We start from the raw sequence: 57,671 nt of genomic DNA, 5'->3' as shown, positions 1-57,671 counted from the left end.
CAAGTTAAAACAACTCATTTTTGTCGGTGGAACAGGATTGTATTTTCGTGCACTTTTAGGAGAAATTTCAGAGATTCCTGATATTCCAGATATTTTGCGGCAAAAATGGCGAATGAGGCTTTATAAAGAAGGAGCTGAAAGTCTGTATCGTGAATTATTGCAGGTTGATGCTGTTGTAGCTGAGCGTGTTTCTTCACAAGATGGTCAACGTATCGTACGTGCTTTGGAAGTGTATGAGGCAACTGGCAAGAAGCTAAGTTGGTGGCAAAGTAAAAAAAAAAATCTTTGATTGCACAAGATTGTTTAGAACAAATTCTTCTCCTGCCTCCACGTCAATTACTATATGAGCGTATTAACGAGCGATTTAATCATATGGTTAAAAAAGGAGCTCTAGAAGAAGTAGAGGTTATGAAGCAGCTTACAATTTCTCCTTTATCACCAGCGATGAAAGCTATTGGTGTGCTCGAATTTATGGATTACCTAAACGGATGTAGAAATTTTGAGAATGCTATTGAAGTCGCTAAAACTCGAACTAGACAATATGCAAAAAGGCAGATGACGTGGTTTCGTCACCAATTTAATGAAGAATGGAAAATCATCTCTTAATACAATTAAAGAGCACTGAAAACTTCAAGAAGGGGGGATTTTGAATGAAAATCTTAAAAAAATATTAAAGATAAGGAGAATTATTGTCATTTTGATTGATTAAAATGATGGATAATCTCTAATAGCTTTGGAACAATTGGTTGTGGTTGTTACTTCGTTATTGGTAAAAGAATTGAAGAATATTCAGCGAGTAGTAAAAAATGAACTGCGTTTCAGAAAATATCGTAACAATCAAATCTTATTTTAAGAGTTGTTTTATTTTCACAATATTTGCTTTTTGTATGCGAACCTTATCTTGGTGAGTTATGCAGTTTTCGTTGGAGCAGGACAATGCATTGAAGGCTGTTGCCGCATGGTTGAAAGATGGACGTTTTCCTGTTTTTCGCCTTTTTGGTTATGCTGGGACAGGGAAAACGACGCTTGCTCGTTATTTTGCGGAAACAATTGATGGTTCTGTTCAATTTGCTGCATTTACAGGTAAAGCAGCGCAAGTTTTGCGTTCTAAGGGCGCGAGTAATGCTCGTACTATTCATTCATTGATTTATTGTCCTCGTGGAGAAGAAGAAGTTTCTGATGAAGTAACAGGAAAGACATCGATTGCGCCAACATTTGCTTTGAATCGACAGAGTCCGATTGCACAAGCCAAACTGGTTATTGTTGATGAATGTTCAATGGTCGATGAAAAATTGGCGCATGATTTAATGAGTTTTCGGGTACCACTTCTTGTTCTTGGTGATCCAGGCCAGTTGCCTCCTATATCTGGGGGTGGTTTTTTCTCTGAAGGTACACCGGATTTTCTTTTATCAGAAATTCACCGACAAGCACGTGATAATCCGATTGTTCGTTTAGCAATGGATGTACGTGAGGGGCGTGATATCGCTTATGGTGATTATGGGATGGCACGTGTTATCAAACGTAAAGAAGTTGACCAGAAATTAGTCCTTGATGCTGATCAGCTGTTAGTGGGGATTAATCGAACACGTTATCTTTATAACAGGCGTTTGCGTGAGTTAAAAGGATTTACAGCCAATTATCCGCAGGCTGGAGATAAACTCGTATGTTTGCGTAATGATCCTGCTAAAAACTTATTGAATGGTTCTTTATGGAAAGTTCTGACTTCACAGAAAGAAACTGTTAAGCCAGGTATCAATCTTCTCGTTAAGCCAGAAGAGAGCGAGTTTGGGGTAGTGAAAATTAAGCTTTTAAAAGCAATATTTGAGAGCGTTGATAATACAATTTCATGGCAATTAAGAAAACGATATGATGATTTTGATTATGGATATGCATTAACTGTGCACAAAGCTCAAGGATCACAATGGGATAATGTCGTTTTATTTGATGAAAGTTTTGCATTTCGTGATATGTATGCACGTTGGCTTTATACAGGAATTACACGTTCAGCAGAACGTTTAACGATTGTTCGATAAGATAAAGGAATATTTTCCTTGTCTGATATTATATGAGGAGATCAATTGTTTTTTGAATATTTATGGAAAGGTGACTGTAAATGGCAGTGAAACTTTCAGTCAATCTCAATGCTATTGCTGTTTTGCGTAATCGGCGTCATTTACCATGGCCTAATGTTATCGATATGGGGCATATAGCGCTTGCCGCTGGTGCAGCAGGTTTAACGGTTCATCCCCGACCAGATGAGAGGCACATTCGTTTTTCTGATTTACCAGATATGCGTTTTTTAATTAATCATAATTTTCCTGCTGCTGAATTTAATATTGAAGGTTATCCAAGTGATACATTTTTGGATTTAGCAGAAAAATATGCTGATCAGATTACTCTCGTGCCTGATAGTCCAGATCAGTCAACCTCTGATCATGGTTGGGATTTTGCCAAAGATGCAGAATTTTTGACACCTATTATTCAGCGTTTGAAGGAAAAAAAAATTCGTGTATCATTATTTGCTAATCCGGTTTTAGAAGGTCTTGATATTGCTAAAAAAATTGGTGCTGATCGTGTAGAATTTTACACTGGGTTGTATGGTGGTGCGTTTAAAGACAAAAAAACACGAGATCACGAATTGGATAAACTTTTTTTAGCAGCAAAAAAAGCTAAAGAGTTAGAATTAGGCATCAATGCAGGGCATGATTTAACCGTTGCTAATCTTCCTGCTCTTATTAGTCAGATCCCTTGGTTTGATGAAGTTTCCGTTGGTCATGGACTTATTGCTGATGCTTTAAAATATGGGATGCATGAAACAGTCCAGCGTTTTACTAAATTATTGGTGTAAATCTTTTTTCTAATTGGATTTTATACATAGCATCATTGAATTGATTCTGTTTTAGAAGAACAATTTACTGTAATGTTTATATAATTAGTCAATATTTCTCTTTATAAAAAAATATTATTGAACTGCTTTTACTTTGATTGGCTTTAGTAGTATACAGCTGAATTTGTCGAATGTGCATATAAATAGCAATCATAACTATATTTGCTCAAGGTCTGTTTGGTTAGCCAAGCATTCTGTTTGAAGAAATTTTGATCAGAAGAGTTTTTGTTTGTATCGGTTTTATACGATTTGTCTATTGCATATAAAAAATAAAGTTTGTTCAGAATTTTTGTATGAATTCAGAAACATAAAAAATTGAGTAAAATATAATTGTTTATGCTTTTTCTGTAATATTTTTTGATGACATCATGAAAAGAATAAAAAATAAGATTTTAGATTATATTTCTCTTCAGAAGTATTATTTTTTATAATGTATCTTTTTTATAGAATATCAGATAAATTCTATTTTTATATTAGGGTGTTTTTTAAGATTTTTTTAGGTTTATTGCTTTTTTATTTTTAATAGGAAAATCATAAAATTATTTAATATTTATTTTTTTTGATGAATAAAAGTTTAATTGTTGAAAAGCATTTTTTTCTTAATCGGATAGAAAAAGTCTGAATTTCAATTTAGATATAATGGAGCACTTTTATGCGTGTTTACTACGATTGCGATGTTAATGTTAATTTGATTAAAGAAAAAAAAGTAGCGATTGTCGGTTATGGTGCACAGGGACATGCGCATGCATTAAATCTAAAAGATTCTGGTGTTCAAAATGTACGAATTGCTTTGCATTCAGGATCAATGACAACGAAAAAAGCTGAAGCAGATGGTTTTGAAGTTATGAGTGTTGCTGAAGCGGTGCAATGGGCTGACTTTATCATGATAGCAACACCTGATGAATTGCAAGCTGACATTTATAAAGAACATATCCATGATCATTTACGTGATGGAGCAGCTATTTCTTTTGCTCATGGCTTGAGTATTCATTTTGGTTTAATTAAAGTTAAAAAAACAGTTGATGTTGTGATGATTGCTCCTAAAGGTGCAGGTCGTGCAGTACGCAGTGAATATCAGCATGGTAGAGGTATTCCTTGCTTGATTGCGGTTGAGCAGGATGTTTCAGGTAATGCACATGATTTAGCATTATCCTATGCTTGTGGTATTGGGGGTGGACGTTCTGGTATAATGAAAACGACCTTTAGAGAAGAATGTGAAACAGATCTTTTTGGTGAACAAGCGGTTCTTTGTGGTGGGCTTGTTGAGCTTATTCGTGCAGGTTTTGAAACATTGACTGAAGCGGGTTATGCACCGGAAATGGCTTATTTTGAGTGTTTGCACGAAATTAAAATCATTGCTGATCTCATTTATGAATGTGGTATTGCGAACATGAATTATTCGATTTCTAATACAGCTGAGTGGGGTGAATATGTGTCTGGTCCACGTGTAATTACCCATGAAACAAAAGCAGAAATGAAACGTATTTTAAAAGATATCCAGACAGGTAAATTTACATCAGAATGGATTCAGGAATATAGAGCAGGTGCAGCCCGTTTTAAAGATATGCGGCGATTAAATAGCAACCATCTCATTGAACAGACTGGAGATAAAATCCGCTCTATGATGGCTTTAACTAAATCTAGTGCTCCGGTTGATAAAAAACACAGCTGAGTTCCAACCGGATTTATATAAAAAGATCAGAACACATAAAAGGCTAAAAAGAAGCCTTTTAGATATACTTTTTTCATTTTTTGTGTGAACTAAAACTCTTATTTCCAAACATGAAATATACGATACCCAAAAAAACAAACCATAATGGGGTATATTTTAGAGCGATTAAGGTATCGGGTTCTAATGTCAATAAAAAGACGATAAACGCAAAGAAGGCCAGAATACCCCAGCAAACAAAAACGCCTCCTGGCATTTTATAGATTGACATAGCATGTTGTGTAGGGCGGTTACGACGGTAGACAATGTAGCTGACCAAAATTAAAGACCATACAAACATGAATAAAACTGCTGAAATGGTAGTGACGATTGTAAACGCATCTATGATTGTTGGGGATAATGATAAAATTGTATATCCTAGTAAAATGCATAAGCAAGAAAAGAGTAATGCATTAGAAGGAATAGAGTTATTGGAAAGCTTTCCTAAAAAGCTAGGCGCTCCTCGTTTAATAGCAAGTCCATATATCATACGACTAGTAGAAAAAACACCACTATTTGCTGAAGATGCTGCTGATGTTAAAACAACAAAATTAACTAAGCCAGCAGCAATTGGGATACCAATAAGCAGAAACATTTCTACAAATGGGCTTTTATGTGGCATAATTTGATTCCAAGGTGTGACTGACATAATCACAATGAGAGAAACAATATAAAAGAATACGATACGTATAGGGATTGAATTGATTGCTTTTGGCAAGACTGTTTCAGGCTCTTTTACCTCAGCTGCTGCTGTACCAGCAAGTTCAATACCAACGAAAGAAAAAATAGCAATCTGAAAACCCGCAAAAAATCCCATCATACCTCGAGGGAAAATATCTCCATTGTTCCATACATGATTAAAAGAGGAGATAGTCCCATTGGGAGAGGTAAAGCCAACAAGGATCATATATAATCCAACAAAGACTAATACTAAAATTGCTGCAATTTTAATGAGACCAAACCAAAATTCAAGCTCACCAAATAGTTTAACTGCTACAAGGTTAAATACTAAAAAGAAAAAGATACAGATAAGAGCAGGGATCCAGGGGTTGAGTTCATGCCACCAAAATTGCGTATAATTGACAATAGCAATAATATCTGCGGTTCCGGTTACAATCCAGCACAACCAGTAAGTCCAGCCAATAAAAAAACCAGCGCTTGGTCCCAATAAATCAGCTGAAAAGTCGATAAAAGACCGATATTGCGTATTAGAAAGCAGCAGCTCTCCCATGGCCCGCATTATGAAATATAAAACACAACCAATAATAGAGTAAACTAATATAATTGAAGGACCAGCAACACTGATTGTTTTCCCTGAGCCCATAAAAAGACCTGTGCCAATAGCACCACTAATAGCGATAAGTTGCACATGGCGATTATCTAAACCACGTTGCAATTTTCTTTTATGCCCTTCATCTAAATTTCGTTTGTGATCCATTTTTAGAGGATTCCCTTTATTATTTAAGACACAAATAGGCTAACAAAAAAGGCAGTCACGCACATAAAAGCATGATAAAAGTGAGTCGTAAAGAAGAAAAACGTTTCAATGATTTTGATGCTTTCATATTGGTTTATATACAGAAGACAATTGATGTAAAGTTGATATTATTTGTTCAAAAATTTGATCAAAATTTAGGATAAATCTTTTAATGTAGCTTTCAAAGGTATACGAGACCACAGAAAATACTTTAATGTGTTAAAGCTATGATGTCAAATGATGTAGATTTCGCGTGTGATGCCAATAATGAATAAGCCAGCGAAAAGCTTGCAGCAAGATACCAAATATTCGTGAATAGGCTTTATTTTATAAATGTGCTTGTTATAAATTTAAGTCATTTGATATGTGATCTTACTTTGAATCATTTTTAAGTTAAAGCATTGCAGCAGTCCAAAGTTAATCATTGGGTGATTATCAGCGATTTCCAGATAAAAGGCAGATGGAAAGCTTTGTTGTATAGTTATTTTTTGCATATTACCGATGCTTACATCACGCAGTTATGCTTATCTCATATGTTTAAAGGTCTATTAGGACACATTTTTAAAATAGATTAAAAAATTATTTGAGTCATACTCTTGCCATTTTTTTGACACGCTTTATCTGAAGGGAAGATAGATTATTAATAAAGGCTGTTTTTATCGAAAGGTAAGCCGCGCTGTTTTCTGATAGGGGGTATACAATATTTTCAGATAAATTGTATGTTTTGCTTTTTTCTTTGTTTTGAGATGCTTGGCAGGAGAAGTTTTAGCTTTCTCTGAGATCCAGTCTCCTTTTAGAGATTGTAGGATGATGCTTCTGTAAATTTGGCATCGAAGTTACGAAATTTATCTTTGTTTATTAATTTTTTAGTGCGCAAGAGCGGTTTTGCGAGTGGCACTCTTTTGCTTGCTGTTATGGTGCTGGACTTTTGTTTTAGCGTTTAAATGTATTTTTTATTGAGGGGTTTGTTATGAAAAAATTGTATCTAATACCAGAGGAGAATGATTTAAATTGTCATCATTCTCTTCGTTGTTCACCTTTGGTTAAAGCGGTTTCGTTAGGAACTGTCATGGCTGCACTTTTATCAAGTGTTTCTCCTGTTTTCGCTGCTAATGTTGCTATACTAGGAAGCAATGTTCAAAGCTCGAACGATGGTAGTATTCCTTATTCAAATGGTAGTCATGGAAGTATTGTTTTGGCTGGTGATAATAATTGGTGTGGTGTGGATAATGTTACTGATCGTGGTAAACATTTACCACAGTCATCAAGAGCAGTGAAAGAAATCAGTGCAGAGGAGCAATATGAGAGATTTGTTAATAATGGCGAGTTTTTCAACCGTCATCCTTATGGTGTTACGACTGAACAGGTTAAGTGGGAAGCTGATGGTGTAACATCCTCCAACGGTGGTTATATGGGGAGCTCTACTACCGGTGGTCATAGTAACGTTATGCCTACTGCTTTTGGGGTTTATTCCTTTGCGACTGGTTGTGGATCTTATGCGTCAGGTAATTATTCAACAGCTTTTGGTGCAGGTGCAACTACAAATGGTGGGGGAGCACAAGCCTATGGTGTTTCTGCGCTTGCTAAAGGGCAAGCAACTATTGCTATGGGGGTAGGAGCGGAGGCATGGGATACATCTGCGGTTGCTGTTGGTGGGCGTGCAGTTGCACTTGGTAAAAATAGTGTTGCTTTAGGGACCAAAGCAAAGGCAAGTGGCGATTATGGGGTTGCTTTAGGTACAGAAGCTTTAGCCAAGCAGCGGGGTTCTATTGCAATAGGTGGTGATATCCCACAGGAAGAAAATGATCAAGGTAAGAGATTTGGAGCAATGGTGGAAGCTGAAAATGCTATTGCGATAGGTGTTAGATCTTACGCTTCAGAAGATTCTAAAGAAGCGGTTGCCATTGGGTTAAGCGCACAGGTGCGTGATGAAGCTGGTATTGCTTTGGGCAGGGGAGCTGTCGTTAGGCAAGGTGGGAGTGCTGGGGTTGCTATTGGTGCGAGTGCACATGTAATTGCTGATACTGGTGTTGCTTTGGGTACTGCATCCATTGCTAGTACTGAGCATAACGTTTCTGGTTATAATCCTGCGACTGGTGCCACAACAAAGAGTAGTGATCACGTATGGGTGAGTACAAGGGGTGCAGTTAGCATTGGTGATGTTAGTCAGAAGGTAACACGGCAGATTACAGGGGTTGCAGCTGGTAGTGAAATGACTGATGCTGTTAATGTTGCACAGTTAAAAGCATTAAGAGAAACGATAGACAAAGGTTGGATGCTTACTGTTAACGGTGCAGATGCTACGCCTGTTGGTGCAGATGGCTTAGATTTTTCAGTTGAAAATCCCAATTTGGATACTCCTAACCTGAGCATTGTGAGATCAGGCAATAAGCTAACATTTGATCTAGCTGAGCATATTCAAGTTGGTCGTATAACAACAGGATTGAGCAGCTTAAGCAATGCCGGTTTGGTGATTAAAGGGTGTAATGATGGTACTGCCTGTAAGAATGGTCCATCAGTAACTGCTGGTGGTATTAATGCTGGAGATAAAACACTTACAGGGGTTGCAGATGCTGTTTTAGATAATGATGCCGTTAATTTTTCACAGTTGAAAGCATTAAAAGAAACGGTAGACAAAGGTTGGATGCTTACTGTTAACGGTTCAGATGCTACGCCTGTTGGTGCAGATGGTGCAGATTTTTCAGTTGGAAGTAGTAATCTTGTCATAACAAAAGATAACAAAAATAAGCTAACTTTTGATTTGGCTAAAGACATTAATGTGAATAGCATAAAAGTAGGAAAAATCAGCTTAGATAATAATAGCGTAATGATCGAAGGGGGGCCTCAGATAAGTGCTGATGGTGCTGATTTTGCGTCTAAAAATATTCGTGGAGTAGCAGATGGTGTTTTAGACGGTGATGCCGTTAATTTTTCACAGTTGAAAGCATTAAAAGAAACGGTAGACAAAGGTTGGATGCTTACTGTTAACGGTGCAGATGCTACGCCTGTTGGTGCAGATGGTGCAGATTTTTCAGTTGGAAGTAGTAATCTTGTTATAACAAAAGATAACAAAAACAAGCTAACTTTTGATTTGGCTGAGCACATTGAAGTTGGTCGCATAACAACAGGATTGAGCAGTTTAAGTAATGCTGGTTTAGTGATTAAAGGGTGTAATGATGGTACTGCTTGTAAGAATGGTCCATCAGTAACTGCTGGTGGTATTAATGCTGGAGATAAAACACTTACAGGATTAGCAGATGGTGTTTTAGACGGTGATGCCGTTAATGTTGCACAGCTAAACAAGGTAAAAGAGGCAATAAAAGGAAGTGGCCTTATTCAGCAAGGAGAAAATGAAGATGAAAATGGTCGTATCACCATTGGTGCAGGAAATAGTGGCACTGAAATTAATATCTTGAATAAGGATGGTGTAAGGCGGACTATTTCCGGTATTTCAGGTGGTAAAGTTACAGAAGAATCAACTGAAGCTATTAATGGTGCACAGCTTTGGGAAACTAATGAAGAGGTTCATAACTTAAATCATCGTGTTGATGAAACTCATACAAACGTATCACAATATTTCGGCGGTGGTGCGGACATAAGTAGTGGTAAAGCACCAACTTACACTATTGAAGGAAAGCAATATAATAATGTTGGCTCTGCCTTTTCTGCTGTTAATGATTCTCTTGATAATATTCAGAATGAGATTTCCAGACACTTTGGCCAGATTTATACTATAAGCGATATATTTTCTCATTATTTTGGCGGTGGCGCTGGATATAATAATGGAAAATGGACAGCTCCTACTTACGAGGTTTCTCACTTCGGTACTAATGGTACCTCTAGTGAAAAGGCCTATAACAATGTTGCTGATGCTTTTGGTGGTGTGAATGAGAGTATGTCCGGCATGAATGATCGCCTTCAGGAAGTTGAAAACAAGGTAGATCAAAACAAAGCAGAGTCAGATTCTTTAGGTTGGAGCAAGGATAAAGGAGCTTATGATGCTAGTCATGACGGTAAGCCCAGTAAGATTGTTAATGTAGCCGATGGTCAAGTCGCGCAAGGTTCAGAAGATGCTGTCAATGGTGGTCAGCTTTGGGAGACTAATGAGCGTGTTACTAACGTTGAAAATAAAGTAAATGATGTTAGTAAACAGGTTGATAGTATTGAAAATACGGTTAACCATTTTGCCGATGGAGCCGTTAGCTATCAAAGAGATGAGAGTGGCAAAAAGACTAATAAAGTTGTTTTACAAGGTGGAGATTCTGGTAAACCTGTAACTATTGACAATGTTGCTGATGGTAAAATTGAAAAAGGATCACAAGAAGCAGTTAACGGTGGTCAGTTGCATGATTATACTCAGGAACAGATGAAACTTGTTCTCAATGATGCAAAAAAATACACGGATGGTAAAATAAAGAATATCGTTGTTAATGCCATCGACGATGCTGTTTCTCAGGCTAAAGGCTATACAGATATGAAGTTTGAGGCCTTAAGTTATGGGATTGAAGGTGCACGTAAAGAGGCTAGACAGGCTGCAGCGATTGGTTTGGCAGTGTCTAACTTGCGTTATAATGATACACCTGGAAGATTAAGTTTTGCGTTTGGAAGTGGTATGTGGCGCAGTCAATCCGCATTTGCTTTGGGTACGGGTTATACGTCTGAAGATGGAAAGATCCAATCTAATTTTTCTGCGACTACTGCTGGAGGCCATTGGGGTATAGGTGCGGGAGTAAGTATTACACTGAATTAATATAAAAGATCAGAATATTCTTGTAAGTTTTTTGTTCGCCCTTGCTATTAGGTATCTATTAGGCAAGGGCGAAAGTTTTTCTGATGAAGAGAACAATTTTTACATAGTCATCCATCGCAACTGTCTGTTCCCTGTAGCACACCAGATGAAAACGTCGTATCATGACGCGATTTTTTCATTATTGAACTTTGATTTGTGATGAAAGCTGATCAATTAAGCAGAGTATCTATAATGTGATTTAGGTAATTTACGATAAAGGTGATTATACGATTTTTAGTTAGTCTCTTGTATTACAGGCTAGTGATCAGGCAGTTATGCCCTTGCTGATGCTACCAAAGAGCAGACATTATTGATCCGGTTTTTGTGTTTGAGAGGGGGGGGGAACTTATCCTTATTCATTACATGCAGTACATGCAGTGCGATGATAATAATAAGGTTTGTTTAGCCCAATCACTTTTAGGGCTGATTTTGAGTCACAAATAGAGTAGAAGGGAAAAGTCAATATCTTTTCTGAGATCAAAGGTAGCAAAATATTTTCTTTTGTTACTTCTTTTGATGGTTTGAGGGAAAGGTATTTTCCTTTGCAACAATAGAAACTGTAAGGGTAATTTAGTTTACAGGATTATTGTTTTAGTGAATAAAGTATTTTTTTGAATTTTATATGTAGAATTTAAGCTTGCGTGTTATTTCTTTCTGGATATAGTGCACAGGTCTTTGGAGAGGTGGCCGAGTGGTTGAAGGCGCACGCCTGGAACGCGTGTATACGGGAAACCGTATCGAGGGTTCGAATCCCTCTCTCTCCGCCATTTGTCAATAGATTCAATGAGTTATGTAAAGATTAAGGAAAGTCCTTTGATTTTATTGATTTTTTAGAGTTTATCCCGCACTTTTTGTAGTTTTTTTATGGATTCTAGAACAAGTTTTTGCGATCTGCCCTCTTAGGATAAAGGGATGCCATGCTATCTTCGGTCCACCCAAAAAGTGCTCTCATTTGTGAAACTGTAGCTCCTGAATTGGCTGCTCTTGTTGCAGCCAATTTTCTTAATCCATGGGCTGATTTTTTTATGCCTGCCTGGTTACAGGGCTTTACGAAACATGTTGACAAAGCTTTCTTTGATGAATTTTTTTCGCTTTTACTACAGATAAACGTCTCATCACCAATTGGACCCGTTGCGAGTGTAGCAGCTAATTTGGGCAAAATGGGAAGAAAGACATCTGTTTGAAACTGGCTCTTTTCTATCTTTTTGTGATGAGTTTAATTTATAAGTTTTCATATTTGCTGGTTGGTAAACTTTTCACTGTTTTGTTGACGATACAATCAATGTTTGAGGCTGTCACTTTTCCGAACTGCGCTTGAAACCATTCATCTATCCTTTGTTTCATATCACGTCACCGTCTGTTGTGATATGTGGGAGCTTTAAATGCGTTGTTTGGCCAGAGCAAGCCATCTCCATGATGCCTCAATGTCATTAGCTTTAGCTTTGTCTGCTGTTTCTGATTCATATGGATAGATGCGGTTATAAGAAATGCAACGCCTCTTACGCGTAACTCTTCACATTCAGAATCCCTTATATAACTTTTGGGAAGTCTTTATTTATGGAACACATCCCCTTATGCTGTTTCCATTAATCTAAATGCTTATGATACTACCTTATAATACTAATTGTATCATTAGAAGATTTCAATTTTTGACTATTCTCTCCCTCTATTTCTGTAACAGGAACTTCAAGATTCGCTAGGAGCAAGATTTTTATGCAGAAGGATACTGGAGAGTTTAAGCATTGACATGAAGAATAAGGCAAAAGGCAAGAAGTTGTAGTTTTTTGTTTTTGTGAAAAACACGCGGAAGAGGCGTAATAAGGGGATGAGAGACTGAAAGATATAGAATGCAAAACCGATAATAAAGACAAAAAAAGAACACAAAAGAGACATTATTTGATTGACGATTATGGCCGAAATGTGTACTGCTAACCTGTAATCAGGATCCTTCAATGGGATCCTTTGTAAATTTAATTATTTTTTGTAAATTTAATTATTTATGGAGGAATTTATCTCATGAAACGTATCGTTCTCGTTGCAGCTTTATGTTCTGCTTTGTCTTCAGTCGTAGCACCAGTAACCGCTGCAGAAGCAGAAAGAAAAGGACCAGTTGGTTTGGACGATTTAACTCGTTACACTAGTGAGACTATTCCTAGGGTGTTTTGGATGAGATTGCCTGCATTTCGGCGTGATATGAGTAGCAGTCCTAGTGTACAGAAGACTTTGAAAGAACATGTTTGTAAGAGTACCATTAGGCCACTAGGAGAGCACTATTCTCTTCAGGTTGCGGTGTGCTAGAAAAAGAAAGTGAAACGGAGAGCACGGTAATAAATTACACAAAATCACAAGGATATCCTTAATTAAGAGAACGCCTGCGTTTGCATGAAAATGTGAGCTTATTTAGTAATACCACTTCTTTTAGTGGTCTAGGTAAAAAACAGAATGATATAAATGTATCTTCTGTTTTTTCTTACTGAGTTTTCTGTGAGTAATTTATAAATTATGATTACTCATGAATGTAAGCTGCAAGCCCAATTATTTACATACAATACTGTATTGTTTTTTGGTCTTTAATCAAAAAAAATTGATTACAGCAGAAAAAACTATCGGAGCGTGAGCTTCTTGGATATGTTGGTTATGATAATGCGCAGCGTGTTAACCAAAACGGTCAAGTGATAGTTATTCTTTTTTGTAAAAAAAGTCAGAAAAAACTTTTTATCTCTCGGTTCTTTTCATGAAAAAGTATTTTATCGTCAATCAGAGTTATTGAAAATGTTTCTGCCATTAAGAAATAGAAAAAAGACATCTTTTATAAGCTCTTTTCCTATTTTTATCATGAATGAATTTTCCTTTTGAATCTTTTTAAAAATGTAATGATTATCAAAATGTTTGATTATTATAGGAGACATATATCCCTCTTTTCTTATATGAAGGTTATGTTATCTTCCTGTATTTTTTAAAAGTACAATTATAAATATTTCAGAATAGCACATAGATATTAATTTTATCATAAAAAATTCTTAAAATAGTACTAATATTAATTTTGTATACCACTTACTTATAATAATTTATTTAGCTAAAAAGTAAGGATTTTCTATGTATAAAATTGATTATAATAGCTATCGCTCTGTAAAAAGCTTTAATCGTCGGGTTCGTTTTTTAGTATTACATTATACTGCAATTGACTTTGAAGTGTCCATTGCAGCTTTGACAGGAGCTAAGGTTAGTGCTCACTATCTTATTCCGGATCCCTCAGAAAAAACGTATATTGAAGCAGGTTTTAAAGATATGCGTATTTTTAATTTAGTTGATGAAAATGAACGTGCGTGGCATGCTGGTGTTAGTTCATGGGCTGGGCGTACAAATTTGAATGATACGTCTATTGGGATTGAGATAGTTAATTTAGCCACTGGTGATCCTGGAGGATTCCCTCCTTATAATCCAATACAAATTGATGCAGTTAAAGAACTTGGGGCGAATATTTTGCAACGTTATCCAGATATTGTGCCGACTAATGTTGTCGCCCATAGTGATATTGCTCCTACACGGAAAAGTGATCCAGGTCCATCTTTTCCCTGGAAAGAGCTCTATAGAGTAGGTATTGGAGCATGGTATGATGATGATCTTAAGGAGGAATATCAAGCTAAATTTCTCAAAAATATTCCATCTCAATCAGAGATTGTTGCTCAACTAAGGAAATATGGATATGATACCTCAATTGCAAATACTGAAAGTGGATATGAGGCTTTGATTCGAGCATTTCAGATGCATTTTCGCCAAGAAACGTATGATGGAATTCTAGATGCTGAAACAGCAGCAATTCTTTATGCATTAGTAGCAAAATATTTTCCATCGCAGTAATTTGAATTATTTCTTTTTCATGTAGACATTGATCAGATTTACAAAATTTGTGTGTGGTACTTTTTCTGATGTAAGTGTTTATTTTAAAGCACAAAACAATATGAGAAAGTAAAAGGATCATTTGAAGTAGATTATGATATTTTTAGGGAGGTATTCTTGAGTAAGGATCGTATCAAAATCCCATATTTGCAAATTAGCCAGGTCATATGAGATCACTGATTTGATTTATTTTGAGAAATATAGAGCTTAACCTGGTTTATGAATTCACAACCGTTTCGTGATGAAACAGATAGTATTAAGGATTATAGAGCTATTTATTAGCACAAAGTGTAATATAACCAGCTAAAAGCTTTATGATGATGTAATCATACTAATATTTCAGCTTCTATTTCTATAAGTTGAAGAAAATATTGCGTCAAACCCTATTATCATGAGCAGAAAAATGCTTTTACCGTGGGCTACTTAGTCCATTCATTTTGTGTGTTTTTTTCTTTATCTTAGCTAAACGGTAGTATATCTGATTTACATTCATACGCTTTTATGTAGAAAAAGAGTAACGCTAATGTTAAAAAAAGTCATGATCGTAGAAGATAACGAACTTAATATGAAATTATTTCGTGATCTTGTAGAAGCGGGTGGCTATGAAACAGTTGAGACTCGTAATGGCCTTATTGCACTAGATCTAGCCCGTTTATCAAAGCCTTCTCTTATTCTTATGGATATTCAGTTACCTGAAGTATCAGGAATCGATGTCATTAAACAATTAAAAGAGGATGAAGAGCTCAAATCTATCCCTGTTGTTGCCGTAACAGCCTTTGCTATGAAAGGGGACGAAGAACGGATTCGTGCGAGTGGATGTGAGGAATATATGTCTAAACCTATTTCCGTTCCTTATTTTATCGCAATGTTGAAGTCCTTTTTGGACTGAGACTTCATATTTGATTAGATTTTAATTGTGATAAGCAAGGGCATTATAATTATGATGTATGTTCATAATTTTTGATTGTATTTTAAAATAAAAAACCCCGTCAAAACGAGGTTTTTTACTATCATGAAGCACTCTTCACTGTTGTAAAAAATTTGAAAATTAGCGCTTTGAGAATTGGAAAGAACGACGTGCTTTCGCTTTACCATATTTTTTACGTTCAACAACACGGCTATCACGTGTAAGAAAACCACCTTTTTTTAAGATAGTACGCAATGCTGGCTCATAATATGTCAGAGCTTTAGAAATGCCATGACGTATTGCACCTGCCTGACCAGAAAGGCCACCCCCAGCAACAGTTGCAACGACATCATATTGTGTATCTCTTTTAGCTATAACAATTGGTTGGCGAAGAATCATTCTAAGAACAGGACGAGCAAAATATTGTTCAAATTCTTTATTATTTACGGTAATTTTTCCAGTGCCCGGTTTAATCCATACACGAGCAACAGCATCTTTACGTTTCCCTGTTGCGTAAGAACGCCCCTGTGAATCAAGTTTTTGTACGTGAACAGGAGCAATGTTTTTATTAACTTCTACAGCATTTGTCACGGCACTAAGTTCAGAAAGAGAATTAAGTTCAGCCATAATTAAGCAATCCTTTTATTTTTCCGATTTAAGGTACCGACATCAAGAGCTTCAGGCTGTTGTGCTTCGTGGGGATGTTGGCTACCAGCATAAACACGCAGATTTCTCATTTGACGGCGACCAAGTGGGCCACGAGGAATCATGCGTTCTACAGCTTTTTCAATAATCCGCTCAGGAAAACGGCCTTCAAGAATTTGACGAGCTGTACGTTCTTTGATGCCACCAATATAACCAGTATGCCAGTAATATTTTTTATCGGTATATTTTTTACCAGTGAGAACCACTTTATCTGCATTGATAACAATAACATTATCGCCATCATCAACATGTGGAGTAAAAGTAGGCTTGTGTTTTCCACGTAAGCGATTAGCGACGAGTGTAGCAAGACGACCTAAAACAAGATTTTCTGCATCAATGAGGATCCATTTTTTTACCACTTCAGCAGGTTTTTGTGAAAAAGTTACCATAGAAGTCCCTTTATTATTAAAACTCTCTATAATCCTGTATATGATGATCATGAGAGCATTTTTTGTTGCTTTACGTTGTGAATGATTACCACAACAGAACATGCCTTAATCCATGCTACCTGTCTGATATAATGTCTTATGGTTTGCGTCAAGAGAAAATAAAAACGATAAAATAGTACTTTATAAATAAGCTATCATTATATTTTTATATATTATAAAGAAGGAGTGGAGCGCTTTATCGTTAAGCGTTAATTGTATTTTTTTTACTTTTATTTTATGAGATAGTCATGCAATTATCTCATTATTGTCTTGATGTTAAATCTTCTGCTTGTGGTCAAGCTTGGGTGGATTCTCTTGATATTCAGGGAATCAATAAAGCTCGTGCTATTTCTCAAAAATTCGGCTTGCCAGATCAATTAGCTCGGGTTCTTTCGGCAAGAGATGTTGATGAATCTGAAGTTATTTCTTTTATTAATCCAGCGTTACGCACTTTAATGCCTAATCCAGAGCATTTTACGGATATGCAATGTGCTGCAGAGCGTTTGGTTAAAGCTATTATGAATCAAGAAAATGTCGCTATTTTCGGTGATTATGATGTTGATGGTGCCTGTTCATCAGCGCTGTTGGCACGTTTTTTTCGTTATTTTGGTATAGAAACAAAAACTTATATTCCTGATCGTATCGTTGAAGGTTATGGGCCGAATGCACAAGCCATGAAAGCGTTAGTACAAGAAGGAGCTAGTTTAATTATTACTGTTGACTGTGGTGCAAACAGTCCGGAGGCAATAAAAGTCGCTAGACTTTTAGGTGCTGATGTGGTGGTTTTAGATCATCATCAAATGGGCGATCTTCATCAAGAAGCTGTCGCTCTTGTTAATCCTAATCGCCCTGATGATTTTTCAGAACAAGGGCACTTATGTGCTGCAGGTGTCGTATTTATTACATTAGCATGGGTCAATCATTTATTGAGAGAGAAAAAATGGGAAGGAGATATTCCTGATCTTTTAGCTATGCTTGATCTCGTTGCGTTAGCGACCATATGTGATGTAGTTCCATTAAAAGGCGTTAATCGTGCTTTTGTTGTTAAAGGGCTTCAAGTTGCGCGTTCTATGCATAATCCTGGGATAGCCGCTTTAGCGAAAGTCGCACGTATAGGTGAGCCGCTTAATAGTTTTCATTTAGGTTTTTTGTTAGGACCTAGAATTAATGCAGGTGGACGTATTGGAGATCAGGCGTTAGGAGCACGTTTGCTTAGCTGTGATAATAGAGATGAAGCTGATAGAATAGCAAAGCAATTGGATCAGCTTAATCAAGAGCGACAAGAGATGGAAAGCGTTCAATTAGCTCAGGCAGAAGCTTATATTCATTCTATTTATCAAGATGAAGAAATGCCTTTATCAATTGTTGTTGCTCATCAAGAATGGCATCCTGGAATTGTTGGTATTCTTGCATCTCGTTTAAAAGAGCGTTTTTTTTGTCCTGTTTTTGCAATTGCTTTAAAAGCAGATGGCAAAGGTATTGGATCAGGACGCTCCATTGACGGCATAGATTTAGGAGAACTTGTTCGTGAAGCGGTTTCTCTAAATTTATTAGAAAAAGGCGGAGGGCATAGTATGGCCGCTGGACTTACAATCCAATCAACAAAAATCAATGCCTTTCAAGAGTGGCTAAAAGAAAAAGTTTCTTTAATGGTTTCACAGTTGCGTGCTGAGCAGTGTCTCAACATAGATGGTTTTATTTCTGCTTCTGGTGCTAATAAGGATCTTTTTGATATGATTGAAAAAGCAGGTCCATTTGGTTCAGGAAATGCTACACCTGTCTTTGTTCTTCCTTCTCATCGGTTGGTTAATCTTCACGAAGTGGGGAAAGGTCACTTGCGTCTTACTGTTTCTGATATTGAAGGGAAAAAACTGCAAGGAATAGCTTTTCGTGCAGTAGAAACATCACTTGGTGATTTTCTTGTTAAAAATATCGATAAAACGATCCATTTGGCTGGTAATCTCAGTTTAAATTACTGGAATGGAACGATTACTCCGCAACTGCGGGTTATTGATGCAGCAGCAGTAGATTAAAAATTAACTTTTGAAAATCAGATATCTAAATTATTTGCGAAAGTAGAGCTTTCTTGTATAAAGCGGAACCGTTCTTCCGGTTTAGTTCCCATAAGATTTTGCACTGTTTCTTTAGTTTCTTGCATTTCAAAAGTATCAATAGAAACACGTAAAAGTGTACGTTTTTTAGGATTCATCGTTGTTTCTTTAAGTTGCTCGGCACGCATTTCTCCAAGGCCTTTAAAACGTCCAATTTCAATTTTACCTTTTCCAGTAAATTCAGTTTTTAGCAACTCGTCTTTATGAGAATCGTCGCGTGCGTAAGCAACCTTTCCTCCTTGTGATATTCTGTAAAGGGGAGGCACAGCGAGATACAGATGTCCTGCACGAATAAGATCAGGTATTTCTTGAAAGAAGAAAGTAATTAAGAGTGAAGCAATATGCGCACCGTCAACATCTGCATCGGTCATAATGATAATACGTTCGTACCTGAGATCTTCTTCACGATATTTAGAACGCGTTCCACATCCAAGTGCGAGTATTAGGTCGGCGATCGTTTGGCTTGAACTCATTTTTTCACGTGCAGCACTTGCTACATTTAAGATTTTTCCACGCAGAGGTAAAATTGCTTGATTTGTTCTATTACGCGCTTGTTTAGCAGAACCACCAGCAGAGTCACCTTCAACAATAAATAATTCAGCACCAGCGGCAGAATTTTGGCTACAATCTGCTAATTTTCCAGGTAAGCGTAATTTACGTACGGCAGTTTTTCGATTTATTTCTCTATCTTGACGTCGTTTGAGACGTTCTTCAGCTCGTTCAATAACCCAATTTAGTAGTTTTGTTGCTTCATGGGGAGAATTAGCTAGCCAATGATCGAAAGGATCACGTATTGCATTTTCAACGATACGTTGTGCTTCAGTTGTGGCTAATCGATCTTTTGTTTGTCCAACAAACTGAGGATCTTTAATAAAGACTGAGAGCATTACAACTGTTGAAGCCATAACATCATCAGAAGTAATGATCGAGGCACGCTTATTTCCTATTAATTCAGCATAAGCTTTCAATCCACGGAGAAGAGTTTGTCTTAGTCCTGTTTCATGTGTTCCACCTTCTTCAGTAGGAATGGTATTACAGTAAGATTGTATATAGGCATCACCATTGTGCCAAGCTATCGCCCATTCAACTGAACCATGGCCACTAAGCTGTTGTGTTTTACCAGAAAAAATTTCAGCTGTTACAAGATGTTTATTTTTCAGTGATAATGATAAATAATCTTTCAGTCCATCTGGAAAGTAAAAAACATCTTTTTCAGGGATGTTTTTTGCATCTTTAAGTGCCGCAGGATCACAATTCCAACGAATTTTCACTCCATTGAAGAGATAGGCTTTAGAGCGCGCTATTTTATAAATTTTTTCTGGGTCAAAAGCTGTGTTTTCGCCAAAAATTTGACTATCAGGATGAAAACAAACTCGTGTACCACGACGATTATAAACATCGCCTAATTCTTCTAGCCCAGATTGAGGAATTCCGCGTGAGAAACGTTGGCGATAAAGTTTGCGCTCTCGTGCGACTTCTACTTCCATATCATCAGAGAGGGCGTTAACGACAGAAATGCCCACTCCATGTAATCCACCAGAAGTTTGATAGGCTTTTCCATCAAATTTTCCACCTGAATGAAGATGTGTCATAATGACTTCAAGGGTAGATTTATCCGGTATTTGGGGATGATTTTCAATAGGAATGCCACGTCCATTATCTGTGACAGTCAGATAATTGTTGCTGTCCAATGTTATATCAATCAAATCAGCATAACCTGCAACGGCTTCGTCCATCGCATTGTCAATAATTTCAGAGAATAAATGGTGGAGTGCTTTGCTATCTGTGCCACCGATGTACATTCCAGGTCGTAAACGTACAGGTTCTAAACCTTCAAGTATTCGAATAGATGAGGCATTATAGGTGCTGTCTTCTTTATGATGATGGGGTGAAGATAACGGAACGGCTGGAACGACTATTTCTGAGTGCGCTGAAGTATATTGAGTGTTTTCTTTCCTGTCTATACGGGACTGAGCATGATTTAGAACACTAAAAAGATCTTTATTGTCATTGCTCATATTACTTAATTATCTACCTAAATTTGAATTTTCTTAAAATAAAGCTTTATGCCTATTTTTTATTTAAAAATCAATGCACTTAAGAAACATCAATTGTTGGACCAAAAATTTGTTCAAATGCTTTTTTTAAAGCATTGTCAACATCGTGTATAGTTATGGGCAAACCTAAATCAAGTAAACTGGTGACACCATGATTTGTTATTCCGCAGGGAACAATGCCTGAATAGTGTGTTAAATCAGTGTCAACATTGATAGAAATACCGTGAAAGCTAATCCATTTTCGTACACGTATGCCAATAGCAGCAATTTTATCTTCTGCGGGTATACCGCTTATTATTGATGGACGATCAGGTCTTACAACCCAAACACCGATCCGATCTTCACGACGTTCACCTTTAATATTAAATTGTGCAAGTGTTTGTATGATCCATTGTTCTAATGCACTAATGAAAGCACGAATGTCTTGTTTTCGGCGTTTAAGGTCAAGCATAATATAAGCAATACGTTGTCCTGGACCATGATATGTAAACTCGCCGCCGCGTCCTGCTTCATAGACAGGAAATACATGGGGTATTAAAAGATCATTTTTATTTGCACTTGTCCCAGCTGTATAAAGGGAGGGGTGTTCTAAAAGCCAAACTTGTTCATGAGCGATTTTTGCATAAATATTTTCTACGCGTTTTTGCATATAGCGGAGTGCTTCAGGATATTCGACTAAGCCATCACTTATTTTCCATTCAACTGGTGGATGGGGGGCAGTTGTTTTGAAATTATATGATAAGTGATCACGACTAGTGTGTTGCAATTGGAATATCCTCAACAATATTTACATTGGGGTTGTATTTTATGTTAGCAAAAATCATACAAAGAAAATATCAGCAATATTTATTAAAACGGAAAATAAAGATCTTCATCATTGAGTTCGTTATACTTTTTTAGCTTATTATCTCATTTGAGGTTGTTTGGGTATTGCGTTTTTATATGAAAAAAAATGATCATGCTCTACGGAATTGTTTGTTTCTATTTTTACCATTTTCCTGATGCGCCACCACCACCAGATGATCCTCCACCCCCCTTAAATCTACGACTAGATGAATGCCCACGGAAACTTCTATTCATATACCTTCCATCGGCATTCATGTTGGTAAACCAAAGTGTAAAGATGATACCCATCCAACGATATTGACGTGGAGCTACTTTTTCACCAAAAATCATTGCAAGAATAGGCAAGCAAACCATTATAAAAAAGATGAGAAACATAACTATATTTGTTATTATTTTTTCTTTTTTAGCTTGTTTATGTTTTGTTTCAAGAATTTCAGCTTGTTTTTTAATTTTATTGGTAAGATCAGAATTTTTTTCTACAGTAATATTGATAATTGCATTAATTGCTTTCACGATTCCTTCTTGATAATTTCCTTCACGAAAACTAGGAAGAATGAAATTATTAATAATGACTGCAGAAATTACATCTGTTAACTCACCCTCTAAACCATAGCCTACTTCAATACGCACTTCACGCTCATTTGGGGCAACGACAAGAAGCACACCGTTGTTGATCTGTTTTTGCCCCAAGCTCCATGTACGAAAAAGAGAATTACTATAAGTCTCAATATCAATTCCTGAGAGAGTAGGGACAGTTGCAATGACAACTTGATTTCCAGTTTTCTTTTCCAGCACATCTAGCTTTTCTGTTAGATCTTCTATTGTTGTGTGGTCAAGTAAATGGGCACCATCGTTAACATAACCAGTCAAGATCGGAAATTGAGTTTGTGAATAGGCAACATTATTTGATGCAACAACCAAATATAAAAGGCTTATGAGAACCCATAAATAAGGGAAGAAGGTAGCACGTTGAATAAACATAGCGAAACGTACCATTAATTAAAATCAATCTTCGGTATTTGTTGGGCATTGGTATCAATGGTAAAAGTTTTTATAGGTTTAGCATCACGGAACCATAATTTTGCCCAGAGCATTGCAGGCATTGTTTTGAGTGCTGTATTATATATGCGTACTGCTTCGATATAATCTCGGCGAGCAATGGTAATACGATTTTCAGTTCCTTCTAATTGTGATTGAAGAGCAAGGAAATTTTGACTCGCTTTAAGATCAGGGTAGTTTTCGGCAATAGCCATAAGACGCGAGAGTGAACTTGATAAATTTGCTTGATTTTCAAAATATTTCTGCATCATTTCTGGATTATTTAGCATATCAGTATTGATGTTTGTTTGTGTTGCTTTTGCACGTGCTTCTGTAATACCAGTCAAAACATCTTTCTCATGAGATACATAAGCTTTAACAGTTTCTACAAGATTGGGAATGAGGTCTGTGCGGCGCTGATATTGGTTTAGAACTTCACTCCAAGACGCATGTACTCTTTCTTCATTCGTTGGTATTGTATTAAATCCGCAGCCACTTAAAGATGGTACGAGAGCTATTAAAAAAATAGCAATTGAGAATTTTTGTAATATCTTCATGACAGGATGAATAGAAAAAATTCTTGCAGTTTGTGTATCGAGCATAAGAATTATCCAAAATTGTTTATGTATTATATTAAATGAAAATTATTTTGAATTTTGCAAATAGGAAATTCTATTTCCATAAAACAAGAAATCATCATTTTTCTTTTAACAATGCTATACTAATTGCTACTTAAAATATTGTTTGAAGAGCTACGCAAAAGAACCTTCCACAAGTTTTCCTATGATGTAGATAAGGAAAGTGTGCTTTTGTAATGTAAAAAAACGCAATTTTATAGTTTTTTACAAATTTTTATGTTCCCTATAGGCTCATGCACTTTGATTTTAGATCATACAATATTTTGAATTAACCAAAATTATTAGTATCAGCAGCATGGACATATAGAGGACAATAAGTCTTAAAAAAATACATTTTCTACTTTATTGATGAAAAAAAGAAGATGTAGGGTGTAAATTAGTATCTTAAAAAGTCTGAGTTATAGATTGCTTTTGGGTTTAAATTTTTGTTGATAAAGATTAGCAATAATCCCCGTACAGCCAGCAAGTATCGTCATTATACCAATTATTGTTAAACTTATTTGTATATAGTCCAAAGCAATAAAGCCAGCACTGAAGAAACCAGCTAATACTGAGCTTTGTACTATAAAGATATAGGCAGGCATTTGTTGTTTGCGCTCATCTTTTTTAATATTATTCATCATAAAAGTGGCCATAAGGGTATTTTGTACGCCATTGGATATTCCAATTAAGAGAGAAGATATGATGATAACCCATATATTGGAAGTTAAGGATAAGCAGAATATTCCTGTACCAATACCCGCTGCAGCCAAACAAGCTCCAGGGGCTTCTCCTAAAATTTTAAAAAAACCAGTAAATAATAGCGGTCCAACAACTAGCCCAATACTTGTACTACTTAAGATCCATCCATAAGATGTTGCATCAAATTGTAAAATTTTACGGATATAGATAATTAACATAACATTTTCAGCTGAGCTAAAAGCTATCGTAATGACTAAAGGCAGTAAAACCCAAAAAACAGTTTTTTTCTTAAATAGACCGATAAAGTCTAGATATTTTTTCGTACTATGAGGGAGATGCTCATTTTTAGTTTGTTTGATATTATTTATCTTCAGTAAATTAAAACATAACAATACAATAAATCCAGCACATAGAACCAGTATAGCAAGGTAAATTAAACCATAACTATGCTGTAAATAGGTAAAAAATAAACTCCCTAAAATTGGACCACCAATGTAACCAAAGTTACGCATAGTTTGTACTACACGATTTATCCAATCAAGTTGATGTTCATTTTGAGCAAAATCTGGTATAGCCACCATAACTGCCGACCAAAGTAATGCCAGAACTGACCCTAAGCCTGCTGCTAGACAAATATAAGCCCAAAAGGATCCCATGAAAGCAGCTATTACAATTAAGAGAGATTCAATATAAAAAATATTAATGATAAGTCGGTAGGCACCAAACTGATGTAACAGTAAAGGTGCAGAAAAATTAGCAAGAATACCGCATAACAATCCTGTCGACAAAAGCATAGAGATAAAATGGGTATTCTCTGCAAGTGTTAAGGCGAAAGTTATCTGTGCTGTTTCATCAGCTAAGCTGGCAAAAGTTAGCATGAGACAGATACAAAATTGTAAAATAACGGGCTTATATTTGTTTAGCATATGGCTTTCCAACACGCTAAACTCTTAATAAAGCGTAGAATTTCTTGATATTCTTTTTCGTGATTAGAGAATTCAGTTAAATTTACAGTTTCTCTATTAACGAGTTGATGCATGATTTTTAAAAAAGATATACGGTAAGGAACACATATGCAGTGGCCATTAGCGGAAATAAGAATTTCTTCTGATTCTAATAGAATAATCCATTGGAGTGTTGTATTGTGTTCCAAATGGATATTATTTCTAATATTGACTACTTCTATAGGAGGGCGAGCAATTCCGATCCGAGAGCTTGTGTCCATGATTAAGCTCTGAGATGCCATATACTTTTTTAAGTGGCCGTTTTTTAAAATGGCATCTAATGTTGAAAGTTGTAATTGGTCATCTGGATTGAGATTAACTAGCCCAGAATGAATGATGTTATAATGTGTCCTTTGGGGGATAGAAATCATTTTTCTTAGGTGATCTGCGTGATCTTTAGCAGCACTGGAATATTCCCAAAAAGCAAGATTCACATTGACAGAAATATTTTCTTTTGTTTCGGCAACATGCATAAAATCATGAGGAAAGTAGGCAACACATCCTGTATTGTTTTTTAAGGCTATACTTTCGCATTTATACTTTTCATAATGCGGATATTTAAGCCCAACAAGGTCAAGTCTATCCTTTGGCCAAGTGTACATAGTTTTTCCATTACGCAGTGTATATGCAAAATTATGAGCATAATCTGTGTGTATCCCGGCATGGGTACAAGAATATCGCCCAATAAAACAGTCGACATCAACTCGCCCACCTGGGCGCTTTCCTATAGAAGTTGCAAGCTTATCAGAAAATATTTTAGCTGCATCCCACATGCGGGGATCAGCTGCAGAAAGGCCAAAATACATTAGTGACCAGTCATCATTACCAATTATTTTGTCAATCCGAGAAATATAATCATCGAGTGTATGGTCGGTGTCCAAAACCAAAAAATCTTTTGAAGGCTTTTGTGGTTTTTCACCATTAATAGAGATATTAACGGATGCAATATTATTTAAAAATCGTATTTTATCGTACGAATGTGTGTATGCGTGTAATGCGCTCAAGAGTTGATTGTCAGAAAAAGGGATAAAATCCGTTGATAGCTCAATCGCTTTTTTACTCCAAATTTCTCGTGCAAATTGCTGAGAAAATAAGGGTATCATTTTTATATTTCCCCCATAAATCTAATGTAATATTTTATAAGTATCGTTCATTTATTAGTTTTTTATAAAATAACCAATTATATAAAGATATTGGCGTGATACAGCCTGAAAAGGCTAACGTTATAAAATTTTAGTTCTCTAAATTAGTCTTTCTATACGCATCTTTAAATTACAAAAGAGCTATTAAACAATCATATCTTCATCGATATGAACTTGTGCATATTTTACATGTCTAATTACAGGCAATATCTCTGAAATAAAAAAACAAAATTCATTTTCTTTTCTAAGCAATGTAGCCTTAGTAATTTCTTCGAATTCTTCTACTTTATCTAATAAAATATTCATTGAATTATCTCCCTAAATTTTGTGATAAACAACAATCATTGCAATTTTAAATTGTAAAGTCAAGATATGAATAAATTTTAAATAACGAGGGGGATAATATGGAAAAAGATCCATTTCATATAAATTTCTACAAATTTACAGGTGCCTATGCCTGGCAATTAATAGAGTATTATCAGCATAATATACACGAAAAATACTCTCAAATTGAACTCAAGAGGTCTAAATTACCTATTCTTAAAAACGCATATTATCCCTATCCAGAGAGACTTAATCCAGAGGCAGATATTTATTTTTCTAAAAACGTGTGCATTGTTAAAAATATGTTAGCTATTTTTGGAATTCCATCTATTGAAGAAATTTCAATTTTATCTGAACGATCGAAAGTTTTTATAAATATTGATGTTAAGACCTATGATAATTTAAAGTATGGACGAAAAATAAAAGAAATGTTCCCTATCCTATTAAATGGGAAGCGTTATAGTTCAAGTGAAATATATGTAACGTTATTACGCCATGGTATCCTCGAAACTAATCAACTGTTTTTAGAAAATATACCAAGCGGTATTATACGGGAACCAACATGTATAATTGTAACGTTTAAGGCTGGTTACAAAGTAATAAATCCATTAAATGGTCGGGTATTTTTGGTAGATGCGCAAGCAAAAAATTTTTTAAATAAATTATCAAAGCCTCATACTATGGAGTGGCCCATAACGAACCTCTCTGACACCATGAAAAATACTCTATGCACTTTTATTGAAGCTGGTATATTGCGTTTATTTTGAAATAAAAGGGGGAGAAGTATGAACCTTATTAGACCAGGAATGGGAACAGAAAATAGTTCTGAGCTTATTAGTGCCTTACTAAAAATGGTGCGCCCAAACCTTGTTATTGAAATTGGTGCAGGCGATAGCACAATTTTTATTCTTGAAGCTCTTAAAAAAGCGAAAGAAGAATGGATTAATGACAAAGAAATAATTGAAAAAAATATATGGCAAGAACGTACAGAAGTACTTGATCCTTCACATGTACCAGCAGATTATAACCCCCATCTCATAACCATAGATGATTTTACAGCGCTTGGCCAATCTGCGCAGGAGATATGGGATACTATACAAGCAGATAAAACAAATCTCGAATTTATTACTATGGTTCAAAGAAATTTTTTTGACATTGATGATAAAATAATCACATCTTGGGGAAAAATTGACTTTGCTTGGATTGATGCAGGCTCACTTGCTGATGATGTTCGGTTTGTAGCAACTCTTTGGCCTCATATTGCTGAAGGGGGGTATTTAATTTTACATGAACCAATAATTTTAGCGCAAATTTCTTCAGATAGTAAAGAATTATTAAGACGCGTTCGTACACCTCTATGGGAAGAGATTATAAGTAGGCTTGATTATAGTTATGAGGTAATAACGATACCTGAATTACATAAATATCGCCAAAGTGGTTTAGGTATTATTCGCAAAAGGCTACCATCTGAATTAGTTTTTCGTCAACAATCACTGCAGGAAGAATTATTAGAGATGGATGAAATACCAATTCGTTCTAGTCAATTTCCTATAGGAAAAGAAAAATTACAAAATGATCTTAAAATTTCTGCTTTTCATGGGGTAATGGCTAATGCAGAGTTGCGATTAATTTATGCCGCAATAATTTTAGGAGAAAAGAGTATTTCAGAAATTTGTACTGTGACAGAATTAGACATCAAAAAGGTTAACAAAGCTGTTGCTCGTTTACACTCTATTGGCTTGATTGAATATAATGAAAAAAAATGGCAAGTGGTTACAGATTCTTGGAATATAACTTTACAAAGCAGAAAAAGGGATAATAAAGAATTAAATGACCAGCAGCTTGAGACACAAGAGATATTAAGCAAAATTGTGAATGCGTTTGATTTAAATAGAACTTATAGCGAGTTCGAAATTTCCAAAATTTGTTCTCTCTTTAGTGATGATTATGCGAGATTGAGACGCTGTTTAGTTGATAATGGATATTTAAAACGTGAACTTAACACCTATGAACGTGTTTGTTAGTATTTACCAAGACACGAAAGTGATCTTCATCATAAGATGAAGATCACTTTTTCGATATATACTGGTCTTTATTGAAAGAGTTTGGCATTTTTTACTGTTCTAAGAAAATCATATAGTCTGATTTTTTCTTATCTTCCTACCAAACTCTTTCATAGTTTCAAAACCTTTATTTATCGTGGGGAACACCTGCCGCCACCGCTAGCACATTCATTAATGGATGAAGTGCTTGGAAGTTGCCTGCTACCTCTTCTATGATCACCTTCTCCAGTACAATCTCTTTGAGACATATAAACATTCAAAGAGGGTAAGGTTAACTGAACCATTTCAAAAGTTGAGACTGAACGAATTGGTTGAGAGCCTCTCACTGAAAGATATAAAACTAATCTTTCTAAACCTTGTTGTGTTGTTGGTATTGGGGTCAGAGATTGACGGAATTCGTCAAGACTCAATTGAGGTGCATTGGTAGGAATTAATATGATCCCTTCCTGTGTTCTTATAAAAGGCTGTGCATGAGCAACGTAGCCTGTACGCTCTGTATTCTCTCTAACAACTTCAACAAACCCAATCGTTCCAGGAGGAATGCGAAATAGGCCTATAAGTGTTCTTGCTATTTCTGCGCTTGCTCTTCCAACTGCTGAAGATCTCCACATAACGTCGGGTAAAAATGTTGATATCATTACATTACATGCTCTGTTCGCTCGTTCATGTCTATCCTCTGTTGGAGTAAAAGGCGTTTCAGAATATACTTCTGTCATTTGCAGCCTTTCTGCAATATGAGGGAATCTAGAACGCAATGAAACAAATGGATCCCTACCAAAAGCCGTATTAAAGAAATAACCTGCTCCATCCTGATAGGTAGGAGTTTGATAATTTTCTTGCAATTCAGCAAGCATTTGCGAAGTTTGCAACATGCAGATACCGCAAAAGCCAATTCGTTCCGTTCCATCTACGGTGCTTCTAGCGATTTGCCATAGTCTTTGTATCCATGCCTCAGAGAGGGTAAACCAAGGAGGTAAAAATAGCCCCTTTCGCGCTTGAGAAGTTTGCAAAATACTCCCTTTTTTTCCAGGAGCAGGGCAAAAAGGAAGTGTTTCCCCTAAATTCCCATTCGTGTAACGATTCCATTGTTCAATATCAGTAGAAAGAATAAACTTAGATGTTGGAGAGTTTGTTGTGTCTTTTGGTATATAACTCGTTTTTGCTGTATAAGGGACACCCCAACGGGTACCATATTGAGTAACCCTTAACGGATTGCCTTGATAATCCAGAATAAAACCTTCATTTCCATTTAACTGAGAAACATCCCAGAAGGTTGAATCCTTCTTTGAAGGAATTTTATCTGTACACTCTGTCCATTGTACCCAATTCCAATCTTGTGAAGTAGTTTGTTTGGAAGCCATACAATAGAAAGACCCATATGAATCGTAATATTGAGCGATATGACCATTTTCTGGATTGTAATAAAGAGGCAGCGGCGTTGTAGAGATGGAGGAAGAGTCATTTTGCAGATAATAGAGGGCAAATAAAGGAGGGTATACACTAACATATAACCATGCTACGTATGTTTTAAAACTGATATTACCAGGAGGAGAAACCGTTGAGCTCCAGTCCTTCATTTCAAAGGTTAATTGATGGTCATAAGAAGCTTTTGAATCTTTTGAAATATATGCATACCAATGAGTATCTTTAACGCGGAATCTCTCATCGGCTGTATAGAAACCTCCGTCTTTAATGATCCAGCGTTGATTTTGATCATTGATCACACAAGGCTTCAAAGTAAGATAATCCCAATTAGCAGAGGAGTTGCTATCACTCCCTGTAATGGATTCAGGGGCTGTCATGCATAACCAGGTATCATTGATATTCCAGGCAACTCTTTGAAATAGGTCATATCGCGCTTTGACGGTAGAGGAAGAACAATCATTGATGTAAATATAGCCCATTCCTTCTGTAAAGGTGGGAGTATAACAGTATTCGCCTCCTGTATGGACTCTAATTTTAATAGCTTTATCATGAGGACGATCAGGAGGTTTTTGAATCACTCCAGGAACAGGAGCTGCAGAAGAAGTCTGAATGGTCAATAGTAAGCTAAGGAAGAAGAAAAACAGTTTCAATTTCATTGCGTTTCCTTTTAATTTCTTTCCCGCTTTTTGTTGATGAGTTATAACCGAAAAAATGACGCCTTACATAGCTATCTTGAACGATAGAACTTATAATACTCTGGAAGAATGATTTTTTTATGGCTTGTTTATATTGTTTTTTTCTCACATAGCGTCGAGTTCACAGAAATCAAAAAAAATTCTACAAGGGATGGTGATTTACCAGGGTGCAGAAATGATGTTTCGCTTTATGTTATGTGATGGATGGAGCTGATTATATTTGTGTTTATTTTTGATTTTGAGCGTCTGATTAATGCACTTAATACGATTTTTATGCATTTGGAAAAATGGAGTTCTCAAAGGCCTAAAAGGCTATGCCATATTTTTATTGAATGGCACATCTACCACTTAAACACTGATTGATAATAGAAACTCTTGGAAGTTCTCTATTGCCTCTTCTATGCTCTCCTTCTCCAGTACAATTGTTTTGAGAGAGATAAAGATCATATGGAGGTAGAGATAACGAAACCATTTGAGTAACTGAGAATGAAAGTAGTGTTCGAGTGCCAAAATCTGAAAGATGATAAATTAATATCTCTGGGCTTGTTACATTGATAATGTTCCTCCTATACATTTCAAGACTGAAATCCGGTGTGTTTGTAGGGATTAAGAATAACCCATCTCTTGTTCTTACAATAGGTTGGACATGAGAACTAATTTCTCCTTCAGAACTCTGTTCAATAGTTGTTATAAATCCAAGCGTTCCAAGGGGAGTATTCAACAGCGTTTGAGTTGCACTTCTCATCTCTTCTGCTGTTCTTGCAATGGCTAAAGATCTCCAAAGATGTCGAGATAAGAATGTTGATGCTATTACCCGAGATATTCTATTTGATTGTATGGGCATATTTTCTTCTGGCCCATAAGGAATTGTAAAAAATTCTTCTGTAACTTCGAGTCTCTCTACAATTCTAGGAAATCTCTGACGAAGTGAAATAAATGGATTTATATTATGAGCTGTATCAAAGAAATATCCTTCTCCATCTTGAAGAGGCGTTCTTTGAGAATATTCTTCTAACTCAGCAAGTATTTGTAAAGCATGCATTATGCAAATTCCACAATAGCCAATTATTTCTTCACCTTCTTTAGTATTACTTCTAGAGATTTCCCATAGTCTTTTTGTCCATTCATCGGAGAGAGTAAATTCAGGAGGTAACTGTCGTTTTTTTCGTGTCTGAGAAGCTTGCAGAATATTTTTCTTATTTCCAGGAGCAGGGCAATAAGAAAGTGTTTCTCCTAAATTCCCATTCACATAACGGTTCCATTTTTCAATATCAGCAGAAAACAGAAAATTAGAGGTTGGCGAGTTGCTGGTGTCTTGTTTAATATAACTGGGCTTTGCTGTGTAAGGGACCCCCCAATAAATACCATATTGCGTTACTCTTAGCGGATTACCTTGAGAATCCAAAATAAGACCTTCAGTCTCATCTAACTGAGAAATATCCCAAAAAGAGGCATCCTTACTTGAAGGAACTTTATCCGTACAAGGTTGCCATTTTACCCAATTCCAATCATCTTCAGCAGATTGTTGAGAAACCATACAATAGAAATCCCCAGAGGCAGTGTAATATTGAGCGATATGGCCATTTTCTGGATTGTAGTAAAGAGGCAGTGGCGTTGTAGAGAGGGAGGAGGAGTCATTTTGCAGATAATAGAGGGCAAATACAGGAGGATATGTATTGACATATAGCCAGGCGACAAAGGTCTTAGAACTGAGATTCCCAGGAGGAGAAATCGTTTGTGTCCAGTGGTTCATTTCAAAAGTTAAATGATGGTCATAATAATCTTTCTCGTTTTTTGAAATATAGGCATACCATCTATAATCTTTAACACGAAATCTTCCATCGGCTGTGTAGAAGCTTCTGTCTTTAATGATCCAGCGTTGATTTTGATCATTGATCACACAAGGCCGTAAGAGCAGATAATCCCAGTTAGCGGTGGAGCTTCCGTCAATGCCTGTAACAGAGCTAGGAGCAGTCATGCACAACCAGGTGTCGTTGATATTCCAGGCGACTCTTTCAAAGAGATCATAGCGAGCGAATTTAACGTTAGAGGAAGAACAATCACTGAGATAGATGTAGCCCTCTCCTTTTGTAAAGATAGGGGCATAGCAATATTCATATCCTGTATGGACTTTAACATGAATAGCTTTGTCATGAGGATGGTCCGTAGGGGTTTGCAGGACTTGAGCAGGAATAGGTGCGGCAAAAGAAGTATGAAGAGACAATAAGAGGCTAGACAAGAACAACAACAGCTTCGATTTCATTGTGTGTTTCCTTTGACGTCGTTTTCGCTATGATATTGAGGTGTGAGTTGGAAAATGTGCTTGATCGCCACGTCCTGAATGAAGAACAAGGGGATGGGATTTTGGATAGAACAATAAATTCGTGATTTATTGATGTTATGTTTGTGGTTTGTTTATGGTTTTCTATTTGTAATGGAGGTTGTTTAAACATGAACCTTCATTATAATTAGGAGAAAGGCACTGTGATGAGATTGCTGAAGAGCAGGCATAATTAGGTATCCTACCTGCATGAAAATTTGCAATTAAGCTCAGAGAGCTGTCCTATAAAAGCGCGTCAAATATGTTTTAAGTTTTAAGGATAGGGTGTTTATTTGTTATTGATGATTAAGGCTTGAGTGAATAAACATCATTCAGATTAGCGTGCCAACTTATTGATCGTTTTGCGCCTTGAATTTCACTCTTGAAAAGCAAATATCGACAAACTTTGTGAAAGGAAAACTGAAACACTGGTTAATGAGAGAAATTCTTGGGAGTTATCTACTGCCTCTCCTGCTATCTTCTTTTTTTCCAGTACAATTATTACGAGATATTAGTTACTCAAAGAGATTACATCTCTTTGAGCCATTTGAGAAATCATGAATGCATGAATTTGAGAATACCCTGCAGAAAGGTGACTAATTAATTAATATGTCTGCGTTTATCATTGCGCGAATATTATATTCGAAACTTTCAAAAGATGATGTATCTCGCACCTTTGTAAGGATTAAACAAAAAACCTTGATTTGTTTTTAAAAGGTTGGGCGTGACCAACCAGATTTTCTATTACCTCTTGATTTGATAAATGAAATAAACCAAGTTGTTGCAGGATGATGAATCCAAAGACTTCCAAGTAAGGTTCTTGTATCTTCTGGCATTTTTGCAATACTAGAAAGTCGCCATTCTTCATACGCAGGAACTATATTGAAGCTATTGCACAAGTTACTCTACTTGTTCCTATAAAGCTATCTTCTCCTACACGCCAAGGTAAGTTAGTATGATACATTGTAGATTCAAGTCTATCCAGTAAGATCAGGAAATATTTGCTAAGTGAAGTAAACGGGTTCTAACCACAAGCCGTATCAAAAAAATAACCTCCACTTCGAAGAGGGGCTATTAAAGAACGTGTTTCCAATTCAGCGAATATTTTCCATAATCTGGATCATACAGATTCCACAAAAGGCTATGGATTCTTGCTTCGTAGAACTAGTGCTCATAGCGATCTGCTATAATCTTTGTACTACTTTGGTGAGAGCACGAGGTATAGACCGTTTTATTCATACTTAACAACATTGGTAACATTCTCTTTTCCCAAGAGCCGGGCAATAGTCAGTGTATTCCCTAAATTTCCATTGTTCAATGTTCTTAGCAAAAATAAAAGAGGATTCTGGGGATTCTTTAGTATCTTTATCAATATACTCAAGTTTAACTATATAAAGAAAATCCCAATTACAGCCATATTGAGTCATTCTTAATGGATGGACCTTCATAATCCAGGATTGGACTTTTATGCTCGTTTAACAAAGAAGAAATATCTCAAGAAGCATTATCTTCACTTTAATCTGGCTGATTGGTCTGTAAACCGTGGATCGTAGTTTACAAAATCGCACTATTTTCGTCCTGTATAGGCCATTTGGAACTGCATTTGTGTAAGAGATATTCAGATTTAATTATCGCCATTTAGGAAAAAGCGTAATGCGCTGTTGAAAGCGTGCATTTAATCTCGATTAATCCATCTTTCCCAATCAGGCCGTCAGGACTAGCTTCAGCCATTTTAAGTGTTGGATGGGATATGAAAAAACCGCATCAGGTTACATGGATATCATAGATAAAACTATATTCTTCAATTGCTTTATCTTCATGCTCAATTTCTACAGCCATATGCCAAAAATAAGCTTTGGCTGCTGCGGTATCAGAATTAGGTAACTCTGCCGTGCTATCAGCAGTGGTTCTTTGCTGCTGGAGGGACAACCAGAAATTATGGCTGCACAGTCTCTCTTGTTGCAAGGGTTTCGTGGTGAAATTAATGGCTTATGGAAAAATAGTTATCTATCGCTATAAGAAAACAAGCGGCTATACGACAGCCATTACCCTAGAAGCGTCGAATAAGGGCAAGGAAGCAGGAGAAAATGAAATCTAGTAGAAACAGACACTCAAAGGGGCAACTTGCCCCTTTGATCAGTTGAGGTGCATTTTAGATCGAAGTGCCAAGTTTGCACTTTGGTCTTGGGAAGAGAAATTCGGTCAAATTGACCGAATTTCTCTTCATCATGCAATAGGTGCAAGTTGTCCCCATTCCTCAACCAAGCAACGATGCATTTTCAGATGAGATTGTTGAATGTTGAGCCAAGGAAAAAAGATGCATGAAAGGAGCTTTCAATGACCTTTGAAAATCTTTTAAAAATCCCTTGAAAAAAAATGAATTGGTACAAAACCGGGTGGCAAATTATACAAAACCTGGTGGCAAGCTACATACATAAAAAATTTTATATTTTGATATTTTACGCTAATTCATTGATTCTATTGGTGGGTGATGAGGGGATCGAACCCACGACCCGCTGATTAAGAGTCAGCTGCTCTACCAACTGAGCTAATCACCCGCCATTTCTTAAAAGTAAGAATGAGCGGTTCTATAACGTTCCTAAAGAACGATGTCCAGATGATTTTGTTGTTTTTTTATGAGATGATTAAAGTTTATAGTTTAATTAATAAGATGTAAAAATATTGTACCCCCTTGATCTTCTACAAAAATAGATCCATCATAGAAAATTTTGTCAACAAGTGTTTTAATTGTTATGCGGAGCCATAATAGGAGGATATCGAGCATAATGCCTGAGAAAAATCAGAAGAGCCTTATTGGAGTATCAAGCAGTACAGGTTGTTATTCCATTTTATAAAATTTATCAGCAGTCATGTGGGGTAAGCGGTATTTTATAGCTCTGTATTTTTGGAAGCAGCTTGTACGTATTTGAATTATCGATCAATCGTGCAAACGAAAATTCGTGAATTTATTTTTTCAGCAACGCGCATTTAAGCTTTTTGCAATATTTTAAAAGGATAAACTGTAATGGAATGGATCGTTGATCCCCATGCGTGGTTTGATTTGGTTACGTTAATTTTTCTCGAAATTGTTTTGGGAGTAGATAACCTTGTTTTTATTGCGATTTTAGCAGAAAAATTACCATTACATTTGCGTGATCGTGCGCGATTAATTGGTTTAACAGTAGCTTTAGTTATGCGGCTTTTTCTACTCACAGTTATTGGTTGGGTGATGAGTCTTGATAAGGTGATTTTTTCCATCGGATCTTTTGCGTTTAGTTGGCATAAATTGATTTTGGTGAGCGGTGGGGCCTTTTTGTTAGCAAAAGGAACAATGGAGTTACATGAACGCTTAGAAGGCGTAACACATGAAAGAGAAACAGGCATTATTTATGCTGTTTTTTGGCAAGTGATTATTCAAATCGTTGTGCTTGATGCAGTATTTTCTCTCGATAGTGTTATTACTGCGACAGGTATGATCAACAAAGACCAAGTGGCTGTTATGTATATAGCGGTTATTGTTGCTATGGCTGTGATGATGTGGGGATCTGGCACCATTATGCGTTTTATTAATCGCCATCCTACCATTGTCATTCTTTGTCTTGGCTTTCTCATGATGATTGGTTTTACTCTTGTTGTTGAAGGGTTTGGTTTTTATATTCCAAAAGGTTATGTGTATGCAGCTATAGGCTTTTCAGTGCTCATTGAAATTTTTAATCAAATTGGACGTCATAATCGTGAAAAGATGATTACAACAAATGATTTACGTGAGCGGACAGCAAATGCTGTGCTGAGACTTTTAGGGGGTGGAAAAAAGGATGGTAATCTTGGCGAAACTGTTGATGTTATCGTTGAACAAGCTGCTGCTTCAGAGATTTTTCGGCCAGAAGAAAAAGAAATGATTCGTGGGGTTCTTGATTTGGCTGATCGTCCTGTACGTTCTATTATGTCACCGCGTAATGAAATTGAATGGTTAGATTTGAACGGTGATGAGAATGAAATGCGTAAAGAGTTACAGAAAGTTAAACATAGTCGCTTAATTCTTGCATATGAAAAAGTAGATGAGTTTGTTGGCGTTGCTTTAACTAAAGATCTGCTTTTAAATTTAGCTGAGGGCGAAAAAATTAATTGGCAAAAAGCCATGCGTGAACCACTTGTTGTACATGAGAATACAAGTGTTTTACGGTTGATGGAGCAATTTCGGCACTCTTCAATCCAGCTTGCGATCATTGTTGATGAGCATGGCTCTTTTGAGGGGATTGCAACGCCGACAGATATTCTTGAAGCTATTGCTGGTGATTTTCCTGATGATGATGAAGAACCTGTTGTAGCAGAAAAACTTGAAGATGGGAGTCTTCTTGTTGAAAGGTATGCGGATATTCGTCGTTTAAGTGGTTATCTTGAACGTGATCTTGTTGATGAAGCAGATCGTTACACGACTCTTGCAGGGTTTATGCTTTGGCATTTTGGTCATTTGCCAAATGAAGGAGAAAGTTTTGAATCTGAAGGTTTGTCCTTTAAAGTGATCGAGATGGATCGCAGGAATATCTCTAAAATCCTTATCTCTCCACTTATTTTTCCAGAAAAAATTAATTGTATAGGTCAAAAATAGCTAAATTTATCATTACTCATTGGAAGAGTGGAAGATCACACACTCGCTCTTATCACATAATTAGATAACGTGCGTTATATTTTCATATGAGTTTTGTACATAGAAATGTGTTTATCATTTTAGTGATTTCGCTTACATTAAATTAACCGACGTTATTAACGAAATTTGTGGTCACTTTTTTCTAAGTGAAAAGTCATTATCTATCCGCTTACGAGATAGATGCAGTATAGTTTACCTTTCATTTAGGTGGAGTGTGCCGTATTTGTTTCCAATATTGTTGAGCTTCAAAAATGGCTACAAAGAACAATGAAATAATAAAGGGTATGATCAAATAAAGCATTCTGAACACAATAAGGGCTGCTATAACATCAGCAGGGTTTATATTGGGCATGCCTGCTATGAATAAAGCTTCAAGGACACCTATTCCTCCTGCAGGGGCATTAGAAAGCAAAGCTACACTAAAGGATGCTAAGAAAACACCGAGTACGGAAATAAAGTAAATATCAGCATGTTGTGGGAGGACAGCATATATAATTCCTGCTGCTCCTAAAAGTTCTAGTGGGCTGATAAGGAGCTGTTGAATAACAATTTTAATCTTTGGGTAAGAAATTTGAAATTTTTTACCTATGCGTAAGGGCTTTAACTGAAGCCAGCTTCCAAACGTATAAAGTGCTATACACATGAGTAAAAGCGCACCAATTATCACTCCAAGCCATTCAGGAAGACCGTCGTGAATGAGATTAATAATGTCAGGTTTTAGAATGAGAACTATGCCAAAAAGCAAAGTTGTACCAATTACAAAAGTAAAGGAGCAAAAGCCTACTAATATTGCGATTTCTGTTCCACTTAATCCTTTCATTTTATAAGCGCGATAACGTACGATGGCACCAGAAAAAATTGAAGCACCTATATTATGTGAAAGCGCATAAGTTGTGAATGAACATATAGTGATAAATAACCAAGAAATTTTATGACCGAGATGTTGTAAGGCAATTCTATCATATCCAGCAAGAGCTGCATAAGCGACAAATGAGCATAAACAAGCTAAGAGCCAATGATGTATATCTAAATCACTTAGACGATTTAATACATCAGTGAAAGAAATAGCAGAGAGTTTTATATAAAGGATGCGGATCGATAGCAACATTGCTAGGATGCCGACAGATGGCCATATAAAATTCTTTAGTTTCATGCTTCTTGATCCATTTTTGTTTTCATCCATGTTTCAGGGTTAATTTACGATTTTCGTATAGGGGGGTACAGATCGTTATTCAATCATATGGTCAATAATATTATTAGCAATTTCTTTATGGGTCGTCACTAAAATACCTTCATTGATGTTAACAAAATAGCTTATTTCTACTTCAAATAAAGCATAGTCAATAATTAAGAAATTCTCTTTAAGAGTAGATATACTGGTTATACATTATTTTATTTCAATAGTATGATGCAATTGTAAACAACTTTATATGCACTTTAATGTTCTTGGTATTAACAATTTCTTGTTTAATGATGTTGTCCAAAATTATTCGCTCTTCCTACGTTTACTTTTTTGATTAGAGAAATAATGTAACGCATTTACCAACTTAATATTGTAGCTAATAGTAACAATATGATCAATCTTGAGGTATTAGAGAGGTGCTATAACCATGAAAAGGCACTATAAATTCATTTAATTTTATCATTGTGATAAGAATTTTTTTCTTTACGATGATTTAGTCTAATAGAGCATAAAAGTTACTCTTAGATGCACAATGCTAGAGATATAAGGTTTGAAATAGTTTACCTAATCATAATCGTACACTCAAAATAGCCAATTATCCAATTATAGTTTGATAAATAAAAATGACGTATCATATTGATTGATACGCCATTTCTGTTTTTGTTGAGTACGTAAGTAATCTTATATTTGAGTTTCTTTATTATGGTTATGCCACCAATTACCTAACAACAATAGAATGGGAGTTGCGATAAAGATAGAAGATGATGTTGCAATAAGAACTCCAGCGACCATAGGTATTGCAAAATTTTGGACAGTACTTCCTCCCCATATCGCCATAGGTAACATAGCAAGTACCGTCGTTGCTGATGTAAAGATACAACGTACAAGAACTTGATTGATTGAGAGATCAATGATTTCACGCAGTGGCTTTGTTCTGTAGAGGCGCATATTTTCACGCATGCGATCATAGACAACGACTTTGTCATTAATGGAATAGCCAACAATCGTTAAAAGAGCGGCAATAGCGGTTAAATTGAAATCAAATTGACATAGAGCAAAAAAACCAACCATTTTCGTAGTATCAAGGATAAGCGTAATAATGGCTCCTGCTGCGAAGAACCATTCGAAGCGCCACCAGATATAAAGTGACATAGCAATTGCTGCTAAAATGACAGCTGTAATACCAGCAATAGCGAGTTCACCTGAAACTTTTGGACCAACGACCTCTATTTGATCAAATGCAGCATCCGGGTAAATATCTTTTACGGTGGTTTTGACTTTATCAATAGCTATAGTTTGCTGTATTTCATCACCATTTTGTTTCGGGATACGAATGAGTACTGCATTTTCATTATCAATATTTTGTAGCGTCACTTCACCGATGTTAAGGGTAGATAGCTGTGATCGCAAGATTGCCAAATTTGCTGGTGTTGATGTTGTAATACTCATCTGGCTTCCACCAATAAAATCAATGCCGAAATTTAAACCTGGTTTAAAGAACAAAAAAATGGAAGATAGTGATAAAATAAATGAAACACCAATGCCAATGAAGCGAGCATTCATAAAACGGAAAGTTGTATTTTGAGGAATAAAATTGAAAAAAGGCTGAATGTGCAATATTTTTATTTTCCATTTACGGATTATCCAAATCATAATCATGCGCACTAGGGTGATATCAGTAAACATAGAGATAACAACACCAAGCAACATTGTTACAGCGAAACCACGGACGGGCCCAGTACCAAACAAAAAAAGCAAAATGGTTGCAATAACAGCAGTGACGTTAGCATCAATAATCGTTGTAAAAGCTTGTTTAAAGCCACGATCTAGAGCAGCAAAAGCACTGAGCCCTTTTCGGCTTTCTTCTCGGATACGTTCGTTAATGAGGATATTGGCATCAACAGCGATACCTATACCTAAAATAATACCAGCAATGCCTGGAAGTGTAAGTGTAGCACCAAGAAGGCTTAATGCAGCGAATGTCAAAATAGTATGTAGTGCTAGTGCTATATCAGCAATAATTCCCCAAATTCCGTATAGAAAAAAAATGAAAATTGCAACGAGAATAAAACCTATGATTCCCGTATAAAGCCCCATTTTAATAGCATCTGCACCAAGATTAGGACCTACAGTTCTTTCTTCAATAACAGTGAGTGGTGCAGGTAAAGAGCCAGCACGAAGAAGAGCTGCAAGAGTAGAGGCTTCTTTGGGGTCAAAATTTCCTGTAATTTGACCTTGTCCATTGGGAATGACGCCATTAATGATGGGAGCAGTCAAAACTTTGCTATCAAGAACAATTGCAAAGGGGCGGTTGATATTTTGGCGTGTTATTTCTGCAAATATTCTCGAGCCAATGGAATTCATGGTGAAGGAGATTATAGAACGTCCTGGTATTTGTGGATCAAAACCTGCGCGGGCATCTTTAAGAACATTGCCATCTAAAGCAACTTGGTCGTAAATTGCATAACGTTGATTTTCATTGTTATATCCAGGAAGAATTGATACACCTGCGGGTGGGTTGTTAAGATCTACGTTTGCGGGGACAAGATGGAAGGTCATTTTTGCGGTCGTGCCTAAAAGATCGCGCAGCTGCTTTGGGTCTTGTAGTCCAGGTAATTGGACCATAATACGATCTGTTCCTACTTTTTGGATAGCTGGTTCAGTAACACCGACTTGATCAATACGACGACGGATGATTTCTAAGCTTTGTTCTATAGCATTACTGATGCGATCCTTTATAGCAGCTTCAGTTAATGTCACATGAATCGTTTCATTTTGAGCATGGATAGAGATATTATTCGTTGTAACGCCAAAGCTGTTGTTTATAGGCGTAATGAGTGTTTTTAAAGCAGTAATGGCTTCTTGATTTTTCGTAAGGTCAGAAAGAACAGCTACTACGTTATTTTCGATTATGCGAATACTTGATGTGCGAATTTTTTTTTCGCGTAATTTTGCACGTACATTGTTTAAAACCGTTTGTAATTGATCACGCTTTAATGTTTTTGCATCGACTTCAAGAAGAAGAGAGGACCCTCCTTGAAGGTCAAGTCCAAGTGTTACTTGGGTATTTGGTAGGAATTTTGAATTTTCGATTTGTTCTTGTGAAAATAAGTTGGGCAGTGCGACGTAAATGCCGCTTAAGAGAATAAGACAATAGAGAGTAGTAAGCCAGCGGGGTGTGCGCATGATATGTTCCAATAATAAGCGTTTTTAAAGTTAAACGTGAAAAAGATGAAACAGAGATAATGACCTTTATAGATTAAACGAGAGGAGGAGCACGCTGGTTTGAAAGATATTGCGTTTGAAGACTATAAAGTTGCACATAGATAATTGTGTTAGGTTTTGGAGGGACATTTAATATTAGAATGTCTTGAGAATCTACAGCAGATAAATGATGAAATGTGTGCGGCTTTGTGAATTTCTTATTTGTAGCCGTCATCATATTTGGTTGATTGTATTTGTGTTTCAGATAATATGTGTAAGCATTGATAATATCATTGGTATATTGTTTTTCATCTAAATGATCTTGAAATGCTGAGCTATCGGTCAGCCACATAAAGTTAGATAGGAGAAAACACCCGATTGCAAAAAAGAAAAAATTTCTTTTTCTGCAATGTAAATGCAAAAAAAACATGTTAGAGTGCTTTCTTTGTCTTATTAACTTCAATTAACCTATCCTCTTTTTTATCCGCTTTATTGGGCAAGGAAAGCTTTTATAGACATATTCTATAAAAGTTGGAATCATTATTTATCGTATGTTCCTTAAAAAGTGACCACCTTTTACTGATTTTCAATGCAGATATGTATTCATTTGTGCATGGTGTCATGTATATAACATGACGCACTGCAACAATAGAAAAATCAATAATCTCAGAATTATTTGATGAAATTATTCAAAAAAATAATTGATTATTGAAACGCTTATGTAAGATATAAATCTTGATAATGTAATCATGATTTTAATTTATAATTTCAGCGTTACAGTTATTTTCTAATTTTTTGATTCCATCCCCAATATTTTACTCCATACAGTCAAGTTACAATTTATATAAATGAGTATTGATTGCGTATTCCTAATAAAATAAATTAAGTTTTATATATAATAAATTGAAAATATTTATTTTATTTATAGATCATAAAAAATTAAAATTTTTAGCTGTTTTTGCATAAGCTGGTTATTTTTATGTTCACAAAAGATGAACAATTTTATCTAACCAGTGTAATAAAGTTCTTTGTAATTAAAAAGTGAATTTCTTTAATAGAAAATTTATATAGTGATCTGATTATAAATAGGATTCTTTAGAAAGAATTGAGCTAATAAATTCTCAGGTTATTTAAATGTCTTTATTAAAATTAAAAAGATAAATTGACTATTACCTTTTGAGAAAGTTTTTTTGTTATATCTAATTTATTGATCTTGTTTTTGCTTTTGAACTCCATACAAAATTGATCTGAAATTACAAAATTAACAATACTAGAAACTTATTTTAAATCATTTTTTAGGGAATAAAAATGGTGCGGGCGGCGGGACTTGAACCCGCAAGGTCTTTGACCGGCAGATTTTAAGTCTGCTATGTTTACCAATTTCATCACGTCCGCGACGATGCGCTCTTCATAAGCTATATTATTTATTGAATCAAGAATTAAAACAAAAGAAAAATTTTCATCTTTTAATAAATTTTGACTGATAATGCTTGTCTTACAGTTAAAAATTTACACGATATCAAAAAACTAGAATAATGAGTGGTGCTATGAATAAATTTATCAAATGTATCGTAAAATCTGTGGTGGATTTGTGTAATATTTTTGTGAAAATAAAACATATAAGGCTCAGGTCTGTTATGTACTTCATTTGGGGAGCATTGTTTTTGCTAAGTGCTAGCAAACAAAGTTTTGCAAATGAGCCAACAATATTGCAAAAAACTGAGCTTTCAAATTTAGTTGCTGATATCAATAATGCTGTAAGAGATAAAAATTTTGCAGTTATTGCTGCTCATACGCCTGACCGGCTCTATAAAGAAGTAGCACGTCGATTAGGTATGGCAGAGGTTAGTTTATATAATAGTTTACTTGAAAAATTGCGTGATCAATTTGAGAATATTGCTGCTGGCGCCTACCATTTGGATGAAACTAAAATAGATTACTTGCAAACTAAGAATAGCACTTTTTATGCCCTGATTCCAACTACGCTTGAGACAAAAGATCGTATCCTGCAATATAAAACATTAGCAATTTTTGATGATAGCAAATGGTATTTAATCTATGGAGGACAAAAAACAGTACAAAATCCAGTATTTCTTGAAATTTATCCTACTTTAGATGGAATAAATTTGCCAAAGGAAACCATAATAAAAAAATAAATACAAAAGTATTCCTTTTTTTTAATGATTAATATTTTACGGGATTGGCGCAAATTTTTTGTTCTTATTTCAAGCATTCATTTTCAAAATTAAAGATAATAATCTCTATTGCTTAGATTCTTGAATAGTGTAATTTGGCTTGTGATCCGTTTATGGAGATTAAGCTAAAGAAAGATTTTATTTTGAACGTAGATAGAGAAAATGTTTTTACAAAATTGGGTTTGTCGACTCTTTTAATTAAAAATTTATTGAATGCTGGAATCAGTGAGCCTAAGCCTATCCAAGAACAGGCTATTCCAGTTATGTTGAAAGGGCGTGATATTTTAGGTATTGCGCAGACCGGTTCTGGAAAAACATTGGCATTTGGTCTCCCTATCTTAAGTCAGATTTTGACTTTTGGTGATAAGCGCTCTCCTAAGACTGCACGTGCTTTGATTTTGGTTCCTACTCGTGAGCTTGCTGTTCAGATTGAAGAAATGATAAGTGCTGTTGTGAAAGGCGCTCATCTTTCAACATGTTTAATTGTGGGTGGAGTGTCGCGTTTTAAACAAATTAAACGTATGGGAGCTGGTGTGGATGTTGTGATTGCAACACCAGGGCGTTTAATGGACCTTGTTCGCGAAAAATTTGTTGATCTTTCTCGGTCTCGTTTTTTGGTGTTAGATGAAGCTGATCGTATGTTGGATATGGGCTTTATTAACGATGTACGGCGTATCGCCAAACTTTTATGTAAAGAGCACCAAACAGCACTTTTTTCTGCAACAATGCCAAAGGAAATTAAAGAACTTGCCAATGGTTTGCTTAATGAACCAGTGAAAATAGAGGTCGTTCCTCAGGGAACTACCGCTGTAGAAATTACCCAAAAACTATATTGTGTCCCTAAAAATGAAAAAAGAAATATTTTAAATAGGCTTTTGGTCAATCCAGATTTGATTTCCGTTATTGTTTTTATACGAACCAAACATGGTGCTGATGCTATTACACGTTATTTAAAAAATATGGGACATGCTGTTGCAACGATTCATGGCAATAAATCACAAAATGCTCGGCAATCTGCATTGAAAGCTTTTCGCGAAGGATCCGTGAAGGTTCTCGTTGCAACCGATATTGCAGCTCGTGGTATTGATATACCAGGTGTCAGCCACGTTATTAATTATGATTTACCAGAGGATGCTGAAAGTTATGTGCATCGTATTGGCCGTACAGGGCGCAATGGTGCTTCTGGTGATGCTATTACGCTTTTTGATGAAGAGTCAGAGGAGTCACGTTTACGTGCTGTAGAGCGCATAATTCGTATGAAGTTAACGCGTGAAAATGTTCCTTTACAATATGAAACATATCCAGAAAAGCCATTTACGCTAGAAAGTGATGAGAAAGAGAATAGTAAAGAACGGCGTTTTAAAAAATCTAAAAGTTATAAGCAGACTTCTAATCGCTCAGATAGGGCTGTAAAGTTACATACAAGAGAGTCTTCATCTAATAAAAGTGAAAAACATGAAAAAGCAAAAGCGACTGCAAAACGTGCTAAGTCTTTTCGTTTTCGCAAATCAGTGAAGAAGGTAGCTTAAAATTGTAAAGGTTGTAAACTAAAAACTTTAATTTACACGCGTTCCTGGTGGTTAATAATATCTAATATTTCTCTCTTAACTACAAAGCAGAGCTCTATGTTGAAAAATTTTGTGATTTCACATTGAAGTTAGTGCTTTCGTTTAGAAAGATAATATCAATGGGATGAGAAGGGTAGCGATGATTATTATTGCATATGATTATGGTGAAGTTTTCTTTTAAGAAGCTTTAATGGTATGCACTAAATCAATGCATACCATGTGATTATTAATAAACTTAAATGTGATGCACTTTTGTCTCTATTTAAAAAAACATCAATAAAATCAAAATATTAAAATTAAGAATAGCATGGTGTTTTTAGATTTACAAAATTTTTCATTGTTTCAGCAACCTCTAATTTTCATTGAATCGCACATCTGCCACTATCACACTGATTAAGAAGAGAAGTTCTTGGCAATTGCCTATTGCCTCTTCTATTTTCTCCTTCTCCAGTGCAATTTCCTTGAGATATGTAAAGATTCAAAGAAACTTCATCTGTCCGAGCCATTTGATAAGTTACGAGTGAAAGAAGTCTTAGAGTGCCTCTATTTGAAAGATAATACATTAATCTTGTTGGAGTTGTTATTGGAGCAATATCACTTCTAAAATCTTCGAGAGAAAAGTCAGATATGTTTGTAGGGATTAATACAAGCCCTTGGTTTGTACTTAAAATGGGTTGAGCATGACCTATTATGTTTGAACTATCTCTATCAGAAGTGATAATTGAAATGTACCAGAGCGTGCCACTAGGAGCGTTCCAAAGATTTAGGAGCATGCGTCTCATTTCTTCTCGTGTTCTTGCCATAGTTGAAGGCCGCCAATTATACTGAGGTAACAACATTAATGCGGCTGAGCGAGTTACTCTGCTCGTTCGTGTATAACTATCTTCACCTACATGCCAAGGTAAATTAACGTAATTTTCTGTAGTTTGCAGTCTTTCTGCAAGTTCAGGAAATCTTTGACGAAAGGAGATAAATGGATCCCTATCTGGATGCGTATCAAAGAAGTATCCTCCACTTTGACGAGGTCCACCTATATTATCTTCCTGCAATTCAGCAAGCATTTGCAGAGTATGCAGCATACAAGGGCCACAAAAAGCAATATGTTCTTGACCTGCAACAGTAGAACTTCTAGCAATGTCATATAGTCTTTGTATCCATGCATCAGTGAGAGTAAAATCAGGAGGTAAAGACCGTTTACTTCGTGTCTTTGAAGTAGAAGTCTGTACGACATTTTCCTTTTTTCCCGGAGCAGGGCAATAGACAAGTGTATCCCCTAAATTTCCATTGACATAGCGACCCCAACGATCAAAATCATAAGCAAAAAGAAACTCAGATTTAGGAGAATTTTGAGTATCTTGTTTCAGGTAATCAGGTTTAACTGTGTAAGGAGACCCCCAACTAATACCATATTGGGTAACGCGTAAAAAATTACCCTGATGATCTAGGAGTGGCCCTTCGCGTCCGTATAATTGAGAAATATCCCAGAAACCAATGTCTTTGGTTTGAGAAACAGTATCATCACAAAATTTCCATCCTACCCAATTCCAATTATCTGAAGTGGATTGTTGGGAAGTCATGCAAGATAGTACTCCCGTGGAAGGAAAATATCTGAAAATATGGCCATTGTCTGGATTGTAATATAGATCAAAAACATCTGATCTAGATCCATAGTCTGTAATATAGTAGGTAGAGAAGCTAGAGCCGCTTACAAATTTCCATCCGATGAAAGTTTTGATATTACTATTGACCGGAGTAGCAATAATCTTTGCCCATGAATCCATCATACTCAGGGTATGATCATAGTAATCATTTTTGTTTTTTGAGATGTAAGCGTACCATTTATAGTCTTTAACGCGAAATTTTTTATCAGCTGTATAAAATGCATTGCCTTCAATGATCCATTGTTGGTTGGGATCATTGATCACACAAGGTCTTAATAGGAGATAATCCCAATCCTCTGTAGATTGTCCACCAATCCCTGTAACGGAGCTAGGAGCAGTCATGCATAACCAAACATTATTGACATTCCAAGCGACTCTTTTAAAGAGGTCATATCGAGCAAATTTAACGCTGGCAGAAGAGCAATAGGTGATGTAAACATAACTTTCCCCATTCACAAATGCTGGGGCATAGCAATATTCTCCTCCTGTATGGACCTTAACGTGAATAGATTTATCATGAGGATCGTCAGGTTTTTTTTGTGGCACAGGAGCTGCAGAAGAGGTATGAATAGTCATTAACAGGCTAAAGAAAAATAAAAACGGTTTCAGTTTCATTTTTTTGTTTCCTTTGTGACCTCCCTCCCACTATGATGCTGGTAAGTTAATTAGAAAGTTATGCTTTAGACCTTCCTCAAAGAACAGTTTATAGTGTGCTTATTAAATTTTATGATGATTTATATTGTTTGCTTTCGTGACAAACATACTTAGATATCAATAAATCAACAGCAGAGCACTGATTATGTAATAGTTGACACATTTTCTTATGTTAGTGATCCTATTCTCACTAAGAGCTACAATTAGGATTAAAGAGCTATCCATAAAATTTGTCAGACATGTTAAACCTTAGCCGATTTATATAACTGGTATATGCTTTGTTCTGAAAGTTAAAAGAATATAGTTTATAAAATTTGATTAATGAAGATATCTAAAGTTGAAAATATTGCGTTCAAATTAATTGAAGCGCGATATTATAAAGATTTAGAGAGGAAGAAGTAAATACAGTCATTTTAGTAAGGTAGGCTGGTGTTTTTGTTTTATAAAGATTGTTCTGTAAGAGAAATTAGCACAATTTTTGAGATATTTATATCAAACGAGATTTGATCTTTAATTCAAACACTAGAAATAATGAAATAGGAATTAACTATCTATAATCTTAAAAAATAAATTATATCAGACTATTAAATATAAAACGGTATAATATTTCCAGAAAACATAGGGCACAAAAAAACTATCCAGAATATCAGTGTGATATTTCTATGAATTTGTCTGTAAGGCTTACTCTTGGATGGTACCTTAATATGAATAGAACTGGAATATCTGTCGAATATGCGGTAATTTTAAACATAGATTGGTATAAATAATTAAACTCCCTCTGGTTATGGAATAGATGAGAGTTATAATTTGGCATTTATTTGGTGATGGGAAATTGTGAGAGTGCTAGAAGAAAAAGGAATCGCACTAAATAAGAAAGATACTCTTCCTCGTTTTATTCATCTGAGAGTACATTCAGCTTATTCACTACTTGAAGGAGCTATAAAAATCCCACAGATTGTTCAGCACGCGGTTTCTGATAATGCACCAGCAATAGCTATTACGGATACGAATAATTTGTTTGGTGCATTAGAGTTTTCACAATATTGTTTTGCTGAGGGTATCCAACCTATTATCGGATGTCAGATTGCTATTGATTTTGGTGATAAAGATGATCATTCACGTTTAGCTAAATATCACTATCCTTCGGATTTTCCTTCTGTCGTGCTATTTGCTGCCAGCAAAACAGGTTATGCTTGTTTGGTTCGTCTTGTGAGCCGCGCTTATCTTGATGAGCATAACACTAATTTCCCTCATATTAAAGCTGATTGGCTATTATCACAAAGTGAAGGCATTATTGCTTTGACTGGTGGCTCAGGTGGTCCCATTAATTTGGCTTTAGCAGAAGATAAGAAAGAGTGGGCCATTGAGCGCTTAATGGATTTGAAGAGGATTTTTGGTGATCGTCTTTATATTGAATTACAACGTCATGGTTCTTACGATCGAAAAGTTGAAGCTGAGCTTATTGATTTGGCTTACGTGCATCAGATTCCTCTTGTTGCAACGAATGAAGCTTTTTTTCTTAATAAAAAAGGATATGAAGCTCACGATGCACTGATGGCAGTTGCGGAAGGACAAGTTGTTTCTAATCCGAATCGCAAACGTGTAACACCGGATCATTATTTAAAATCACAAGATGAAATGGTTACGTTATTTTCTGATCTTCCAGAAGCTTTAGAAAATAGCGTTGAAATTGCGTTACGTTGTCATGCTTTTACACCAATGCGAAGTCCAATTTTGCCTCGTTTTACAGAGCGATCTGTAGATTCAAATGCTGCGCTAGAAGAAGATAAAGAATTGATAAATCAGGCAAAAGATGGTTTGAAAATCCGCCTTGAAACAATTGGTTTAGCTGAAGGCTATACACTTGCAGATTATGAGCAGCGGCTTGATTATGAGATTGCAGTTATTACACGTATGCAGTTTTCTGGTTATTTTCTTATTGTTTCTGACTTCATAAAATGGGCAAAACTTCATGGTATTCCTGTTGGTCCTGGTCGCGGTTCTGGTGCTGGTTCACTCGTTGCTTATGCACTCACTATTACGGATGTTGATCCGTTGCGCTTTTCTCTGTTATTTGAACGTTTTCTCAATCCAGATCGTATTTCTATGCCGGATTTTGATATTGATTTTTGCCAAGATCGACGTGAAGAGGTTATTCATTATGTTCAGAAAAAATATGGTTGCGATCAAGTAGCTCAGATCATTACATTTGGTAAATTACAGGCACGTGCAGTGTTACGTGATGTTGGTCGTGTTTTGGAAGTGCCTTATCGTCAGGTCGATTATCTTACAAAGTTAGTTTCTGCTACACCTGGAAATAATATTGAATTAGCACAGGCTATTAAAGATGAACCAAAATTTGCAGAAGAAGCAAAAAAAGAGCCTGTTATTGGGCGTATGTTGGATATAGCTTTGCAGCTTGAAGGACTTTATCGTCACGCATCAACTCATGCTGCAGGAATCGTTATTGGTGATCGACCTTTATCAGAATTGGTACCGATGTATCGTGATCCGCGCTCAGATATGCCAGTTACCCAATTTAACATGAAATATGTTGAACAAGCTGGGTTAGTGAAATTTGATTTTCTTGGTTTAAAAACCCTTACTGTTCTAAAAATGGCTGTAGATTTTGTTGCACGGAAGGGTGTAAAAATAGATTTATCGTGTATTTCTCTTAATGATGAAGAGACTTATGCCATGTTAGCACGTGGTAATACAGTGGGAGTATTTCAAGTTGAAAGTCCTGGTATGCGTAAAGCGCTTATTGGGATGAAACCAGATTGTATTGAAGATATTATTGCGCTTGTAGCGCTTTATCGCCCTGGTCCGATGGAGAATATTCCAACATATAATGCACGTAAACACGGGCAAGAAAAAATCACTTCTATTCATCCTAAAATAGATCATTTAGTTAAAGAAACACAAGGCGTTATTGTTTATCAAGAACAAGTTATGCAAATTGCTCAAGAGCTTTCTGGTTATTCACTTGGGGAAGCAGATTTATTACGCCGAGCTATGGGGAAAAAGATCCATAAAGAAATGCAAAAACAGCGTACGCGCTTTGTGAGTGGAGCTGTTGATCGTGGTATTGATAAGGATCAAGCTGACATGATCTTTGATCTTTTAGCGAAATTTGCAGATTATGGTTTTAATAAATCGCATGCTGCTGCTTACGCAATCGTCTCATATCAAACAGCTTATATGAAAGCACATTATCCGGTTGAGTTTTTGGCTGCCTCTATGACATATGATATGATGAATGCCGATAAATTAAATGATTTTCGGCGTGAAGCATTAAGACTAGAAATTCAAGTTATTGCACCTTGTGTGCAAACATCGCATCGCATTTTTGAAATTGGAGAAAATTGCATATATTATTCTCTTTCCGCTATTAAAGGGGTAGGAGATTCAGTGGTCGATCACATTGTTGCTTGCCGTGGGAATAAACCTTTTAAGGATTTAGAAGATTTTTGTGGGCGTATTGATCCTCGTGTTATTAATAAGCGTGCGATGGAAAGTTTGATTTATGCTGGTGCCTTTGATTGTTTTGGTATTGCCCGTGAGGTTTTATTAGCAAGCCTTGAAACTCTCAATGCGCGTGCTATTCGCATTTTTGATAACAATTCTAGTGGGCAGACTGATATATTCGGGATGGTGGATGGGCCAAAAGAGCCTTTTATTTTATCACAGGCAACTCCTTGGTCTTTAGCAGAAAAACTTCATCATGAATTTCAGGTTATAGGTTTTTATTTTTCTGCTCATCCATTGGATGAATACCAAACTATTCTTGCTAAAAAACGCGTTCAGACTTGGAATAATTTTTCTAATGCAGTTAAAGGTGGAGCAACAGCTGCTCGTCTTGCTGGAACTGTTGTGACAAAACAAATTCGTAAAACAAAATCTGGTAAAAAAATAGGGATTATCCAGTTTTCTGATACAAGTGGGCAGTATGAAACGGTTATGTTTTCTGAGGGGCTTGTTGCCTATGAAGAAATGCTAGAACCTGGAAAATCTTTTATCATTACAGTGAGTGCAGAGAACCGTTCCGAAGGAATTAGTTTACGTCTTGAGACAGCTCAATCCTTAGAAGAAGAAGCGGTACAACATCATAAAATGATGCGCCTTTTTATAAACACAGTCGATATACTTTCACAAATTGAACAAAATTTAAATTCCGGTGGTAATGGAGAAGTAGGAATTGTTTTGATTCAAGAAAATGGATCACGAGAAGTAGAAGTCTTACTTCCTAAGCGATATAAGGTGAGCTTAAATGTAGCGCGTGCTATAAAAACGCTTCACGGTGTTCTTGATGTAGAGTTGAACTAACAGAAAAATGGTGCAAATGTTTTCTTATGTTTATTGATAGGAATAACCGTTAAATCAAAGTCATTTGTAGTTCGTATCGGATAAGTTTTTTACTGCAGGGTTGTTTGTTACATTCATTGCGTCATGATTGTAAAGCCAATCAAGATTAGACATGATACTCTCAGATGTGCGGATTTTCATGATGAAGTTACGTGCGATGGCTAAGGGCCCCGTTGCATGATACATCAGTCTATTAAAGTCTCCACGTTTTTTGACGGCTGTGATGCGGGGTTTGCGTATTGTTTCGTAGAGTGAAGCAGCTTCAATAAATGAAAGATTATTGTAAGAGAGCAATTCTGCTAATGTGGCAGCATCTTCTATCGCCATAGCAGCGCCTTGTGCTGCAAAAGGAAGAGCTGCGTGTGCACAATCTCCAACAAATACTTGATTCTTTAAGCCTAAAAAGCGATCATGTTTCATTTGAAATAGTGGCCAACAGCTCCACTCATCAATAGAGTCAAAAATTTGAAGAATTTTAGGATTCCAGCCATTAAAGAGAGATTTGAGTTTATCTTTTTGTCCTTTCTGTTTCCATTGTTTTTTTAGATTTTCTCCATGAGTAATCGCTACAAAATTAAAAATTTTTGTTGATTGAATAGGATAAATAACAAGATGGTTTTTAGGTCCTATCCAGGCAGTAATTGTTTCTATATCCTGTAATAAAGAACGGAAGCTTTTTGGAAGATTTTCAGAGAGTGTTGTGACACGCCAGGCAATGAAATTACTAAAATCCGCTTCTTCATGAAAAGGTGCCAATTGTCGTAACTTTGACCAAACACCATCGCATCCAATAAGAAGTGGCGTTGAATAAAATTGGTGTTGTTGTGCTTTGCTTGATCCTTCGGTTTTTATTGTTTCTATATTAATGCTATTTGTTGCAGTTTGAGTAGCTGATATAATACTCTCACCTGGTTTATGTTTGATAAGAGGGTTTTTAATAACGGCATTGTATAAAATTTTCTGTAAATCGGCTCGATGAATCGTAATATAAGGAGCCTTCCAATGTTTTTTAGATAATTTAACAAGGTCAACATGCAGGTGTGTTTTTAAAGATACACCGTCTTTTAATTCAAGAAAGTGGGGCTGAACACCTATTTCGATAAGTTGGTTAAGAATTCCCCAGTGAGCAAGAATACGTGTTGCATTTGAGGTAAGCTGGATACCAGAACCGTCATTATCAAGTTTATTACGTTTTTCGATAATGGTACTTGCAATTCCTTTATGAGCAAGTGCCAAAGCAGAGCTTAAACCAGCAATACCGGCTCCAACGATAACTGGTGATTGGTGCATGGACATTTCACTATTGGGAAAATAGAAATAGATTACCGCATATTATTTACATGATATGTGCACCCTGCTGGGTTAGTTTGATTATGCTGTAATGAAGGATTATAGCGGTAAAGGGTTGAACAGTAAGGGCAAATCTTTTCATCAGCTGCTCCCATGTCTATAAAAATATGAGGATGATCGAATGGTTGTGTAGCACCTACACACATAAATTCTTTCACACCAATTTCAATTATTTTATAGCCGCAGTCATTTTGAAGATGAAGAATGTTGTGATCAGCCATAAGTATATAAATTCCTGATGCATTGCCTAAAAAGGAACAATTTAGACCATATGTTTCATTACTCTGTAATAAAATTCATTATAATACAAGCTACTTTTAAAGACAATTTGCAAATAAAGAGAGTTTTCATTGTTTTGCATAGTGTAAAGTAAAATTAATTATTGATATGCTGCCATAGGTAAAAATTGAGTATCACCTATTAATAGAGAATATGCATGACTAAATTAATGGTCATATTTTGATGAAGTTTATCAGTCCGAAACACCCTTATAGACAAGAAATAGAATTTCTTTCAATTTAAGTATGATGGATTTTATCGTTGATATTGCTAGCTTTTCTAGCTAAATCAAATCCAAATTAGAACTAGTCTATAATAGATTTACGTTTTTATGTATGTTGATAACACATTTTCACGTAAAAACTTCTTCTACAGATTCGAGATCCTTCATTGTTATTTGCCCATTGTTAAAATAAAATCCTAATTTTCCTTTTAGCATTTGTTCAGCTTTTTTACCAAAGATTTCATAACGCCAACCATTCATAGTAGGAATATTTTGAGTCATGGTTCTCGTGGCGATTTTTTCTAAATCATTGGAAGTTGCAATAATTGTCGGTGCAATATTATTTTTATTCGCAACGAGCTTTAATAACACTTTAAGGAGATCGATTGCAGCAGCTGTTTTATCGTCGATAGGATTATACTTAGGAAGAGCAGGTAAAGTAGAGGTGTCGACTTCTAAGCTTTCATGAACAATTTTGATTAATGCCTGTGTCATTGATGGATGATGCCAACTCTTGTTAATATTGCGCAAACATTTCAATGCATACTCGTCTTTCGGTTTTTGGATCGCAATTTCGATAAGGCATTCGTCTTTTATGATGTGGCGACGCGGAACATTATATTTCCGTGCTTCATGTTCACGCCAAGCTGCTATTTTTTGTAAAATGGCAAATTCACAGGGTTTTTTAACTCTTCCTTTCACTTTTTTCCATGCTTCATCTTCTGGGATATCATAAGTCGTTGGTGTTGAAAGAATTGCCATCTCACCGTCCATCCAATGAAAGCGTTTACTTTCTTCTAACTGCTTTTTCAATGAAAGATAAACGTCTCTAAGATAGGTGACATCAGCAAGTGCGTAGAGTATTTGTTTTTCAGAAAGGGGGCGACAGCTCCAATCTGTAAAGCGTGATGATTTATCAAGATGCTGTCCGGTGCAATGATATACAATTTGATCATAGGAGATAGAATCACCAAATCCGCAAATTGCTCCTGCAATTTGGGTATCAAATAGAGGGAAAGGAATGATTCTTCCCAGATGATAAATAATTTCGATATCTTGGCGCGCAGCATGAAAAACTTTGACAATGTTTTTGTCTATCATCAAATCAAAAAATGGCTGTAGATCAATATCTGGAACCATCGGATCAATAAGTGCTGTAGAATTTGGCGATGCAAGCTGGATAAGGCATAGCTGAGGCCAAAAAGTTGTCTCACGGATAAATTCAGTATCCACTGTTACAAAATCAGAATTACGCAAAGTGGCAATAGCGATTTCAAGATCTTTTGTCTTCGTAATAAGTTCCATCATTTTATCATAGCAAAAGAGATTAAATTTGTCTTTTATAGTTTTTTTTCTTGGGCTTTTGGGTCATATCTTGACAAATGGCATTTAAAAAGCGTTTGTAATCAATATGAAACAAATTTACAATTAAGGGCAAAAACTATGCACCGTTATCGCAGTCATAATTGCGCCGCTCTTCGTAAATGCGATGTAGGAACACAAGTTCGTCTTTCGGGATGGGTTCATCGCGTTCGTGATCATGGCGGGATTCTTTTTGTTGATCTACGTGATCATTTTGGAATCACACAAATCGTTGTTAATCCTGATTCTTCAGCTTTTCAAATCATGGAAAAGGTGCGTTCTGAATGGGTTATTTGTGTAGATGGTAAAGTGTGTGCACGTTCTGACGAAGTAATTAATACGACTTTGCCAACCGGTGAAATTGAAATTTTTGCAGATGAAATTGAAATTCTTTCAAAGTCTGATGAACTTCCTTTACCAGTTTTTGGTGAACCTGATTATCCAGAAGATATTCGATTGAAGTATCGTTTTCTTGATTTGCGTCGCGTAACTATGCACAAAAATATAATGCGTCGTACTGAAATTATTTCTTCTATAAGACGGCATATGCAAGACAGCGGCTTTACAGAATTTACAACTCCACTTTTGACAGCTTCATCACCAGAAGGGGCACGCGATTTTTTGGTTCCAAGCCGTATTCATCAAGGAAAATTTTATGCACTTCCTCAGGCTCCTCAACAGTATAAACAATTGTTAATGATGTCTGGTTTTGATCGCTATTTTCAAATAGCTCCGTGTTTTAGAGATGAAGATCCACGAGCAGATCGTTTACCAGGAGAGTTTTACCAATTAGATATTGAAATGAGTTTTGTTGAGCAAGAAGACGTTCTTGCAACAATGGAGCCTATTATACGTTCTGTTTTTGAGGAATTTTCAGATGGAAAGCTTGTAACACAGAGCTTTCCTCGTATTTCATATGATGAAGCAATGCGTAAATATGGTTCAGATAAGCCCGATTTGCGTAATCCAATTATCATAGAAGATGTTTCTCAGCATTTTTATGATTCTGATTTTAAGGTTTTTGCTCAAATTTTAGCGAATAATGAGAATGCACAAGTGTGGGCTATTCCTGCTAAAACAGGTGGAAATCGTGCTTTTTGTGATCGTATGAATGGATGGGCTCAAGGTGAAGGACAGCCAGGTCTTGGGTATATTTTTTGGCGTAAAGAAGGTGAAAATTTTGAAGGCGCTGGTCCTATCGCTAAAAATATTGGTGAGCAGAGGACTGAAGCTATTCGTACACAGCTTGGGCTTAAAGAGGGAGATGCTTGTTTTTTTGTTGCTGGTGATCCGAAGAAATTTGCATCTTTTGCTGGTGCTTCACGTACGCGGATAGGAGAGGAATTAGATCTTATTGATTCTAAATGTTTCTCTTTTGCGTGGATTGTTGATTTTCCATTTTTCGAATGGAATGAAGATGAGAAGAAGATTGATTTTGCGCATAATCCTTTTTCAATGCCACAGGGAGGAATGAACGCAGTTGATAGTCAAGATCCTCTTACCATCAAAGCTTTTCAGTATGATCTTGTATGTAATGGTTATGAGATCGCATCAGGGGGAATTCGTAATCACTCTCCTGAAATGATGTTGAAGGTTTTCAATCTTGCTGGGCTTTCTAGAGAAATAGTCGAAGAGCGTTTTGGTGGTCTATATCGTGCATTTCATTATGGTGCTCCACCGCATGGTGGTATGGCAGCTGGTGTTGATCGCATTGTTATGCTTTTGCAGGGAGTAAAAAATTTACGTGAAATTTCTTTATTCCCCATGAATCAACAAGCACTTGATCTTTTAATGAGTGCTCCATCTGATGTTTCTGCTACACAGTTGAATGATT

The 57,671-nt window shown here is 36.1% G+C and carries 36 protein-coding genes, 3 tRNA genes and 4 pseudogenes (2 of these 43 only partly in view); 19 read left to right on the top strand and 24 right to left on the bottom strand.

The window, feature by feature from the left end:
- From miaA to ilvC, 4 genes and pseudogenes are all read left to right on the top strand, one after another.
- Positions 1 to 606: pseudogene (gene miaA / locus BARBAKC583_RS04450) on the top strand (tRNA (adenosine(37)-N6)-dimethylallyltransferase MiaA) (it extends 266 nt beyond the left edge of the window).
- Positions 607 to 911: 305 nt separating this feature from the next.
- Complete coding sequence (locus BARBAKC583_RS04445; protein ID WP_005767374.1) at positions 912 to 2,033, top strand: ATP-dependent DNA helicase; 1,122 nt, start codon at positions 912 to 914, stop codon at positions 2,031 to 2,033.
- An 80-nt stretch (positions 2,034 to 2,113) separates the two neighbouring features.
- Positions 2,114 to 2,848, top strand: coding sequence for a pyridoxine 5'-phosphate synthase (locus BARBAKC583_RS04440; protein WP_005767371.1), 735 nt, complete (start codon positions 2,114 to 2,116; stop codon positions 2,846 to 2,848).
- A gap of 691 nt (positions 2,849 to 3,539) precedes the next feature.
- Positions 3,540 to 4,559 carry a ketol-acid reductoisomerase gene (ilvC, locus tag BARBAKC583_RS04435; RefSeq protein ID WP_005767368.1) on the top strand — a complete coding sequence of 340 codons (1,020 nt, stop codon included), beginning with the start codon at positions 3,540 to 3,542 and terminating at the stop codon, positions 4,557 to 4,559.
- Between the two features lie 73 nt (positions 4,560 to 4,632).
- Here the strand turns inward: ilvC and cycA are convergent, their stop codons facing one another.
- Positions 4,633 to 6,033, bottom strand: coding sequence for a D-serine/D-alanine/glycine transporter (gene cycA / locus BARBAKC583_RS04430; RefSeq protein WP_005767366.1), 1,401 nt, complete (start codon positions 6,031 to 6,033; stop codon positions 4,633 to 4,635).
- Positions 6,034 to 7,042: 1,009 nt separating this feature from the next.
- On the opposite strand from cycA, the gene BARBAKC583_RS04425 reads away from it, so the two are divergent.
- Both BARBAKC583_RS04425 and BARBAKC583_RS04420 read left to right on the top strand, forming a co-directional pair.
- Positions 7,043 to 10,822, top strand: coding sequence for a Vomp family autotransporter (locus BARBAKC583_RS04425; protein ID WP_005767360.1), 3,780 nt, complete (start codon positions 7,043 to 7,045; stop codon positions 10,820 to 10,822).
- 716 nt (positions 10,823 to 11,538) lie between these two features.
- Positions 11,539 to 11,628, top strand: a tRNA-Ser gene (locus tag BARBAKC583_RS04420).
- Between the two features lie 104 nt (positions 11,629 to 11,732).
- Here the strand turns inward: BARBAKC583_RS04420 and BARBAKC583_RS07240 are convergent.
- Positions 11,733 to 11,927: a site-specific integrase gene (locus tag BARBAKC583_RS07240; protein ID WP_414945891.1), complete on the bottom strand. Its 195-nt coding sequence runs from the start codon at positions 11,925 to 11,927 to the stop codon at positions 11,733 to 11,735.
- On the opposite strand from BARBAKC583_RS07240, the gene BARBAKC583_RS07235 reads away from it, so the two are divergent.
- Positions 11,836 to 12,045 (top strand): hypothetical protein, encoded by a 210-nt coding sequence (locus BARBAKC583_RS07235; protein WP_414945892.1) that lies wholly within the window; start codon positions 11,836 to 11,838, stop codon positions 12,043 to 12,045. The two genes, BARBAKC583_RS07240 and BARBAKC583_RS07235, sit on opposite strands and share 92 nt — an antisense overlap.
- A gap of 40 nt (positions 12,046 to 12,085) precedes the next feature.
- Here the strand turns inward: BARBAKC583_RS07235 and BARBAKC583_RS07105 are convergent.
- A pseudogene (locus BARBAKC583_RS07105) lies at positions 12,086 to 12,205 on the bottom strand (lambda exonuclease family protein); the annotation flags it as partial.
- A 672-nt stretch (positions 12,206 to 12,877) separates the two neighbouring features.
- Here BARBAKC583_RS07105 and BARBAKC583_RS04410 point away from each other — a divergent pair.
- The 3 genes from BARBAKC583_RS04410 to BARBAKC583_RS04400 all read left to right on the top strand — a co-directional run bounded on the left by BARBAKC583_RS04410 (position 12,878) and on the right by BARBAKC583_RS04400 (position 15,650).
- A complete protein-coding gene (locus BARBAKC583_RS04410; RefSeq protein ID WP_005767354.1) occupies positions 12,878 to 13,159 on the top strand; it encodes a hypothetical protein in 282 nt (93 codons plus the stop codon).
- Positions 13,160 to 13,957: 798 nt separating this feature from the next.
- Positions 13,958 to 14,722, top strand: a complete 765-nt coding sequence (locus BARBAKC583_RS04405) for an N-acetylmuramoyl-L-alanine amidase (RefSeq protein ID WP_005767337.1) — start codon at positions 13,958 to 13,960, stop codon at positions 14,720 to 14,722.
- Between the two features lie 562 nt (positions 14,723 to 15,284).
- Positions 15,285 to 15,650, top strand: a complete 366-nt coding sequence (locus tag BARBAKC583_RS04400; protein ID WP_005767335.1) for a response regulator — start codon at positions 15,285 to 15,287, stop codon at positions 15,648 to 15,650.
- Between the two features lie 159 nt (positions 15,651 to 15,809).
- On the opposite strand, the gene rpsI is transcribed toward BARBAKC583_RS04400, so the two are convergent.
- Both rpsI and rplM read right to left on the bottom strand, forming a co-directional pair.
- The gene (gene rpsI / locus BARBAKC583_RS04395; RefSeq protein WP_005767333.1) at positions 15,810 to 16,295 is read right to left on the bottom strand and encodes a 30S ribosomal protein S9; all 486 of its coding nucleotides are present in this window, start codon (positions 16,293 to 16,295) and stop codon (positions 15,810 to 15,812) included.
- A 2-nt stretch (positions 16,296 to 16,297) separates the two neighbouring features.
- Complete coding sequence (gene rplM / locus BARBAKC583_RS04390; RefSeq protein ID WP_005767330.1) at positions 16,298 to 16,762, bottom strand: 50S ribosomal protein L13; 465 nt, start codon at positions 16,760 to 16,762, stop codon at positions 16,298 to 16,300.
- Between the two features lie 287 nt (positions 16,763 to 17,049).
- Here rplM and recJ point away from each other — a divergent pair, with 287 nt between their 5' ends.
- Positions 17,050 to 18,834, top strand: a complete 1,785-nt coding sequence (recJ, locus tag BARBAKC583_RS04385) for a single-stranded-DNA-specific exonuclease RecJ (RefSeq protein WP_005767328.1) — start codon at positions 17,050 to 17,052, stop codon at positions 18,832 to 18,834.
- A gap of 17 nt (positions 18,835 to 18,851) precedes the next feature.
- Here the strand turns inward: recJ and parE are convergent, their stop codons facing one another.
- From parE to BARBAKC583_RS06970, 7 genes are all read right to left on the bottom strand, one after another.
- Positions 18,852 to 20,930: a DNA topoisomerase IV subunit B gene (parE, locus tag BARBAKC583_RS04380; protein ID WP_005767325.1), complete on the bottom strand. Its 2,079-nt coding sequence runs from the start codon at positions 20,928 to 20,930 to the stop codon at positions 18,852 to 18,854.
- A 79-nt stretch (positions 20,931 to 21,009) separates the two neighbouring features.
- Positions 21,010 to 21,735, bottom strand: a complete 726-nt coding sequence (lipB, locus tag BARBAKC583_RS04375; RefSeq protein WP_005767322.1) for a lipoyl(octanoyl) transferase LipB — start codon at positions 21,733 to 21,735, stop codon at positions 21,010 to 21,012.
- Positions 21,736 to 21,956: 221 nt separating this feature from the next.
- On the bottom strand, positions 21,957 to 22,811 hold the full coding sequence (locus BARBAKC583_RS04370) for a TPM domain-containing protein (RefSeq protein ID WP_005767321.1): 855 nt from the start codon (positions 22,809 to 22,811) through the stop codon (positions 21,957 to 21,959).
- Positions 22,811 to 23,455 carry a LemA family protein gene (locus tag BARBAKC583_RS04365; RefSeq protein ID WP_005767319.1) on the bottom strand — a complete coding sequence of 215 codons (645 nt, stop codon included), beginning with the start codon at positions 23,453 to 23,455 and terminating at the stop codon, positions 22,811 to 22,813. The genes BARBAKC583_RS04370 and BARBAKC583_RS04365 overlap by 1 nt, the downstream gene beginning before the upstream one ends.
- A 434-nt stretch (positions 23,456 to 23,889) precedes the next feature.
- Positions 23,890 to 25,098, bottom strand: coding sequence for an MFS transporter (locus BARBAKC583_RS04360; protein WP_005767317.1), 1,209 nt, complete (start codon positions 25,096 to 25,098; stop codon positions 23,890 to 23,892).
- Positions 25,092 to 26,279 carry a hypothetical protein gene (locus tag BARBAKC583_RS04355; protein ID WP_005767315.1) on the bottom strand — a complete coding sequence of 396 codons (1,188 nt, stop codon included), beginning with the start codon at positions 26,277 to 26,279 and terminating at the stop codon, positions 25,092 to 25,094. The genes BARBAKC583_RS04360 and BARBAKC583_RS04355 overlap by 7 nt, the downstream gene beginning before the upstream one ends.
- A 183-nt stretch (positions 26,280 to 26,462) precedes the next feature.
- On the bottom strand, positions 26,463 to 26,624 hold the full coding sequence (locus BARBAKC583_RS06970; protein ID WP_005767313.1) for a hypothetical protein: 162 nt from the start codon (positions 26,622 to 26,624) through the stop codon (positions 26,463 to 26,465).
- Between the two features lie 98 nt (positions 26,625 to 26,722).
- Between BARBAKC583_RS06970 and BARBAKC583_RS04350 the strand changes: the two genes are divergently transcribed.
- Both BARBAKC583_RS04350 and BARBAKC583_RS04345 read left to right on the top strand, forming a co-directional pair.
- Complete coding sequence (locus tag BARBAKC583_RS04350; RefSeq protein ID WP_005767311.1) at positions 26,723 to 27,409, top strand: hypothetical protein; 687 nt, start codon at positions 26,723 to 26,725, stop codon at positions 27,407 to 27,409.
- A gap of 18 nt (positions 27,410 to 27,427) precedes the next feature.
- Positions 27,428 to 28,666: a DUF2087 domain-containing protein gene (locus tag BARBAKC583_RS04345; RefSeq protein ID WP_005767309.1), complete on the top strand. Its 1,239-nt coding sequence runs from the start codon at positions 27,428 to 27,430 to the stop codon at positions 28,664 to 28,666.
- A 170-nt stretch (positions 28,667 to 28,836) separates the two neighbouring features.
- Here the strand turns inward: BARBAKC583_RS04345 and BARBAKC583_RS04340 are convergent, their stop codons facing one another.
- From BARBAKC583_RS04340 to BARBAKC583_RS07225, 4 genes and pseudogenes are all read right to left on the bottom strand, one after another.
- Entirely contained in the window at positions 28,837 to 30,786 is a 1,950-nt protein-coding gene (locus tag BARBAKC583_RS04340) for a DUF1561 family protein (RefSeq protein WP_005767307.1), read from the bottom strand.
- A gap of 364 nt (positions 30,787 to 31,150) precedes the next feature.
- The gene (locus BARBAKC583_RS04335; protein ID WP_005767305.1) at positions 31,151 to 33,088 is read right to left on the bottom strand and encodes a DUF1561 family protein; all 1,938 of its coding nucleotides are present in this window, start codon (positions 33,086 to 33,088) and stop codon (positions 31,151 to 31,153) included.
- A gap of 1,298 nt (positions 33,089 to 34,386) precedes the next feature.
- Positions 34,387 to 34,572, bottom strand: coding sequence for a DUF1561 family protein (locus BARBAKC583_RS07230; protein ID WP_005767302.1), 186 nt, complete (start codon positions 34,570 to 34,572; stop codon positions 34,387 to 34,389).
- Positions 34,573 to 34,715: 143 nt separating this feature from the next.
- A pseudogene (locus BARBAKC583_RS07225) lies at positions 34,716 to 34,972 on the bottom strand (YqaJ viral recombinase family protein); the annotation flags it as partial.
- A gap of 25 nt (positions 34,973 to 34,997) precedes the next feature.
- Here BARBAKC583_RS07225 and BARBAKC583_RS06960 point away from each other — a divergent pair.
- Positions 34,998 to 35,243, top strand: a pseudogene (locus BARBAKC583_RS06960) (late control protein); the annotation flags it as partial.
- A 384-nt stretch (positions 35,244 to 35,627) separates the two neighbouring features.
- Here the strand turns inward: BARBAKC583_RS06960 and BARBAKC583_RS04320 are convergent.
- Positions 35,628 to 35,703: transfer RNA gene (locus tag BARBAKC583_RS04320), tRNA-Lys, on the bottom strand.
- A 467-nt stretch (positions 35,704 to 36,170) separates the two neighbouring features.
- Between BARBAKC583_RS04320 and BARBAKC583_RS04315 the strand changes: the two genes are divergently transcribed.
- Positions 36,171 to 37,754: a TerC family protein gene (locus BARBAKC583_RS04315; protein WP_011807373.1), complete on the top strand. Its 1,584-nt coding sequence runs from the start codon at positions 36,171 to 36,173 to the stop codon at positions 37,752 to 37,754.
- A gap of 238 nt (positions 37,755 to 37,992) precedes the next feature.
- Here BARBAKC583_RS04315 and BARBAKC583_RS04310 read toward each other — a convergent pair whose 3' ends face one another.
- The 3 genes from BARBAKC583_RS04310 to BARBAKC583_RS04295 form a co-directional block, all read right to left on the bottom strand.
- Complete coding sequence (locus tag BARBAKC583_RS04310; protein WP_005767294.1) at positions 37,993 to 38,946, bottom strand: lysylphosphatidylglycerol synthase transmembrane domain-containing protein; 954 nt, start codon at positions 38,944 to 38,946, stop codon at positions 37,993 to 37,995.
- Positions 38,947 to 39,657: 711 nt separating this feature from the next.
- Positions 39,658 to 42,162 (bottom strand): protein translocase subunit SecD, encoded by a 2,505-nt coding sequence (gene secD / locus BARBAKC583_RS04305; protein ID WP_005767292.1) that lies wholly within the window; start codon positions 42,160 to 42,162, stop codon positions 39,658 to 39,660.
- Positions 42,163 to 43,489: 1,327 nt separating this feature from the next.
- Positions 43,490 to 43,575 (bottom strand) — tRNA-Leu (locus BARBAKC583_RS04295).
- Positions 43,576 to 43,817: 242 nt separating this feature from the next.
- Here BARBAKC583_RS04295 and BARBAKC583_RS04290 point away from each other — a divergent pair.
- Positions 43,818 to 44,336 carry a hypothetical protein gene (locus BARBAKC583_RS04290; RefSeq protein ID WP_011807371.1) on the top strand — a complete coding sequence of 173 codons (519 nt, stop codon included), beginning with the start codon at positions 43,818 to 43,820 and terminating at the stop codon, positions 44,334 to 44,336.
- A gap of 152 nt (positions 44,337 to 44,488) precedes the next feature.
- On the top strand, positions 44,489 to 45,904 hold the full coding sequence (locus tag BARBAKC583_RS04285) for a DEAD/DEAH box helicase (protein WP_005767280.1): 1,416 nt from the start codon (positions 44,489 to 44,491) through the stop codon (positions 45,902 to 45,904).
- A gap of 398 nt (positions 45,905 to 46,302) precedes the next feature.
- Here the strand turns inward: BARBAKC583_RS04285 and BARBAKC583_RS04280 are convergent, their stop codons facing one another.
- Positions 46,303 to 48,219, bottom strand: a complete 1,917-nt coding sequence (locus tag BARBAKC583_RS04280) for a DUF1561 family protein (RefSeq protein ID WP_005767279.1) — start codon at positions 48,217 to 48,219, stop codon at positions 46,303 to 46,305.
- A gap of 879 nt (positions 48,220 to 49,098) precedes the next feature.
- On the opposite strand from BARBAKC583_RS04280, the gene dnaE reads away from it, so the two are divergent.
- Entirely contained in the window at positions 49,099 to 52,584 is a 3,486-nt protein-coding gene (gene dnaE, locus BARBAKC583_RS04275; RefSeq protein WP_005767278.1) for a DNA polymerase III subunit alpha, read from the top strand.
- A 60-nt stretch (positions 52,585 to 52,644) separates the two neighbouring features.
- On the opposite strand, the gene BARBAKC583_RS04270 is transcribed toward dnaE, so the two are convergent.
- The 3 genes from BARBAKC583_RS04270 to rnd all read right to left on the bottom strand — a co-directional run bounded on the left by BARBAKC583_RS04270 (position 52,645) and on the right by rnd (position 55,783).
- Positions 52,645 to 53,913 (bottom strand): FAD-binding protein, encoded by a 1,269-nt coding sequence (locus tag BARBAKC583_RS04270; protein WP_005767277.1) that lies wholly within the window; start codon positions 53,911 to 53,913, stop codon positions 52,645 to 52,647.
- 32 nt (positions 53,914 to 53,945) lie between these two features.
- Positions 53,946 to 54,194, bottom strand: coding sequence for a zinc-finger domain-containing protein (locus BARBAKC583_RS04265; RefSeq protein ID WP_005767276.1), 249 nt, complete (start codon positions 54,192 to 54,194; stop codon positions 53,946 to 53,948).
- A 410-nt stretch (positions 54,195 to 54,604) separates the two neighbouring features.
- Entirely contained in the window at positions 54,605 to 55,783 is a 1,179-nt protein-coding gene (rnd, locus tag BARBAKC583_RS04260) for a ribonuclease D (protein ID WP_035453088.1), read from the bottom strand.
- A 135-nt stretch (positions 55,784 to 55,918) separates the two neighbouring features.
- Between rnd and aspS the strand changes: the two genes are divergently transcribed.
- Positions 55,919 to 57,671, top strand: the 5' portion of a protein-coding gene (aspS, locus tag BARBAKC583_RS04255; RefSeq protein ID WP_005767274.1) for an aspartate--tRNA ligase. Its footprint extends 38 nt past the window's final position; the window shows 1,753 of its 1,791 coding nt (coding positions 1-1,753); the start codon lies at positions 55,919 to 55,921; its stop codon lies off the right edge, out of view.

The sequence above is a fragment of the Bartonella bacilliformis KC583 genome, from assembly GCF_000015445.1.
Lineage (GTDB): Bacteria > Pseudomonadota > Alphaproteobacteria > Rhizobiales > Rhizobiaceae > Bartonella > Bartonella bacilliformis.
The sequence above is the reverse complement of the archived record's forward strand: the minus strand, read 5'-3'. Positions and strand labels throughout refer to the sequence as shown.

What these genes read in the sequence shown, in the direction of transcription:
- BARBAKC583_RS04285 (WP_005767280.1), top strand. Translation starts at nt 44,489, where the DNA reads ATGGAGATTAAGCTAAAGAAAGATTTTATTTTGAACGTAGATAGAGAA.
- BARBAKC583_RS04290 (WP_011807371.1), top strand. Translation starts at nt 43,818, where the DNA reads ATGTACTTCATTTGGGGAGCATTGTTTTTGCTAAGTGCTAGCAAACAA.
- BARBAKC583_RS04310 (WP_005767294.1), bottom strand. Translation starts at nt 38,946, where the DNA reads ATGAAACTAAAGAATTTTATATGGCCATCTGTCGGCATCCTAGCAATG.
- BARBAKC583_RS04365 (WP_005767319.1), bottom strand. Translation starts at nt 23,455, where the DNA reads ATGCTCGATACACAAACTGCAAGAATTTTTTCTATTCATCCTGTCATG.
- recJ (WP_005767328.1), top strand. Translation starts at nt 17,050, where the DNA reads ATGCAATTATCTCATTATTGTCTTGATGTTAAATCTTCTGCTTGTGGT.
- BARBAKC583_RS04315 (WP_011807373.1), top strand. Translation starts at nt 36,171, where the DNA reads ATGGAATGGATCGTTGATCCCCATGCGTGGTTTGATTTGGTTACGTTA.
- BARBAKC583_RS06970 (WP_005767313.1), bottom strand. Translation starts at nt 26,624, where the DNA reads ATGAATATTTTATTAGATAAAGTAGAAGAATTCGAAGAAATTACTAAG.
- BARBAKC583_RS04270 (WP_005767277.1), bottom strand. Translation starts at nt 53,913, where the DNA reads ATGCACCAATCACCAGTTATCGTTGGAGCCGGTATTGCTGGTTTAAGC.
- BARBAKC583_RS04345 (WP_005767309.1), top strand. Translation starts at nt 27,428, where the DNA reads ATGAACCTTATTAGACCAGGAATGGGAACAGAAAATAGTTCTGAGCTT.
- BARBAKC583_RS04405 (WP_005767337.1), top strand. Translation starts at nt 13,958, where the DNA reads ATGTATAAAATTGATTATAATAGCTATCGCTCTGTAAAAAGCTTTAAT.
- BARBAKC583_RS04355 (WP_005767315.1), bottom strand. Translation starts at nt 26,279, where the DNA reads ATGATACCCTTATTTTCTCAGCAATTTGCACGAGAAATTTGGAGTAAA.
- parE (WP_005767325.1), bottom strand. Translation starts at nt 20,930, where the DNA reads ATGAGCAATGACAATAAAGATCTTTTTAGTGTTCTAAATCATGCTCAG.
- BARBAKC583_RS04360 (WP_005767317.1), bottom strand. Translation starts at nt 25,098, where the DNA reads ATGCTAAACAAATATAAGCCCGTTATTTTACAATTTTGTATCTGTCTC.
- ilvC (WP_005767368.1), top strand. Translation starts at nt 3,540, where the DNA reads ATGCGTGTTTACTACGATTGCGATGTTAATGTTAATTTGATTAAAGAA.
- BARBAKC583_RS04280 (WP_005767279.1), bottom strand. Translation starts at nt 48,219, where the DNA reads ATGAAACTGAAACCGTTTTTATTTTTCTTTAGCCTGTTAATGACTATT.
- BARBAKC583_RS04370 (WP_005767321.1), bottom strand. Translation starts at nt 22,811, where the DNA reads ATGGTACGTTTCGCTATGTTTATTCAACGTGCTACCTTCTTCCCTTAT.
- BARBAKC583_RS04445 (WP_005767374.1), top strand. Translation starts at nt 912, where the DNA reads ATGCAGTTTTCGTTGGAGCAGGACAATGCATTGAAGGCTGTTGCCGCA.
- rpsI (WP_005767333.1), bottom strand. Translation starts at nt 16,295, where the DNA reads ATGGCTGAACTTAATTCTCTTTCTGAACTTAGTGCCGTGACAAATGCT.
- rplM (WP_005767330.1), bottom strand. Translation starts at nt 16,762, where the DNA reads ATGGTAACTTTTTCACAAAAACCTGCTGAAGTGGTAAAAAAATGGATC.
- cycA (WP_005767366.1), bottom strand. Translation starts at nt 6,033, where the DNA reads ATGGATCACAAACGAAATTTAGATGAAGGGCATAAAAGAAAATTGCAA.
- BARBAKC583_RS04400 (WP_005767335.1), top strand. Translation starts at nt 15,285, where the DNA reads ATGTTAAAAAAAGTCATGATCGTAGAAGATAACGAACTTAATATGAAA.
- rnd (WP_035453088.1), bottom strand. Translation starts at nt 55,783, where the DNA reads ATGATGGAACTTATTACGAAGACAAAAGATCTTGAAATCGCTATTGCC.
- secD (WP_005767292.1), bottom strand. Translation starts at nt 42,162, where the DNA reads ATGCGCACACCCCGCTGGCTTACTACTCTCTATTGTCTTATTCTCTTA.
- BARBAKC583_RS04265 (WP_005767276.1), bottom strand. Translation starts at nt 54,194, where the DNA reads ATGGCTGATCACAACATTCTTCATCTTCAAAATGACTGCGGCTATAAA.
- BARBAKC583_RS04425 (WP_005767360.1), top strand. Translation starts at nt 7,043, where the DNA reads ATGAAAAAATTGTATCTAATACCAGAGGAGAATGATTTAAATTGTCAT.
- BARBAKC583_RS04350 (WP_005767311.1), top strand. Translation starts at nt 26,723, where the DNA reads ATGGAAAAAGATCCATTTCATATAAATTTCTACAAATTTACAGGTGCC.
- BARBAKC583_RS04335 (WP_005767305.1), bottom strand. Translation starts at nt 33,088, where the DNA reads ATGAAATCGAAGCTGTTGTTGTTCTTGTCTAGCCTCTTATTGTCTCTT.
- BARBAKC583_RS07230 (WP_005767302.1), bottom strand. Translation starts at nt 34,572, where the DNA reads ATGACTCAATATGGCTGTAATTGGGATTTTCTTTATATAGTTAAACTT.
- BARBAKC583_RS04410 (WP_005767354.1), top strand. Translation starts at nt 12,878, where the DNA reads ATGAAACGTATCGTTCTCGTTGCAGCTTTATGTTCTGCTTTGTCTTCA.
- BARBAKC583_RS04340 (WP_005767307.1), bottom strand. Translation starts at nt 30,786, where the DNA reads ATGAAATTGAAACTGTTTTTCTTCTTCCTTAGCTTACTATTGACCATT.
- BARBAKC583_RS04440 (WP_005767371.1), top strand. Translation starts at nt 2,114, where the DNA reads ATGGCAGTGAAACTTTCAGTCAATCTCAATGCTATTGCTGTTTTGCGT.